General features: G+C 67.7%; 53 protein-coding genes, 1 tRNA gene and 1 riboswitch (1 of these 55 running past the window's edge). Of the genes, 28 read left to right on the top strand and 26 right to left on the bottom strand.

Annotated elements, in window-relative coordinates; all coding sequences use genetic code 11:
* Positions 1-32 precede the first annotated feature (32 nt).
* The 3 genes from ACE3UA_RS05200 to ACE3UA_RS05190 all read left to right on the top strand — a co-directional run bounded on the left by ACE3UA_RS05200 (position 33) and on the right by ACE3UA_RS05190 (position 2,033).
* Positions 33-581 (top strand): NADPH-dependent FMN reductase, encoded by a 549-nt coding sequence (locus ACE3UA_RS05200; protein WP_374643216.1) that lies wholly within the window; start codon positions 33-35, stop codon positions 579-581.
* A gap of 103 nt (positions 582-684) precedes the next feature.
* A complete protein-coding gene (locus ACE3UA_RS05195) occupies positions 685-1,245 on the top strand; it encodes a DUF4202 domain-containing protein (protein WP_374643214.1) in 561 nt (186 codons plus the stop codon).
* A complete protein-coding gene (locus ACE3UA_RS05190) occupies positions 1,242-2,033 on the top strand; it encodes an HpcH/HpaI aldolase/citrate lyase family protein (protein WP_374643212.1) in 792 nt (263 codons plus the stop codon). The genes ACE3UA_RS05195 and ACE3UA_RS05190 overlap by 4 nt, the downstream gene beginning before the upstream one ends.
* A 61-nt stretch (positions 2,034-2,094) precedes the next feature.
* Here the strand turns inward: ACE3UA_RS05190 and aroC are convergent, their stop codons facing one another.
* Positions 2,095-3,195 carry a chorismate synthase gene (aroC, locus tag ACE3UA_RS05185; RefSeq protein ID WP_374643210.1) on the bottom strand — a complete coding sequence of 367 codons (1,101 nt, stop codon included), beginning with the start codon at positions 3,193-3,195 and terminating at the stop codon, positions 2,095-2,097.
* Between the two features lie 285 nt (positions 3,196-3,480).
* Here aroC and ACE3UA_RS05180 point away from each other — a divergent pair, with 285 nt between their 5' ends.
* Together ACE3UA_RS05180 and ACE3UA_RS05175 are read left to right on the top strand one after the other, a co-directional pair.
* A complete protein-coding gene (locus ACE3UA_RS05180) occupies positions 3,481-4,449 on the top strand; it encodes a TerC family protein (RefSeq protein ID WP_374643208.1) in 969 nt (322 codons plus the stop codon).
* Positions 4,450-4,507: 58 nt separating this feature from the next.
* Positions 4,508-5,770 (top strand): DNA polymerase IV, encoded by a 1,263-nt coding sequence (locus ACE3UA_RS05175; RefSeq protein ID WP_374643206.1) that lies wholly within the window; start codon positions 4,508-4,510, stop codon positions 5,768-5,770.
* A 60-nt stretch (positions 5,771-5,830) separates the two neighbouring features.
* Here the strand turns inward: ACE3UA_RS05175 and ACE3UA_RS05170 are convergent, their stop codons facing one another.
* Positions 5,831-6,634, bottom strand: a complete 804-nt coding sequence (locus ACE3UA_RS05170; protein ID WP_374643239.1) for an N-formylglutamate amidohydrolase — start codon at positions 6,632-6,634, stop codon at positions 5,831-5,833.
* A gap of 230 nt (positions 6,635-6,864) precedes the next feature.
* On the opposite strand from ACE3UA_RS05170, the gene ACE3UA_RS05165 reads away from it, so the two are divergent.
* The 7 genes from ACE3UA_RS05165 (at position 6,865) to ACE3UA_RS05135 (ending at position 11,286) form a co-directional block, all read left to right on the top strand.
* A tRNA-Val gene (locus tag ACE3UA_RS05165) sits at positions 6,865-6,939 on the top strand.
* 69 nt (positions 6,940-7,008) lie between these two features.
* Positions 7,009-7,134: a type B 50S ribosomal protein L36 gene (gene ykgO, locus ACE3UA_RS05160; protein ID WP_023666132.1), complete on the top strand. Its 126-nt coding sequence runs from the start codon at positions 7,009-7,011 to the stop codon at positions 7,132-7,134.
* Between the two features lie 152 nt (positions 7,135-7,286).
* Positions 7,287-7,775 (top strand): hypothetical protein, encoded by a 489-nt coding sequence (locus tag ACE3UA_RS05155; RefSeq protein ID WP_374643203.1) that lies wholly within the window; start codon positions 7,287-7,289, stop codon positions 7,773-7,775.
* Positions 7,772-8,371, top strand: coding sequence for a glutathione S-transferase (locus ACE3UA_RS05150; protein WP_374643201.1), 600 nt, complete (start codon positions 7,772-7,774; stop codon positions 8,369-8,371). The genes ACE3UA_RS05155 and ACE3UA_RS05150 overlap by 4 nt, the downstream gene beginning before the upstream one ends.
* 191 nt (positions 8,372-8,562) lie before the next feature.
* Complete coding sequence (petA, locus tag ACE3UA_RS05145) at positions 8,563-9,135, top strand: ubiquinol-cytochrome c reductase iron-sulfur subunit (RefSeq protein ID WP_374643199.1); 573 nt, start codon at positions 8,563-8,565, stop codon at positions 9,133-9,135.
* An 11-nt stretch (positions 9,136-9,146) separates the two neighbouring features.
* Entirely contained in the window at positions 9,147-10,484 is a 1,338-nt protein-coding gene (gene petB, locus ACE3UA_RS05140) for a cytochrome b (RefSeq protein WP_374643197.1), read from the top strand.
* A gap of 13 nt (positions 10,485-10,497) precedes the next feature.
* The gene (locus tag ACE3UA_RS05135) at positions 10,498-11,286 is read left to right on the top strand and encodes a cytochrome c1 (protein ID WP_374643195.1); all 789 of its coding nucleotides are present in this window, start codon (positions 10,498-10,500) and stop codon (positions 11,284-11,286) included.
* Positions 11,287-11,334: 48 nt separating this feature from the next.
* Here ACE3UA_RS05135 and ACE3UA_RS05130 read toward each other — a convergent pair whose 3' ends face one another.
* From ACE3UA_RS05130 to thiB, 3 genes are read right to left on the bottom strand one after another with little or no spacing between them, the layout of a single operon-like run.
* Positions 11,335-12,033 carry an ATP-binding cassette domain-containing protein gene (locus ACE3UA_RS05130; RefSeq protein WP_374643237.1) on the bottom strand — a complete coding sequence of 233 codons (699 nt, stop codon included), beginning with the start codon at positions 12,031-12,033 and terminating at the stop codon, positions 11,335-11,337.
* A complete protein-coding gene (locus tag ACE3UA_RS05125; RefSeq protein ID WP_374643193.1) occupies positions 12,020-13,564 on the bottom strand; it encodes a thiamine/thiamine pyrophosphate ABC transporter permease ThiP in 1,545 nt (514 codons plus the stop codon). The genes ACE3UA_RS05130 and ACE3UA_RS05125 overlap by 14 nt, the downstream gene beginning before the upstream one ends.
* The gene (gene thiB, locus ACE3UA_RS05120; protein WP_374643191.1) at positions 13,540-14,523 is read right to left on the bottom strand and encodes a thiamine ABC transporter substrate binding subunit; all 984 of its coding nucleotides are present in this window, start codon (positions 14,521-14,523) and stop codon (positions 13,540-13,542) included. The genes ACE3UA_RS05125 and thiB overlap by 25 nt, the downstream gene beginning before the upstream one ends.
* Before the next feature lie 35 nt (positions 14,524-14,558).
* Positions 14,559-14,660: riboswitch (TPP riboswitch) on the bottom strand.
* A 280-nt stretch (positions 14,661-14,940) separates the two neighbouring features.
* Between thiB and ACE3UA_RS05115 the strand changes: the two genes are divergently transcribed.
* Genes ACE3UA_RS05115 through ACE3UA_RS05105 form a run of 3 tightly spaced genes read left to right on the top strand, consistent with a single transcriptional unit; the run spans position 14,941 to position 17,262 of the window.
* Entirely contained in the window at positions 14,941-15,393 is a 453-nt protein-coding gene (locus ACE3UA_RS05115) for an Rrf2 family transcriptional regulator (RefSeq protein WP_374643189.1), read from the top strand.
* A 3-nt stretch (positions 15,394-15,396) separates the two neighbouring features.
* A complete protein-coding gene (locus tag ACE3UA_RS05110; RefSeq protein ID WP_374643187.1) occupies positions 15,397-16,587 on the top strand; it encodes a PLP-dependent aminotransferase family protein in 1,191 nt (396 codons plus the stop codon).
* Positions 16,588-16,593: 6 nt separating this feature from the next.
* A complete protein-coding gene (locus tag ACE3UA_RS05105) occupies positions 16,594-17,262 on the top strand; it encodes an RraA family protein (RefSeq protein ID WP_374643185.1) in 669 nt (222 codons plus the stop codon).
* Here the strand turns inward: ACE3UA_RS05105 and ACE3UA_RS05100 are convergent.
* The 5 genes from ACE3UA_RS05100 to ACE3UA_RS05080 form a co-directional block, all read right to left on the bottom strand.
* Entirely contained in the window at positions 17,251-18,141 is an 891-nt protein-coding gene (locus tag ACE3UA_RS05100) for a LysR family transcriptional regulator (protein WP_374643183.1), read from the bottom strand. The genes ACE3UA_RS05105 and ACE3UA_RS05100 overlap by 12 nt on opposite strands.
* 157 nt (positions 18,142-18,298) lie before the next feature.
* Entirely contained in the window at positions 18,299-19,261 is a 963-nt protein-coding gene (locus ACE3UA_RS05095; protein ID WP_374643181.1) for an XdhC family protein, read from the bottom strand.
* A gap of 212 nt (positions 19,262-19,473) precedes the next feature.
* The gene (locus ACE3UA_RS05090) at positions 19,474-19,971 is read right to left on the bottom strand and encodes a (2Fe-2S)-binding protein (RefSeq protein ID WP_374643179.1); all 498 of its coding nucleotides are present in this window, start codon (positions 19,969-19,971) and stop codon (positions 19,474-19,476) included.
* Entirely contained in the window at positions 19,968-20,786 is an 819-nt protein-coding gene (locus ACE3UA_RS05085) for a xanthine dehydrogenase family protein subunit M (protein WP_374643177.1), read from the bottom strand. Before ACE3UA_RS05085 ends, ACE3UA_RS05090 begins: the two co-directional genes overlap by 4 nt.
* Positions 20,783-23,725: a molybdopterin cofactor-binding domain-containing protein gene (locus ACE3UA_RS05080; RefSeq protein ID WP_374643175.1), complete on the bottom strand. Its 2,943-nt coding sequence runs from the start codon at positions 23,723-23,725 to the stop codon at positions 20,783-20,785. The genes ACE3UA_RS05085 and ACE3UA_RS05080 overlap by 4 nt, the downstream gene beginning before the upstream one ends.
* A gap of 177 nt (positions 23,726-23,902) precedes the next feature.
* On the opposite strand from ACE3UA_RS05080, the gene ACE3UA_RS05075 reads away from it, so the two are divergent.
* Positions 23,903-24,814: an alpha/beta hydrolase gene (locus ACE3UA_RS05075; RefSeq protein ID WP_374643173.1), complete on the top strand. Its 912-nt coding sequence runs from the start codon at positions 23,903-23,905 to the stop codon at positions 24,812-24,814.
* 51 nt (positions 24,815-24,865) lie between these two features.
* Here the strand turns inward: ACE3UA_RS05075 and ACE3UA_RS05070 are convergent, their stop codons facing one another.
* The 9 genes from ACE3UA_RS05070 to ACE3UA_RS05030 form a co-directional block, all read right to left on the bottom strand.
* A complete protein-coding gene (locus tag ACE3UA_RS05070; RefSeq protein ID WP_374643171.1) occupies positions 24,866-25,552 on the bottom strand; it encodes a GntR family transcriptional regulator in 687 nt (228 codons plus the stop codon).
* Positions 25,553-25,766: 214 nt separating this feature from the next.
* Positions 25,767-26,945 (bottom strand): ABC transporter substrate-binding protein, encoded by a 1,179-nt coding sequence (locus ACE3UA_RS05065; protein ID WP_374643169.1) that lies wholly within the window; start codon positions 26,943-26,945, stop codon positions 25,767-25,769.
* A gap of 110 nt (positions 26,946-27,055) precedes the next feature.
* Entirely contained in the window at positions 27,056-27,757 is a 702-nt protein-coding gene (locus ACE3UA_RS05060; RefSeq protein ID WP_374643167.1) for an ABC transporter ATP-binding protein, read from the bottom strand.
* Positions 27,757-28,533 carry an ABC transporter ATP-binding protein gene (locus ACE3UA_RS05055; RefSeq protein WP_374643165.1) on the bottom strand — a complete coding sequence of 259 codons (777 nt, stop codon included), beginning with the start codon at positions 28,531-28,533 and terminating at the stop codon, positions 27,757-27,759. Before ACE3UA_RS05055 ends, ACE3UA_RS05060 begins: the two co-directional genes overlap by 1 nt.
* Positions 28,530-29,498, bottom strand: a complete 969-nt coding sequence (locus ACE3UA_RS05050) for a branched-chain amino acid ABC transporter permease (protein ID WP_374643163.1) — start codon at positions 29,496-29,498, stop codon at positions 28,530-28,532. Before ACE3UA_RS05050 ends, ACE3UA_RS05055 begins: the two co-directional genes overlap by 4 nt.
* A gap of 3 nt (positions 29,499-29,501) precedes the next feature.
* Positions 29,502-30,425, bottom strand: a complete 924-nt coding sequence (locus tag ACE3UA_RS05045) for a branched-chain amino acid ABC transporter permease (RefSeq protein WP_374643161.1) — start codon at positions 30,423-30,425, stop codon at positions 29,502-29,504.
* A complete protein-coding gene (locus ACE3UA_RS05040; protein ID WP_374643158.1) occupies positions 30,406-30,885 on the bottom strand; it encodes a PaaI family thioesterase in 480 nt (159 codons plus the stop codon). The genes ACE3UA_RS05045 and ACE3UA_RS05040 overlap by 20 nt, the downstream gene beginning before the upstream one ends.
* A complete protein-coding gene (locus ACE3UA_RS05035) occupies positions 30,882-31,892 on the bottom strand; it encodes an NADPH:quinone oxidoreductase family protein (RefSeq protein ID WP_374643156.1) in 1,011 nt (336 codons plus the stop codon). The genes ACE3UA_RS05040 and ACE3UA_RS05035 overlap by 4 nt, the downstream gene beginning before the upstream one ends.
* A 39-nt stretch (positions 31,893-31,931) precedes the next feature.
* Entirely contained in the window at positions 31,932-33,536 is a 1,605-nt protein-coding gene (locus ACE3UA_RS05030) for a class I adenylate-forming enzyme family protein (RefSeq protein ID WP_374643154.1), read from the bottom strand.
* Positions 33,537-34,234: 698 nt separating this feature from the next.
* Between ACE3UA_RS05030 and ACE3UA_RS05025 the strand changes: the two genes are divergently transcribed.
* The 5 genes from ACE3UA_RS05025 (at position 34,235) to ACE3UA_RS05005 (ending at position 40,726) form a co-directional block, all read left to right on the top strand.
* The gene (locus ACE3UA_RS05025) at positions 34,235-36,289 is read left to right on the top strand and encodes a hydantoinase/oxoprolinase family protein (protein ID WP_374643152.1); all 2,055 of its coding nucleotides are present in this window, start codon (positions 34,235-34,237) and stop codon (positions 36,287-36,289) included.
* On the top strand, positions 36,282-37,982 hold the full coding sequence (locus tag ACE3UA_RS05020; protein ID WP_374643150.1) for a hydantoinase B/oxoprolinase family protein: 1,701 nt from the start codon (positions 36,282-36,284) through the stop codon (positions 37,980-37,982). Before ACE3UA_RS05025 ends, ACE3UA_RS05020 begins: the two co-directional genes overlap by 8 nt.
* A 513-nt stretch (positions 37,983-38,495) precedes the next feature.
* Positions 38,496-38,924, top strand: coding sequence for a DoxX family protein (locus tag ACE3UA_RS05015; protein WP_374643148.1), 429 nt, complete (start codon positions 38,496-38,498; stop codon positions 38,922-38,924).
* A gap of 66 nt (positions 38,925-38,990) precedes the next feature.
* Entirely contained in the window at positions 38,991-39,953 is a 963-nt protein-coding gene (locus ACE3UA_RS05010) for a glutathione S-transferase family protein (RefSeq protein ID WP_374643146.1), read from the top strand.
* Entirely contained in the window at positions 39,950-40,726 is a 777-nt protein-coding gene (locus ACE3UA_RS05005) for a class III extradiol ring-cleavage dioxygenase (protein ID WP_374643143.1), read from the top strand. The genes ACE3UA_RS05010 and ACE3UA_RS05005 overlap by 4 nt, the downstream gene beginning before the upstream one ends.
* Before the next feature lie 54 nt (positions 40,727-40,780).
* Here ACE3UA_RS05005 and ACE3UA_RS05000 read toward each other — a convergent pair whose 3' ends face one another.
* Positions 40,781-41,134 carry a cupin domain-containing protein gene (locus tag ACE3UA_RS05000; protein ID WP_374643141.1) on the bottom strand — a complete coding sequence of 118 codons (354 nt, stop codon included), beginning with the start codon at positions 41,132-41,134 and terminating at the stop codon, positions 40,781-40,783.
* A 122-nt stretch (positions 41,135-41,256) separates the two neighbouring features.
* Here ACE3UA_RS05000 and ACE3UA_RS04995 point away from each other — a divergent pair, with 122 nt between their 5' ends.
* A complete protein-coding gene (locus ACE3UA_RS04995; protein ID WP_374643139.1) occupies positions 41,257-41,832 on the top strand; it encodes an N-acetyltransferase family protein in 576 nt (191 codons plus the stop codon).
* Here the strand turns inward: ACE3UA_RS04995 and ACE3UA_RS04990 are convergent.
* From ACE3UA_RS04990 to ACE3UA_RS04975, 4 genes are all read right to left on the bottom strand, one after another.
* Positions 41,829-42,692: a DMT family transporter gene (locus ACE3UA_RS04990; protein ID WP_374643235.1), complete on the bottom strand. Its 864-nt coding sequence runs from the start codon at positions 42,690-42,692 to the stop codon at positions 41,829-41,831. The genes ACE3UA_RS04995 and ACE3UA_RS04990 overlap by 4 nt on opposite strands.
* A gap of 32 nt (positions 42,693-42,724) precedes the next feature.
* Entirely contained in the window at positions 42,725-43,084 is a 360-nt protein-coding gene (locus ACE3UA_RS04985) for a VOC family protein (protein ID WP_374643137.1), read from the bottom strand.
* Positions 43,085-43,153: 69 nt separating this feature from the next.
* Positions 43,154-43,441 (bottom strand): HU family DNA-binding protein, encoded by a 288-nt coding sequence (locus tag ACE3UA_RS04980; protein WP_374643135.1) that lies wholly within the window; start codon positions 43,439-43,441, stop codon positions 43,154-43,156.
* 163 nt (positions 43,442-43,604) lie between these two features.
* Positions 43,605-45,062, bottom strand: coding sequence for an AMP nucleosidase (locus ACE3UA_RS04975; protein WP_374643233.1), 1,458 nt, complete (start codon positions 45,060-45,062; stop codon positions 43,605-43,607).
* Positions 45,063-45,196: 134 nt separating this feature from the next.
* Here ACE3UA_RS04975 and ACE3UA_RS04970 point away from each other — a divergent pair, with 134 nt between their 5' ends.
* Entirely contained in the window at positions 45,197-46,042 is an 846-nt protein-coding gene (locus ACE3UA_RS04970; RefSeq protein WP_374643133.1) for an SDR family oxidoreductase, read from the top strand.
* 78 nt (positions 46,043-46,120) lie between these two features.
* Here the strand turns inward: ACE3UA_RS04970 and ACE3UA_RS04965 are convergent, their stop codons facing one another.
* Positions 46,121-47,401, bottom strand: a complete 1,281-nt coding sequence (locus tag ACE3UA_RS04965) for an ROK family protein (RefSeq protein ID WP_374643131.1) — start codon at positions 47,399-47,401, stop codon at positions 46,121-46,123.
* A 288-nt stretch (positions 47,402-47,689) separates the two neighbouring features.
* Here ACE3UA_RS04965 and ACE3UA_RS04960 point away from each other — a divergent pair, with 288 nt between their 5' ends.
* From ACE3UA_RS04960 to xylA, 5 genes are all read left to right on the top strand, one after another.
* Complete coding sequence (locus ACE3UA_RS04960) at positions 47,690-48,715, top strand: substrate-binding domain-containing protein (protein ID WP_374643129.1); 1,026 nt, start codon at positions 47,690-47,692, stop codon at positions 48,713-48,715.
* Between the two features lie 88 nt (positions 48,716-48,803).
* Positions 48,804-50,195, top strand: a complete 1,392-nt coding sequence (locus ACE3UA_RS04955; RefSeq protein ID WP_374643127.1) for a sugar ABC transporter permease — start codon at positions 48,804-48,806, stop codon at positions 50,193-50,195.
* A gap of 11 nt (positions 50,196-50,206) precedes the next feature.
* Positions 50,207-50,968: an ATP-binding cassette domain-containing protein gene (locus tag ACE3UA_RS04950; protein ID WP_374643125.1), complete on the top strand. Its 762-nt coding sequence runs from the start codon at positions 50,207-50,209 to the stop codon at positions 50,966-50,968.
* Entirely contained in the window at positions 50,968-52,404 is a 1,437-nt protein-coding gene (xylB, locus tag ACE3UA_RS04945) for a xylulokinase (RefSeq protein WP_374643123.1), read from the top strand. The genes ACE3UA_RS04950 and xylB overlap by 1 nt, the downstream gene beginning before the upstream one ends.
* Positions 52,401-53,702 carry a xylose isomerase gene (xylA, locus tag ACE3UA_RS04940; protein ID WP_374643121.1) on the top strand — a complete coding sequence of 434 codons (1,302 nt, stop codon included), beginning with the start codon at positions 52,401-52,403 and terminating at the stop codon, positions 53,700-53,702. Before xylB ends, xylA begins: the two co-directional genes overlap by 4 nt.
* A gap of 15 nt (positions 53,703-53,717) precedes the next feature.
* On the opposite strand, the gene ACE3UA_RS04935 is transcribed toward xylA, so the two are convergent.
* A protein-coding gene (locus ACE3UA_RS04935; protein WP_374643119.1) for a YihY/virulence factor BrkB family protein crosses the window boundary here: on the bottom strand, positions 53,718-54,427 show its 3' portion. Its footprint extends 178 nt past the window's final position; 710 of the gene's 888 nt are visible here — the last part of the coding sequence; the start codon falls outside the window, past its right edge; its stop codon occupies positions 53,718-53,720.

Below are 54,427 nucleotides of genomic sequence, written 5' to 3'. Positions count from 1 at the left end.
GCTGTTGCAGGATCGTTCAGGAGAATTGACGCATGACCACGATCCTTGGCCTCTCGGGCAGCCTGCGGAAGGCCTCGTTCAACGCCGGGCTGCTGCGGGCCGCCGCCGAAGTCGCGCCCGAGGGGGTGACGATCCGGATCGGCTCGATCCGCGAGGTGCCGCTTTATGACGCCGATCTCGAGGCGGCCCAGGGCCTGCCCCCCGCCGTCGCCACCCTGCAGCACCAGCTGGCCGGGGCGCAGGGTCTTCTGCTGGTGACGCCGGAATACAACAACGGCATTCCCGGCGTGTTCAAGAACGCGATCGACTGGATGTCGCGCGGCCCCGGCCTGTCGATGTTCGTCGGCAAGCCGGTGGCGGTGCTGGGCGCCTCGCCGGGGGGCTTTGGCACCATCATGGCGCAGGCGCATTGGCTGCCGGTCCTGCGGACCCTCAAGGCGGATCTCTGGGCCGACGGGCGGATGCTGGTCGCGCGCGCGCAGGGCAGCTTCGACGCCGAGGGCAACCTGACCAGCGAGGAAACCCGCGCCAGGCTGGCAGAATTCGTCCACGGCTTCGCCCGCCGGCTTGGCGCGGGCTGAGCGCGCCGGCCTTCCCCATCCGGTCATTTGTCGCAACCAGCCCTTCCGGTGCGCCCGGCTTCCGTGCAAGATCGGCAAAGTCACTGCGCGAGAGGGGGGAAACATGGCCGGCGATCTGCATCAGGCCCTGGCGGCGATCGACGAGGCGAACTCGGTCGATCCCAAGGGCGAGGCGCTGGTCTACGGCCAGCGCATGTCCGAGGAACTGGCCCAGCTCTTTCCCGGCGCCTCGGAAGTCCTGCAGATCGCCGCCCGCGGCCAGCATGTCGAACGCTGGCTCCTGCCGCGCTCGGACTACCCCGAGGGGAAAGCGGGCTACCTCGCCTGGCGGCGCGAACAGGCCCGGCGCCATGCCGAACGCCTGGCCGGCATCATGGAGCGCGCAGGCTATGACCCGGAGACCTGCGCCCGCGTCGGCACGCTTCTGCGGAAAGAGGGGCTGAAGCGGGACGCCGAGGTGCAGGCGCTCGAGGATGTGGCCTGTTTCGTCTTCCTGCGCTACCATTTCCCCGGCTTCGCCGCCGCCCGCGACCCGGCCGAGGTCGAGGACATCGTCCGCAAGACCGCCCGCAAGATGTCGCCCGAGGCCCGCGCCCGGGTGCTGGTGGAATTCGCCCTGCCCGAACCGCTCGCCGCCGCCTTCCGCAACGGAGATTCCGCATGACCCGCCTCCGCCGCCTCTGGGACCAGGACCGGCCGGCGCTGAACGCCTGGTGCTCGATCGGCAATCCCTTCGTGGCCGAGATCATGGCCGCGCAGGGCTTCGACAGCGTGACCGTCGACATGCAGCACGGCGCGCTGGACTATGCCGACCTCCTGCCGATGCTGCAGGCGATGCGGGCCAGCGGCGCGACGCTTCTGGCGCGGGTGCCCTGGCTCGACCCCGCCCATGTGATGAAGGCGCTGGACGCCGGGGCCGAGGGGATCATCTGCCCGATGGTCAACACCGCCGAGGAGGCCGCCCGCTTCGTCAGCTACATGCGCTATCCGCCGCAGGGCCTGCGCAGCTTCGGCCCGACCCGCGCCATCTTCGCCCACGGGCCGGATTATGCCGAAAGCGCCAACGCCCGCCTTCTGGCCTTTGCCATGGTCGAGACCGCCGAGGCGCTGTCGAACCTCGACGCGATCGTGTCCACCCCCGGACTTGACGGAATCTACGTCGGCCCGGCCGACCTCACCCAATCGGTCAGCCAGGGCCGGCTTCCCTTCGGCATGGACCGGCAGGAACCCGAGATGATCGCCGAAATCCGCCGCATCGCCGAGGCCTGCCGAAAGCGCGGGATCATCGCCGCGCTGCATTGCGGGACGCCGGACTATGCCCACCGCGCCATCGGCTGGGGCTTCCGCATGACCACCGTCGGCGGCGATTCCCGCTTCCTCGCGGCGGCAGCGGCGCAGGCGGTGGCCGGGTTCCGGCGCCTGACCCAGGCCGACAGGCCCGGCGACGCCTGACCCACCCCGCGCGACCGCGATTTCCGAATGGAAATCGTGCCGGAAATCGTTCGATTTCCGCTCACCCGATCTGCCCGCGCCGGCCTCCGGTCTGGCCGCGGTCCAGCAGCAGATGGTCCAGCAGCACGCAGGCCATCATCGCCTCGCCCACCGGCACGGCGCGGATGCCGACACAGGGGTCGTGGCGGCCCTTGGTGATCAGGTCCACCTCGGCCCCGGCTTGCGTCACCGTCCGCCGGGGCGTGAGGATGCTGGACGTCGGCTTCACCGCAAAGCGGCAGACCACCGGCTGCCCGGTGGAGATCCCGCCCAGGATGCCGCCGGCATGGTTCGACAGGAACTCCGGCCCCCCCGGCCCCATCCGGATCTCGTCCGCATTCTCCACCCCGGTCAGCGCCGCCGCCGCCATCCCCTCGCCGATCTCCACCGCCTTGACCGCGTTGATCGACATCATCGCCGCGGCAAGATCGCTGTCGAGCTTGCCGTAAAGCGGCGCCCCCAGCCCGGCCGGCACGCCCGTCGCCACCACCTCGATCACCGCCCCGACCGAATTGTGCGCCAGCCGCAGCTCGTCCAGATAGGCCGCCCAGTCCCCCGCCGCCACCGGATCGGGGCACCAGAACGGGTTCGCCTCGATTTCGGCCGCATCGAACCGCGCCCGGTCGATGCCCTTCACCCCCATCTGCACCATATAGCCGGTGATCCGCAGCCCCGGCACCAGCGCCGCCAGCGCCGCCCGCGCCACCCCGCCCGCCGCCACCCGGCTGGCGGTCTCGCGCGCCGAGGACCGGCCGCCGCCGCGATGGTCGCGGATGCCGTATTTCTGGTGATAGGCGATGTCCGCATGTCCCGGCCGGAACGACTGCGCGATCTCGCCATAGTCCTTCGACCGCTGGTCGGTATTCTCGATCATCAGCTGGATCGGGGTGCCCGTGGTCTTGCCCTCGAACACGCCCGAGAGGATCCGCACCTCGTCCGGCTCTTTCCTCTGGGTGGTGAACTTGGACGTCCCCGGCTTCCGCCGGTCCAGCCAGGGCTGCAGGTCGGCCTCGGACAGCGCCACGCCGGGCGGGCAGCCGTCCACCGTGCAGCCGATCGCGGGCCCGTGGCTTTCGCCCCAGGTGGTGACGCGGAAAAGATGTCCGAAGGTGTTCAGGCTCATGGCGGGATCCTCGCTTGGGCACGGGCATACAGGCCGCGCGCCCCCTGCCACAAGCCCCGCGCAGCCGGAATTCGGCCGCCGGATCACGACGCCGTGACGTTTCTGCCGGATCGGGGGTTGAAATGCCGCCCGCCGGCCCCACCTTTCCCCCGCGGGCCGGGCCCCTCTGACGACGCCAGTCGTGATGTCGGACCGCATCGAGAAATCGTGCTCGATGTCAGCCCGGCGCAACTGCCTCTGAACAAGGCTGGCCTCTCGACGCACCCATGAAAGGGTACAACGGGGATGGAATTCCTCCTCCTGCCGGTTCTGGGCACATCGCTGTGGATGTTGCTGGTCTTCATCGGCATCGTGATCGCACTTCTGGTCCTGGACCTGGGCGTCTTCCACAAGACCGACCACGAGATCGGCGTCGGCGAAAGCCTGCGCCTCTCGGCCTTCTACATCACGCTGGGCGTGCTGTTTTCAGGCTTCGTCTGGTGGCAGATGGAGGCCGAGGCGGCAAAGCTCTACCTCACCGCCTTCGTGGTGGAAAAGACGCTGGCGATGGACAACGTCTTCGTCATCGCGCTGATCTTCGGCTATTTCGCCATTCCCCGGCAATATCAGCACCGCGTGCTGTTCTGGGGCATCCTGGGCGTGATCGTGCTGCGCGGGATCATGATCGGCCTCGGCGCGACGCTGGTCGCGCAATACGGCTGGATCCTCTACATCTTCGCGGCTTTCCTGATCTTCACCGGCATCAAGATGCTGGTGACCGACGACCAGCATCTCGACATCAGCCGGAACCCTGTCCTGCGCTGGATGAAGCGGCGGATGAAGGTGACCGAGGATCTGCACGGCAACGCCTTCTTCCTGCGCCGGCCCGACCCCGCGACCGGCAGGCTGGTGACCTTCGCCACGCCCCTGTTCCTCGCCCTCGTGCTGATCGAGATCGCCGACCTGGTCTTCGCCGTCGATTCGGTGCCCGCCGTCTTTGCGATCACCACCGACCCGTTCATCGTCTATACCTCGAACATCTTCGCGATCCTTGGCCTGCGGGCGCTGTATTTCGCGCTGGCGGCGATCATCCACCGCTTCCATTACCTGAAATACGCGCTGGCGATCCTGCTGATCTTCATCGGCTCCAAGATCTTCCTGGCCGACCTGATGGGCTGGGAGAAATTCCCCGCGAACTGGTCGCTGGCCATCACCTTCGCGCTTCTGACGGCGGGCGTGCTGTTCTCGTTGTGGAAGACAAGGCCAGGCCGCTGATGCCTGCGGTCGCCAGTCACGCTGGCGACCCTCCACCCCGGCGTGCTAGCCTTGGCCCATGCCCAGCCTCTGCCGCGATTGCCTGACCCGGACCGATGGCGCGCCGCCCTTGGCGCGCTGCCCGTCCTGCCGCTCGCCCCGGATGGTCGCGCATGACGAGCTTTTCGCCCTGTCCATCGCCCATATGGACTGCGACGCCTTCTACGCCTCGGTGGAAAAGCGCGACAACCCGGCCCTGCGCGACCAGGCCGTCATCGTCGGCGGCGGGCAGCGCGGCGTGGTCTCGACCTGCTGCTATATCGCCCGGATCAAGGGCGTCCGCTCGGCCATGCCGATGTTCCAGGCCCTGAAGCTCTGCCCCGAGGCCGTCGTCGTCAAACCCCGATTCTCCGCCTATATCGAGGCCTCCCGCGCCATCCGCGCGATGATGGAGGAGCTGACCCCCGCGATCGAGCCGCTCTCGCTGGACGAGGCCTTCCTGGACCTGACCGGCACCAGCCGCCTGCACGGCGCCCCGCCCGCCGTCCTGCTGGCCCGCCTCACGAAACGGATGGAGGAGGAGCTTGGCCTCACCGGCTCCATCGGCCTGTCGCACAACAAGTTCCTCGCCAAGATCGCCTCCGACCTCGACAAGCCGCGCGGGTTCTCCGTCATCGGCAGGGCAGAGACCGAGGCCTTCCTGAAGCCCAGACCCGTCCGCATCATCTGGGGCGTGGGCCAGGCGACCCAGACCGCGCTGGAAACCGCGGGGATCCGCACCATCGCCGACCTCCTGCGCTGGGACCGGGCCGACCTCGGCGCGCGATTCGGCAGCATGGGCGACCGGCTCTGGCACCTTGCGCGCGGGATGGACATGCGCCGGGTCAACCGGGACGACCGGCCGAAATCGATCTCGAAGGAGACCACCTTCTTCGAGGATACCTCCGACCCCGATCTCCTCGACGGCCATCTCTGGCGGCTGGCAGAGCAGGTGGCCGACCGCGCCAAGGCCAAGCGGCTGGCGGGGCGCACGGTGACGCTGAAGCTGAAGCGGGGCGATTTCCAGCTGGTGACCCGCCGCCATGCGCTGAGCGATCCCACCCAGCTTGCCGACCGCATCTACCGCGCCGCGCGCGAGCTTTACGACCACGCGGGCACGAAAGGCCCCTTCCGGCTGATCGGCGTCGGCATCTCCGACCTCGCGCCCGAGGACCGGGCCGACCTGTCGCAGGACCTCCTCGACCCCGATGCCCGCCGCCGCGCCGCCGCCGAACGCGCCACCGATGCGATTCGCGCCAGATTCGGCGCCGAGGCGATCATCAAGGGCCGCAGCCTGCGGTAAGGGCGGTGCGCTGTAGCGCACCCTACGGGACGGCGTAGGGTGCGCTACAGCGCACCGATCCTATTCCGCCGCCAGCGCCGCCCCCTCCGGCCGCACCAGCTCCGCCACCACCTGCGCGATCTGGGCGCGGAAATCCTGGAAACCGGCCAGGGGCTCGATTCGCGCCTCGTCCATGTAAAGCGCCCGGTCGATCTCGACCTGCACCACATGCACCCCGCGCGAGGGCCGCCCATAGGCCTGCGCCACATAGGCCCCGGCGAAGGGCGCATTCCGCCCCACCCGCAGCCCGACCCCGGCGAAGGCCGATTCGATCCGGTCCATCACCTCGCAGCCGGCCGCCACGCCATAGCGGTCGCCCAGCACCACCTCGGGCCGGGCATGGCCGGGGCGGGTATGCGCCTCGATCGCCTCATGCGGCATGGAATGGCAGTCGATCAGCACCGCCTGGCCGAAGGCGGCGCGGGTCTCCTCGACCAGCGCGGCCAGCGCCCGGTGATAGGGTTGCCAGAACCGCCGCAGCCGCGCCTCGGCCTCGGCCAGGGGCAGCTTGCCGCGATAGATCGCCCGCCCGCCCGCGACCACGCGGGGAATCACCCCAAGCCCCGAGGAAACCCGCGGATTATGCGGCGGACGGCTGATTCCCTCGATCACCGCCGGGTCCAGCTCGTCCGCGGCGCGGTTCAGGTCCAGATAGGCCCGCGGCACCCGCGCCGCCAGCAGCGGAGAGCCGAGGCCCGGCGCGCAGTCGAACAGCTGGTCGACGAAGGCATCCTCCGACGACCGGATCGCCGAAGGATCGAGCAGCGCCTGCGACAGGAAGCTCGGCAGATAGTCCCGCCCCGAATGCGGCGAGGCAAAGATCATCGGCCCCGCCACCCTCAGGGGGCGGTGCAGCACGAAGGCTTCGGTCGTTTCGTCAAGGATCCCGGGCAATGGCGCTCCTTCCCCTCTCCCGGATATAGCCGCAGAATCCGGGATTCCAAAACCCCTTGCAGGCCCCCGCGCGGTTCAGTATAGACCCAGCCGACCGACGCGGTTCCTTCCGCGTCCTTTTCGTTTCACCGGAAAGGGCAGGATGGGTCGCCAGGCCAAGTGGGCGGTTAGCTCAGCGGTAGAGCACTACGTTGACATCGTAGTGGCCACTGGTTCGATCCCAGTACCGCCCACCATTCACCTCCCCGCAGGGGGAACGTTGTTTTCAATCGGCGCAGACGCGCCGCGCAGAAGGAGGGACGACCATGAAAGTCGCCAACTCGCTCCGCTCGCTGAAGACGCGTCATCGCGATTGCCAGGTCGTGCGCCGCAAGGGCCGCGTCTATGTGATCAACAAGACGCAGAAGCGCTACAAGGCCCGCCAGGGCTGATCGCTTCCGGCAGACGGAATTCAGGGCCGCCAGGGGGAAACCCCGGCGGCCTTTTCCTTTTTTACCTCCCCCTCGTCGATCACTTCGCCACTCCCCCGCGGAACAGCGACGAGAAGACGAAGTCGCACGAGGAGCAGCCTTCCAGGATTGCCATGACCCCGCCGCCCGCGCCCGCCGCGCCGGGGACCTTCCTGGCCCAGAACCCTGTTGCGCAAGGCCGCCTCACCGGCACCATCCTTGTCCGGCCGCCCCCCGGCCCCCGCGCGGTCGACCCGACACCCGTTTACACCCTGCCCCCTCCGCCCCTACACTCCCGCATCATCCCGGAGGTCGCCATGCCCCTGCCCCTCGCCCCCCTGATCCCCCTCGCCGTCCGCCTGGGCCTGGTCGCGACGACCACTTTCGCCGTGACCCGGCTGGTCCGCTCCGCCACCCACCCCGGCCGCACCGACCAGCGGGCCGAGGATGCGCTGGACGACCTGGGCGAGGGTCTGTCCCTGCATCGCCCCGCCGACCGGGCCGAGGACAGGCAAACCAACGCCACCGCGCGGGTCCGCCGGGTGATCCGCTTCCGGGGCAGGACATGGGAACTGGACGCCGGCCTGCTGGCGCGGGTCCGGCTGAACGAGAGAAAAGAATGAAGCTCTACCACGCCCCCGCCTCACCCTTCGTCCGCAAGGTCATGGTCCTTCTGCACGAGGCCGGGGCCACCGACCGGGTGACGCTGGTCCCCGTCTCGGGCACGCCGCTCGATCCCGGCACCATGCCGGTGGACCGCAACCCCCTGGGCAAGATCCCCGCGCTGGAGCGGCCGGACGGCCCCACGCTCTACGACAGCCGGGTCATCACCCGCTATCTGGACGACCTGCTGCAGACCGGCCTCTACCCGCCCGCGCCGCATCTCTGGGAGACGCTGACCCTGGAGGCCACCGGCGACGGCATCGCCGAGGCCGCGCTCCTGATGCGCTACGAGATGCATGTCCGGCCCGAAGCCAGCCGCTCGCCCGAATGGGCCGAGGGCCAGTGGCGCAAGGTCGACCGCGCCCTTTCCGCCGTCGAGGACCGCTGGACCAGCCACCTGGCCGGGCCGCTGGACATCGGCCAGATCGCGCTTGGCTGCGCTTTGGGCTATCTGGACCTGCGCCACGCCGGGCGGAACTGGCAGGCCGCGCATCCGGCGCTGGCCGCCTGGTGGACCGGCTTTGCCGCCCGCCCCGCCATGGCCGCCACCGCCTGATCCGCCCGACCGGGCCGCGTCCCTGGCGCAACAGAGGGCTTGCCTGCGACAGAATACAGCGGCTGCGCGGCTTTGTCCGCTGGACGAGTGCGCCAGCCTTGGCTAGATACGCCAACGTCGGGGCATCGGTTCGCCAATGCCCCTCAGGTCATATGGGTCGGCTTCAGCGGCCTGAAAGGGGAGAAGATCTCGTGTCCCACGCAGACGATCACGCAGGCACCGGCCAAGGCAATCGGCGGGATTTCCTGTATTACGCGACGGCGGGCGCCGGCGCGGTCGCCACGGGTGCCGCCGTCTGGCCGCTCGTCAACCAGATGAACCCCTCGGCCGATACCCGCGCCCTGGCGTCGATCATGGTCGATGTCTCGGCGGTCGAGGTCGGCACGCAGCTGACGGTGAAATGGCTGGGCAAGCCGGTCTTCATCCGCCGCCGCAGCGCCGAGGAGATCGAGGCCGCCCGCGCGACCGCGGTTGCCGACCTGCCCGATGCGGGCTCGGAGAACGCCAACAAGCCCGGGACCGACGCTTCGGACGCGAACCGCACCCTGGACGAGGCCGGCGAATGGCTGGTGATGATGGGCGTCTGCACCCACCTCGGCTGCGTGCCGCTGGGCGACGGCGCGGGTGAGTTCGGTGGCTGGTTCTGCCCCTGCCACGGCTCGCATTACGACACCGCCGGCCGCATCCGCAAAGGGCCCGCGCCCCGGAACCTGGCGGTGCCGGTCGCTGCCTTCACTGACGAAACCACGATCAAGCTCGGGTAAGGACCAGAAACATGGCCGGTATTCCGCACGACCATTACGAACCCAGGACCGGGATCGAACGCTGGCTGCACAAGCGCCTGCCGATCGTGGGTCTGCTCTACGACACCATCATGATCCCCACGCCCAAGAACCTGAACTGGATGTGGATCTGGGGCATCGTCCTGACCTTCTGCCTTGCGCTGCAGATCGTCACCGGCATCGTCCTGGCGATGCACTACACCCCGCATGTCAGCCTGGCCTTCGCCTCGGTCGAACACATCATGCGCGACGTGAACGGCGGCTATTTCCTGCGCTACCTGCACGCCAACGGCGCCTCGCTGTTCTTCTTCGCCGTCTACCTGCACATCTTCCGCGGCCTCTACTACGGCAGCTACAAGGCCCCGCGCGAGATCACCTGGATCGTCGGGATGATCATCTACCTCTGCATGATGGGCACCGCCTTCATGGGCTACGTGCTGCCCTGGGGCCAGATGTCCTTCTGGGGCGCCACGGTGATCACCGGCCTCTTCGGCGCGATCCCCGGCATCGGCGAGCCGATCCAGACCTGGCTGCTGGGCGGACCGGCGGTGGACAACGCCACGCTGAACCGCTTCTTCTCGCTGCACTACCTGCTCCCGTTCGTGATCGCGGCGCTGGTCGCCGTCCACATCTGGGCCTTCCACACCACCGGCAACAACAACCCCACCGGGGTCGAGGTGCGCCGTGGCTCGAAGGAGGAAGCCGAGCGTGACACCGTCCCGTTCTGGCCCTACTTCGTGATGAAGGACCTCTTCGCCCTTGCGGTGATCCTGGCGGTGTTCTTCGCCGTGGTCGGCTTCATGCCGAACTACCTCGGCCACCCCGACAACTATACCGAGGCGAACCCGCTGGTGACCCCCGCCCATATCGTGCCGGAATGGTACTTCCTGCCGTTCTACGCGATCCTGCGCGCCTTCACCGGCGAAGTCTGGGTCGTCATCGCGGCGGAATGGCTGTCCTTCGGCATCATCGACGCCAAGTTCTTCGGCGTGCTGGCGATGTTCGGCGCCATCGCGGTCATGGCGCTGGCCCCCTGGCTGGACACTTCCTCGGTGCGCTCGGGCCGCTATCGCCCGATGTTCAAGTGGTGGTTCGCCCTGCTTGCCATCGACTTCGTCGTCCTGATGTGGTGCGGCTCGATGCCGGCGGAAGAACCCTATGCCACGATCTCGCTGATCGCCTCGGCCTACTGGTTCGCCTATTTCCTGGTGATCCTGCCGCTCCTCGGCGTGATCGAGAAGCCGCTGGCCCAGCCCGCGACCATCGAGGAAGACTTCAACGCGCATTACTCGCCGACCACCGGCGGGACCAAGACCATCGCGGCCGAGTGAGAGGAAAACGATCATGCTCCGCAAAATCGCACTCACTGCCGCATCGGCGCTGATCCTGTCGGCGGGCGCAAGCCTCGCCGCCGGAGAGCAGCATGTCGAGGATCTCGCCTTCGCCCATGAAGGCCCGTTCGGCCGGTTCGACCAGTTCCAGCTCCAGCGCGGCCTCCAGGTCTATACCGAGGTCTGCGCCGGCTGCCACGGGCTGAAGTACGTGCCGCTGCGCACCCTGTCGGACGAAGGCGGCCCCGGCCTGCCGGAAGACCAGGTCCGCGCCTATGCGGCCGACAACTTCACGGTGACGGACAAGGAAACCGGCGAGGACCGCGCCGCCCTGCCGACCGACAACTTCCCGGCGAACACCGCCGCGGGCGCGCCGGATCTCAGCCTGATGGCCAAGGCCCGCGCGGGCTTCCACGGCCCCTATGGCACCGGCATCAACCAGCTGTTCCGCGGCATGGGCGGGCCGGAATACATCTACTCGATCCTCACCGGCTACACCGGCGAGGAGAAGGAAGAGTTCGGCTCGACCTTCTACGAGAACCACGCCTTCGCGGGCGGCTGGATCGCCATGGCCCCGCCGCTGTCGGACGACCAGGTGACCTATGCCGACGGCCACCCGGCCACCGTGGCCGACATGGCCGAGGACGTCGCCTCGTTCCTGATGTGGGCGGCCGAGCCGAAGCTGATGGCGCGCAAGGATGCGGGCTTCGTCAGCGTGATCTTCCTGGTGATCCTCTCGACCCTGCTGTTCCTGACCAACAAGCGGATCTGGTCGGGCATCAAGGGCAGGAAGCACGCCTGATCCGAAGGCTCCCGAAACGCGAAAGCCCCGCCAGACCGGCGGGGCTTTTCATTTCCGGCCCAGATATTCCCGCAAGGCCGGGGGGGGATCGGCCATCAGCGCGGCCGTCGGGACGGGGGCCTGCACCACGCCCTCGGCGATGAAGGCCGTCTTGCCCCCCAGCGCCAGCGCATCGCCGGGGTCATGCGTGACCAGCAGCACCAGCGCGCCGGTCTCGCGCGCCACCTGATCGACCAGCTCCAGCATCTCCTGCCGCAGCGCCGGGCCAAGCGCGGCAAAGGGCTCGTCCAGCAGCAGGATGGGCCGCGCCCGCAGCAGCGCCCGCGCCAGCGCCGCCCGGCTGGCCTGCCCGCCCGACAGCTGCGCCGGACGCCGCGCGCCCAGTCCCGCGAGGCCGACCCGCGCCAGCGCCTGCTCCAGCCGGGCCCGGTCGTCGGGCGACAGCCGCAGGTCCGGCCGCAGCCCCAGGCCAAGATTTTGCGCAATGGTCAGATGCGGGAACAGGTTCTGTTCCTGGAACAGGATCGTCACCGGCCGCTCTCCCGGCGGAAGGCCCGCCAGATCCCGGCCCTCCCAGCGGACCGTCCCCGACCTGGGCGGCAGGAAGCCCGCGATGGTGGACAAGAGCGTCGATTTCCCGGACCCCGAGGGCCCCATCACCGCGATCCGCTCCCCCGCCCTGGCGGACCAATGCGCGCTCAGGCGGAACGGGCCCTGCCCCAGTTCCAGATGGTCAAGCTCCAGCACGGCGGCCCCCCGCATCACAGGCCCAGAACAGGACAAAGGACAGCACCACCAGCACCAGCGAGGCCGAAGCCGCCGCCTCGATCCGGTAGGCCCCGGTAAGCTGTTGCACCACAAGCGGCAAGGTCGCCTGCCGCTCGCCGGCAAAAAGCGCGATCACGCCAAGGTCGCCCATCGACAGCGCCGCCGCGATCCCCGCGCCAAAGCCAAGCGGCCGCGCGAGACGAGGCAGGACCAGCCAGCGCAACCGCGCCCGGCCGCGCAGCGCCAGACTGTCGGCCAGACGTCCGTAATCCGCCTGCAGCGCCCGCGCCTCGGGCAAGAGGACGCGGTAGAGATAGGGCAGGGAAAGCGCCATGTTGACCAGCACCGTCACCGACAAGGCCAGCGACATCGGGCTTACGAAGGGGCGCAACAGCAGGAACAGCCCGGTTCCCAGCACCAGACCCGAGGTCGCAAGCGGCAGGGTCGCCGCCGCTTCAATCGTGGGCGATGGACGGCGGGCCGCCGCCAGGGCCAGAACAAGCGCCGCCGCCGTGGCCAGACTGGCCGAGATCAGCGCCACCAGCACCGACCGCCCCGCCGCGGGCAGGACCAGGGCCGGAAGCTCCGCCAACCCCGGCAGCCCGCGCAGCACCACCGCCAGCAGCGGCAGGGCCAGGAACGCCGCCGCCAGCAGCAGCGCCAGCCCGTCCAGTCCACGCCGCCAGCCAGCCGGAGCCGTCAGCGCCAGCTTCCGGTCCAGCCCCGCGCCAAAGCCCGCCGGTCGCGCCACCGTCCAGGCCGCCAGCGCCGCCGCCGCGCCCAGCGCGACCTGCACCCCGGCCAGCCCCGCCGCGCGGGAAAGGTCGAACTCGAACCGCACCGCCTGATAGATCGCCAGTTCGATCGTCGTCGCCGAGGGACCGCCGCCCAGCGTAAGGACCACCGCGAAACTGGTCAGGCAGATCACCAGGATCACCAGCGCAACCCCCGGCACCACCTCGCGCAGCATCGGCCATTCCAGATGCCGGAAGGTCTCGCGCGGGGTGAAGCCCAGCGACTGCGCCAGCCGGATCCGTTCGGCCGGGAGGGCAAGCCAGCCTTGCAGGATCATTCTCGTGGCAAGGGGAAGGTTCAGGAAGACATGCGCGATGACGACGCCGTGCAGGCCGAAGATCGACACCGGCGGCAGGCCGAGGGCGGCGAGCGCGCTGTTGATCAGGCCGGAACGGCCGAATACGGCGAGAAGGCCAAGCACCGCGACGACGGCGGGCAACAGGAACGGCGCGCCCATCAGGGTGATCAGCAGCCCGCGTCCGGGAAAGCTGCGCCGGGCCAAGGCTCGGGCGACGGGGATGGCGAGAAGGGTGGAAAAGATAGCGGACAGAAGGGCTTGCGTGGCCGAGAACCTGATCGCCGCCCAATCCGCCGGACCCAGCGACAGGCCCGCCCCCCGCCAGGCCACGGCGGCCAGCGGGGCGGCGACCAGCGCCAGCAGCAATGCCGCCAGCGCCGGTGCGGCAAGGCCTAGCGGGAAAGCGCGGCTTGCCATTCGACCAGTGCCGCGTCACGGGCGGCCTGCGCCTCTTCGGGCGGCAGAAGCAGCGACTTGGCCGGGCGGAAGGCGTCGAACCCTTCGGGCAGTCCGGCGGCGGGAGTGACGGCGGGATACATCCAGTTCGTCTGCGGGATCGCCGCCTGGAACCGCTCGGTCAGCATGAAGTCGAGGAACCTGTCCGCCAGGTCCGGCTGGTCGGTGGCGGCCAGTTTCCCGGCAACCTCGATCTGCATGTAGTGGCCTTCATCGAACAGCGCGGCAGCCTTTGTGTCGTCGCTCTCGGCGATCAGGTGGTAGGCGGGCGAAGTCGTATAGCTGAGCACCATGTCCGCCTCGCCTTCCAGGAACAGGCCATAGGCCTCGGACCAGCCGGGGGTGACGGTGACGATGTTGTCGGCAAGGCCCTTCCAGATCTCGGCCGCGCGGTCGCCGTGGGCGGCCTTGACCCAGAGCAGGAGGCCGAGGCCGGGGGTGGAGGAGCGGGGGTCCTGGATGACGATCTTCAGGTCCGAGGCGGCGAGGGAGTCGAAGCTTTTCGGAGGGTCGGGCAGCCGGGTCTTGTCGTAAACGAAGGCGAACCAGCCCCAGTCGAAGGGCAGGAACAGGGGATCCGCGAAGGCGGTCGGCAGATTGGTCGTCGGATTTTTCCCATGTGGCGCAAAGAGTTGCGTGGCAGCAGCGGCGGCGGTGAGGCTGGTGTCGAGGCCAAGGACCACATCGGCGTCGGAGGCGACGCCCTCAAGCTGGATCCGGGCCAGAAGCGCGGCGCCATCGCCGGCGGCGACGAATTGCAGGTCGCAGGCGCAGGTCGCCTCGAAGGCCTTCTCGACCGCCGGGCCGGGGCCCCATTCCGAGGTGAAACTGTCGTAGGTCAGCACGGTAAGGACGGGGGTCTTTGCCATCGCAGGAAGCGCGATGGTCAGAAGTCCCGCAGCAAGGAGTTGTTTTTGCATGATTTTCTCCAAGTTGCGACGGATTGGTCGGGGATGGAGAACCCATTCACCTTCCCTCCGCCGGTATGATCCGGTTCAGGTTCGACGGGTTCGCGAAACTCGCATCTCAGCCGGTGAGGGCACCCCGAGGTGCGGCGGAACATAAGGGAATGCGGGACGGGTGCAAGGGCCGTGGCGGCGCGGCGGAGGGCGTGAGGCGGCCGCGGGCAGGGAACGCCGTGTTAACCCGTTGATTCAACGGCGCTATCCTGGTCTGCCCTCTGTCTGCAAGGCGTCTGGCAGGCGTATGGCAGTTGTCTGGCGGCGGCGGGCATTAACCACGCGGCGGGGAGACAGCGAATCGCCCCCCCTCCCGGCGTCGCCCCCCGGGCAATCGCGACCTTGTTTCCCCGATAGGCCGGGCGTAGCCTTCCCGCCATGATCACGCAGAAGATGAAATACGCACTGAAGGCGCTTCTGGTGCTGGGCGACGAGGCGGCGAAGGGCCAGCCCGAGCCCCTGACCATCGAGGAGATCGCGCGCCGTTCGGGCACGCCGAAGCGGTTTCTGGAGCATATCCTGCTTGAGGTGCGCAATGCCGGGGTGATCGCCTCGATCCGGGGGCGCGCGGGCGGCTACAGCCTGATCAAGAAACCCTCGGATGTCTCGATCCCGGAACTGCTGCGGATGATCGACGGGCCGATCGCGCCGCTGCCCTGCCTCTCGCGCCGGGCCTATCAACGCTGCGAGGATTGCGCCGACGAGGCGAGCTGCCGCATCCGCAAGGTCTTTGCCGAAATGTTCTGGTCCTATCTGGTGATCATCGAGTCGCTGACGCTGGAGGACATGCTGCGCTCGGACGCGGCGGCGCATCAGGTGCTGGGGGCCTGAACCATGATCCCGAGATTCGCACGGCGCATGGCGGAAGTCCGCCCCTCGGCCATCGGCGAGCTGCTGGCGCTGGGGGCCGATACCTCGATCATCTCGTTCGGCGGCGGCTATCCGGATGCGACCCTGTTCCCGGCCAAGGAACTGGAGGCCTGTTTCCGCGAGGTGATCCGCGCGCCGGGCGGGCAGGCGATGCAATACGCGCCCTCGAACGGCTTGCCGCAGTTGCGCCAGCAGATCGCCGGGCTGATGCAGGCGGATGGCGTGGCCTGCGCGGCCGAGGATGTGCTGGTGCTGCAAGGCTCGCAGCAGGGGCTGGATTTCGCGGCACGGATGCTGGTCGATCCGGGCGACGTGATCGTGACCGAGGATCCTACCTTTCTTGGCGCGCTGATCGCCTTTCAGCCCAGCCAGCCGCGCTATGCCGTGGTCCCGGTGGATGCCGAGGGGATGCGGACCGATCTGCTGGCCGGGGTGCTGGCGGCACATCCGCAGGCGCGGATGCTGTATACCGTGCCGGATTTCCAGAATCCGACCGGGGTCACGCTGTCGCTGGCGCGGCGGCATGAGCTGATCCGGCTGGCCAATGCGCATGACCTGGTGGTGATCGAGGACACGCCCTATCGCCAGATCCGCTTTGCCGGGGAAAGCCTGCCGACGCTGAAGTCGCTGGATACCGAGGGACGGGTGATCCATCTGGGCAGCTTCTCCAAGGTGCTGGTGCCGGGGTTGCGGCTGGGCTGGGCCGTCGCCGCGCCCGCGCTGCTGGCGCGGATGGGCCTGCTGAAGGTGGCGGCGGATACCCAGACCTCGACCCTGAACATGGCGGCGGCAAGCCTGTATCTGGACCGCCACGATCTGGGCGCGCATGTCGCGGGGCTGCGTCGGGCCTATGCGGCGAAGAAAGAGGTGATGCTGGACGCGATCCGCCGGCATCTTCCGCAGGAGATCACCGCGACCGATCCCGAGGGCGGGCTGTTCACCTGGCTGCGCTTTCCCGAGGGCTTCGACGCCACCGCCTTCATGCGCGAGGTCGCGCTGCCCAGGGCCCATGTCGCCTATGTGCCGGGCGCGACCTTCTTTCCGCTGACCCCGCGCCCGAACCATGCGCGGCTGAACTTCTCGGCCCAGCCCGAGGCGAAGATCCGCGAGGGGATCAGGGCCCTGGGCGAGGCGTTGCAATCCCAGCCGAGGTAGCCTGCCATGCCCGTCACCCTGCACCCGGCCTCGTCCGACCTGACGCCCGCGGAGATCGACCGCTGGGGCGGCATCCCGGTGGCGGTGGCGGTCGATCTGGGCCGGGACATCGGGCAGATCGACCCGGCGCTGCGGCCGCTGCGGCCGGCGGGGCAGCAGCCTAGGCTGTTCGGCCAGGCGGTGACGGTGCGCTGCGAGCCGCCGGACTTTGGCGCGGTGCTGCAGGCGCTGGACGTGATCCGCGCGGGCGAGGTGCTGGTGATCGACGCGGGCGGGCATCGCGATACGGCGATGATCGGCGACATCCTCTCGGGCCATCTGCGGCGGAAGGGGGTGGCGGGGCTGGTCTGCGACGGGGCGGTGCGGGATACGGGCACGCTGGGGGGCTGGGAGGATTTCCCGGTCTTCGCGCGCTGGATCACGCCGCGCGGGCCAAGCGGGGCCGAACGCGGGGCGGTCAATGCGCCGGTGGTGATCGGGGGGGCGCCGGTGCGGCCGGGCGATCTGGTGATCGGCGACGACGACGGGCTGGTCGCCCTGTCGCCGCAGGTGGTCCGCAGCCGGGCCGGCGATGCCGAGGCCAGGCTGGCGCGGGAGGCGGGCTGGATCCGGGGCCTGGCCGAGGGGCGGTCGGCGGCCGAGGTCTTCGGCCTGGCGCCCATGCTACGGGGCTGAGCCGAGCGCGCCGGCGAGGTGATCGACCAGCGCCCGGGTCCGGCGGGCAAGGCGGCGCTGGCCGAGGTGGACGGCGTGGATGTCGAGGGTCGGGCCGCTGGCCTGCGGCAGGACATGGACAAGGCGGCCCCGGGCCAGGTCGTCCAGCACGACATAGTCGGGGCAGATGGCGATCCCCTCGCCCTGGACGGCCAGGTCGCGCGCCAGGCGGGCGCTGTTGACCAGGAAATTCCCGCTGACCGCGATGCGGTGCAGTTGCCCGGCTTCGGCAAGGGGCCAGGCGCCGTCGCCGCGCATGTTGGTGTCGCGCAGGCAGAGGTGGCGGGTCAGGTCGGCGGCATCGGCGGGCTCGCCGTGCCGCGCCAGATAGGCGGGCGCCGCCACCACAAGCAGGCGGATCACCCCCAGCTTGCGCGCCACCAGCGCGGAATCGTCCAGGCGGCCGATGCGGATGGCGAGGTCGATCCCCTCGGCCGCGAGGTCGACGAAGCGGTCCGAGAGCCGGAGGTCGATCACCAGATCCGGGTGCGGGGCGCGGAAGTCGCGCAACAGGGGGCCGATCCGCATCTCGCCATAGGTGACCGGGGCCGAGACGCGCAGGGTGCCGGAAAGACCGCGCCGCGCCTCGCGCAGGGCGCCGGTCATCTCGTCCAGCTGGTCCAGCCAGTCGGGAAGCCGGGTCATCAGCTGCTCGCCGGCCGCGGTCAGGCCCAGCTTGCGGGTGGTGCGGTGGAGCAGCCTTGCGCCGAGCCGGGCCTCAAGCTCGGCCAGGTATTTCGAGGCGAGCTTGGGCGAGATCCCCAGCCGCCCCGCCGCGCCGGAGAAGGAGCCGGTCTCGACCGAGGCGACCAGCACGCGCAGACCGTCGACCAGATCCATCGCTTCCCCCGTTCGGAACGTGACGGGGAAAGTCATACCATGCCTTCGCCATTTTCGCCAGGCATCAGGCGTTGATGTGGGCCGCGGTGCAGGCGGCGCGGGGTGCAGCGCCCGGCCCAGCCGGATTATCTACTGTGAAACAAAGGCTTCACAGCGATCATGAGTGCGGGCGATGATCACGAGCGCCCGCCGGGGCCGCCGTCGACAGCACTTCCGCAAGCACCGAAATGGCGAGTGTGCGTGCGTCACGCGCCGAACGCACCAGACCAATCGGCCCGTGCAGCCGCCGCAGGGCCGCAAGGTCAAAGCCCAGGGCCTCGAGTTCCTGATTGCGCGCGTTGCGCGCCATCTCGCTGCCCTGGGCGCCGATGTAGAAAGCCGGGCTGCTCAGCGCATAGGCGAGGATCGGCGGCTCCCAGTCATGATCATGGAAGAACAGAACGATGGCAGTCCACGGATCGACGGCAAGTTCAGCGGGAATCGCCTTCATGGTCAGGCGCCGTATCGCGCATCCCGCCGCCGCACCGTGCTCCAGCGTCTCGTCATCAGGTGACAGAAGAATATTCGGATAACCGGCCGATTGCACCAGGGCGGCGAAGATCCCGGCCTCCGGGCCCTTGCCGAAGACAAGAAAGCGAATCTCGGGAGTAAAGCGCACATGGAATTCAAGTCCATCCGAACCAGTGGCATCCACGTCCGCAACTGACACCGTGCCTTCCTCCCGCGTGACACGCAGTGAGCAGGGAATGCGTTGTCGGCGCCGCTCGGCGAGTTCATGGAGTGCCCTGCGGTCGGGCCGCGGCACCAGCAGGATTTCAAGCCCGCCTCCGCAGGGGAGCCTGATATCCATGAAGGGTGAACCTCTGCCGTATCTTACGGTTGCAGGTCGCCCCTTTTCGAGTGCTTTTAGGGCGTGCAGCGTAATGTCGTTCTCGATGCAACCCGAGGACAGGGTGCCGACCCGATGCCGATCGGCAAAAACGGCCATCGTCGCACCTATGGGGCGATAGGACGGCCCCTCGACGCCGACAACGATCGCCAGGACGGCATCGTCATCACGCGCCAGTATGGCGTCGATCGGGTCTACGTTGAGGCCGAAGACGGGCTTGGTCAAATTCATTGGCGCGAGCCTTGATTATCGGTTCATATTCCCGAGGCGAAAGCAGCCGCATCAGGCGCTTGCCCGTCAAGCAGCGACCGAGGCAAGCGGCTGTTGCAGAAGCCGGGATAACCGCCAATCCCGGCGCAGGTCCGAGTTCAGAGACAGTTCACAAGGAAATCCCGATCCGCAGGCACACCGGATCGGGATCAATCAATCCTGACCCTTGTCGGTCAGGTGGCGACCCGGTCGCCCAAGACGTCAAGCGCGGCGTCGACGATTTCGCGGTAGCCGGTGCAGCGGCAGATGTTGCCGCTCAGGGCCTCGCGGATCTCGGGTTCGGTGTAGCGCCGGCCGCTGTCCTGCAACGAGGACAGCGTCATCAGGATGCCCGGCGTGCAGAACCCGCATTGGAGCGCGAACCGCTTGTGGAACGCCTCTTGCAGCTTGTTGAAAGAATCGTCGCTGGCCGAGAGTCCCTCGATCGTGCGGACATCCTTGCCGTCTGCCTGCGCGGCCAGCATCAGACAGGACCGGACCGCCTTGCCGTCGACCACGACCGTACAGGCGCCGCAGACGCCGTGTTCGCAGGCGACATGGGTGCCCGAGGCGCCGATCTCGTGCCGCAGGAAATCGCTCAGAAGCGTCCGCGGCTCGGCATATCCGTCGACCTCGGTCCCGTTGAGGGTGAAGTTCACCTGCGTCCTGGTGCCTTCCTTGAGAATCTTCACGCCATTGCCTCCATGATCATGTCCAAGCCCAGGCGCCGGATCATCTCGCGCCGATAGCGCGCCGTCGCATGAATGTCGTCGTAGCCGCGCAGCCGCCAAGCCAGCGCATTCAGTTCCGCCGGAAGGGTTTCCGACGTCACATTGGTCAGATCAACCGCGACCGGCGCATCCGCGACGCCGCCGACAGCAAGGCGGACATCGCGGCCCCTTGCAATACAGGCCAGCGAGACGATGGCGAAATCGCCGTGCCGCCGCGCCATTTCGCGGAAGGCGGTCTTCGACCCGGCCGGGGCGCGCGGGAAATGCGCCGAAACGATCATCTCGTCGGGCCGCCGGCTGGTGGTCAGGGTGCCGATCAGGAAGTCCTCGGCAGCCACGGTGCGCCGGCCCTGCGACGATGCCAGCGTGACGCTTCCCCCCAGCAGCACCAGCAGGAGCGGAAGCTCTGCGCTGGGATCGGCATGGGCCAGCGAGCCGCAGACCGTGCCGCGATTGCGGGTCTGGATATGACCCACATGGGTCAGCGCCTCGGTCAGCAGCGGCAGGGCCTGACGCACGCCGTCATGCGCGGCAAGGCTCGCCTGCCGGACGGTGGCGCCCACGGTCACGCCGGTTTCGTCCACCGAGATCCGGTCGAGGCCGGGGATCCGCGAAATGTCGATCAGAACCTCGGGCTCGGTCAGGCGCATGTTGAGCATCGCCATCAGCGACTGGCCACCGGCGATGATGCGTGCGGCCTCGCCATGACTTGAAAGCGCGGAGGTCACGTCCTCGACGGAGTCGGCGATGCAGAGATCGAAGGGTGCCGGTTTCATTTCTTGCCTCCCAGACGGGCGCGGAGTCGACCCATGAGCCCCCCAGATTCGGATTTCACATTCGGCGCGGCGCGGCGGACGAGAGAGCGGAAGAACTGGTTGACCAGCGCCTTGGCCGCACCCGACAGCAACCGCCCCCCGACCGAGGCGACCGTGCCGCTGAGATGGATCGCATATTCATAGGAAACCGTGACGCCCCCCTCGCCCTCGACCAGCGTGACACGGCCCCGGCCGCGCGAGGTGCCAAGCGCCCCGATCAGCGAACCCGTGATGTCGGCGCTTGTGGGTTTCTTCAGGTTCTCCAGCCGGATGTCGGCCTCGAACGTGCCCTTGACCGGCCCCACGCCCATCGAGACAACGCCGGTGAAATGGTCGTCGGACAGTTTGTCCAGCGATTTGCAGCCGGGGATGATCGCGGCCATTTCGGCCGGGTCCATCAGGGTCTTCCAGACCTGTTCGGCCGAGGCGGGAACGAAGGTCGATCCCTGGCCGCGCAATGCGTCACCCGAATAGTCGATGCGGTCCTCGGACAGCGCCTCGTCGTCCGCGGCAAGCTGCGGGGCGGGCTCCTCCTCGCCGTTCACCCATTCGAAGACCTTGGCCGGGGTAAGCGGCACGGTGATGTCGTCGCGGCCGATCGCGTCGGCGACGGCATTCGCAAGGCAGACCGGAGTGGTATACTGGTTGCCTTCCGCGATCCCCTTGGCACCCAGCCGGGTGAAGGGGGAGGGAGTCGCGACCGTCTCCACCATCACCGGGTCGATGGCCTCATGCGCGGTGGCGATCAGGTAATCGGCGAAGGTCCCGGACAGGAAGGTGCCGTCGCTCTTGTAGACGAATTCCTCGTACAGACTTGCCCCCAGCGCCGAGGCGAAGGAGCCGCGGATCTGGCCCTCGGCAAGGCCGGGATTGAGGATGGTGCCGCAGTCATGCGCGGTGACATAGCTGTCGATGCGCAGCTCTCCGGTGTTGCGGTCGATCTCGACGCCGCAGAAGTCGAAGGCGAAGCCATAGGCGAGCGAGGTGTTGATCTCGTCCTTGGCGGTGGTCGGCGTCAGTTCCGGCGCGTTCCAGTAGGCGACTTCGCGGATGCCGGGATCCATGCCTTCGGGCAGGCTGGAGGGCGACCAGTGCGCCAGCCCGCCGACGCGGCGGAACTCCATCCGGTTTTCCGGGTTGGACTGGGCCGAGATCCAGCCGTCCTTGAACAGCAGCTCCTCGGGCGAGACATTCATGAAGCGGCTGGCGATCAGCGCCATCTTGCTGCGCACACGCTCGGCTGCGGTCTTGGCCGCGCTGGTCGAGGCCGGCGAGAACCGGCAGGAATAGTTCCCGGCGGCGATCGACCAGTTGTCCTTCTGGGTATCGGTTTCCAGGTTCACGGTGACCATGTCGAAGGGCACGCCCAGCTCGTCGGCGACGATCTGGGCAAGCGCGGTCTGGTGTCCCTGGCCTTGTGGCGTCGAATCCCCCACCACGCTGACCGAGCCGAGCGGGTCGACGCTGATCGTGCAAGACGCGACCGCACCGTCCTTCGGACCTGCCTTTTCGCGCTCTTCCTTGGTTTTCAGGGTCGAGATATAGCCCATGTTCGACTGCGACGGTTCTACCGCCATGGCATAGCCGATGCCGTAGAGCCGGCCTTCGGCACGGGCGGCATCGCGCCGCTGCTTCAGTTCGGCCAGCTTGCCCTGGGCCTTGGTATCGGCCACCACCTGCTGGTAATTGCCGGAGTCGATCAGCGCGCCGGCCGGGGCGCGATAGGGGAACTGGTCGGCCTGGATCAGGTTCTGCTCCATCAGGTCCAGCGGATCGCGGCCCAGATCCTTGGCCACCTGCGCAATCATCCGTTCGATGGCGAAATACAGCTGCGGGCCACCGAAGCCGCGCACCGCGCCGGTGGGGCATTTGTTGGTCATGCAGATGTTGTTGATGACCTCGACGTTGGGAATCCGGTAGCAGTTCGTCGATAGCCCGTGCATCCGATAGATCGGCGCAGGCATCGGCGCGCGCAGATAGGCGCCGTGGTCGTCGTAATGCTCCATCCGCAGCGCGTTGATGGTGCCGTCCTGGTCATAGGCCGCACGGATCCGCGTCACGCGATTGGGCGCCACCGACGAAGCGGAGAGATGCTCCAGCCGGTCCTCGATCCACTTGACCGGGCGCCCGGCAAGGCGGGCACAGATCGACAGCACCACGATATAGGGGAACATGGTCAGCTTCGCACCGAAGCTGCCTCCGGAATTGGGCGGGCTGCGATGGCGCAGCTTTGCCCCCGGCACCTTCAGCGCGATCGCCATCACGGCATGGACGGAGAACGGCCCCTGGAAGTTCGAGACCACATCGTAGCCGCCGGTGTCCGGCTGGTATTCGGCAACGATGCCATAGGTCTCCATCGGGGTGATCGAGTTGCGCGGATAGCGGATGGTGATTTCCGTCTGCCGGTCGGAGGCCGCAAAGGCTGCGTCCGGTTCGCCATGCGTGAATACCCGGCGCGAGACCCGGTTCGAGCCGACTTCGTCGTGCAGCACCGGTGCGTCATCGGCGCAGGCCGCCACCGGATCGACGACCGCTGGCAGCGGCTCATATTCGACCTTGATGTATTTCAGCGCATCCTCGGCCCGGTAGCGGTCCGTGGCGCAGACCACCGCGACGGGCTCGCCGACGTAGCGGACCTTGCCCAGCGCGATGCCGCGATAGTCCATCGGATTCTCGAAGCCGACGATCAGCGGCCGGGTCAGGGGGCGAATGTCTTCGCCGGTGACGACGGTCTTGACGCCCTTCTGTTTCAGCGCCTCACTGACGTCGATGCGGACAATCCTGGCGTGCGGATGCGGCGAGCGCAGGAAAGCCGCATGCAGCGTCCCCTTGGCAACCGGCAGATCGTCCATGAACTTGCCTCGACCGCGCAAAAGCGTTTGGTCCTCGACTCGCAGCATACGCCTGCCAACATATCTGCTGTCGTCTGCCTGTGCGGCTCCCGCCATGGGCGAATCTCCCTTCTTGTCATTTAAATACATCCTGTATAAAAATGCTTTCCAATGTCAATCCCCGGATTTGCGAGGCTGTGTCTTCGGCCGCCTCGGAACCTGGAACCAACGAAGCGAGGCGAACCGATGCATGACGACGACAGCGCCGAGGTGCCGGTCACGATGGACGACGGCGCGACGATCCTGCTGCGCCGCCTTGGTCCGCCCGCAAGAGAGCGGGTGGTCATCTCGCATGGGAACGGCCTGGCGATCGACGGATTCGCGGGTTTTGCCAGGGCACTGGTCGCACGCGGGCTGGAGGTGGTGGCATTCGACATGCGCAATCATGGCCGCAATCCCCGCCACCAGGGCACGGGACCGAACTGGCGCAGGTTCATCGCCGATTTTCCGGCGATCCTGCATGGAATCGACCAAAGCTTCGGGCAGAAGCCCACCCATGGCGCCTTTCATTCCCTGAGTTCGGCCGTCTGCCTGCTGGCACAGGCGGAAACCCCATATCCCTGGAGGTCCCTGACGCTCTTCGAGCCGCCGGTCCCGCCGGGAACGGATGACCCCGGCCTGCCGGCCTTTCTGGACTACCATGTGCAGCTGAGCGAGCGCGCCATGCGGCGCCGGGCGCGGTTTGATGCGCCGGAAGCCCTGATTACCTCGATGCGCCGGTCATCCCTGTTCCGGCTGGTCGCCGGCGAGGACATCGAGCGGCTGGCGCGCGCGACGCTGCGGCCCGCGCCGGAGGGCGGCTGGATGCTGTCCTGCCCGCCTGAATTCGAGGCCGCCACCTTCCGCATCGAGGACATCGTCGCGCTCCGCCCCGGCCTGGCACGGATCACCTGCCCGGTAAACCTGGTTCTGGGCGACGAGACCATCCATTACGCCGGGATCCTTGTCGAAACCGGACGTGCGCTTGCCCGCGACTTCGGCTTTCGGACCACGGATCTGCCGCAGGCCACGCATTTCATGCAGCTGGAACACCCCGAGCTGTGCGCCGGCCTGGTCGCCGATTTTGTCCGGGAAGCGACGGCCGCCGCGCCGCGCTGACTGTTTGGCGGGCGGAGACCATGCCGCCCGGCGCCCGCATCGCTCCGAAGGTCATTGCGCCTTTGGCTGGAAATCCGTCACGAAGGAATCGATCTCGCTCCATTCCGAAATGAACCGCAACGTCCGGTTCGAGAACAGCCGGGAGTGCTGTCGACTGAGGTCCAGCAACTTGACGCCCTCGCCCTTGCTGATCAGGTCGATCATCTCGGCGTGTTCGTTGTAGACCTGGGTGTAATAGCCTTCGAAATCCTCGCGGTTGCTGGCCGCGCTCTGGAACATGAGATAGCTGAGGCGGATGCTGAAGTTCAGCATGGTCTCGTAGAATTCCGCCAGAAAGGAGTTCCCGGCGGCGTCGGCGATGGCAAGGTGGAAGTCGTGGTTCAGTTCCGCCATGCCCTTGTGGTCATCGCTTTCGCCGGCAATGCGATAGGCTTCGTTGATCTTCCTCAGCTTCGCCAGGTCAGCGGCACTGTGGCGCGCGGCCGAAAGTTGCAGGACGGCGCCCTGCTGCAGATCCAGAGCCTCGAGGATGCGCGGCACATCGTTGAAACTGACGGTCTCGACATAGTGGCCGCGGTTTGGCGAGAATTTCACCAGACGGTCGGATTGCAGCCGGATCAGCGCCTCGCGGATCGGAGTGCGAGAGACGCCGAAGCGTTTCTCCAGCGCGGTTTCTTCCAGATACTGGCCAGGCTTCAGTTCCAGGGTCAGGATCTCGCCACGAAGGGCGCTGTACACGCTTTGCGTTGCCTGCCCTTTCGGGCGGCCACGTTTCCCACGTTCCTCCTGAGAGCTTCCTGCATCGTCCATCGTGTTCACATCCTGCTGGTGTTTCGAGGTCGTACTTCGGACTTTCTCCGCAATCCAGTGGCGGCACCAGACCTGTCTTCCACTGGCACGACGAGCCGGAGGCCGCCGATCGGCGGCCTCCGGCGAAGCAACGCGGACCGGATTATTGCATCGGGCATTCCGCGGCGTAGGAATCCGCCATCTTGTCCACGATGGTGGCCTCCTTGCGGACCGCCAGGCCGCCGGTGGCCTCGTCCTTGCCGACACGGGCAATATGCATCGAATGGATCGGATGCTGGTTGGTGTTGAAGGCGAAGTCGCCGCGCACGGACTGGAAGCTGGCCGCCTTCATCGCCCTGCGGACCGCGTCCATGTCGTCCACGCCGCCGGCGGCGGTGATGGAGCCGTCGATCAGCCGCACCGCGTCAAAGGCCATGGCGGCAAAGTTCGACGGCAGGCTGCCGTACTTCTTGCTGTAGGCCGCGACGAATTCCTTGTTGGCGGGATTGTCCAGGTCGTAGGTCCATTGATCGACCGAGAACACCCCGTCCGCCGCCGGACCGATGGCGTCAAGCGAAACGCCGTTGAACACGGTGAAGACGGTATAGAGGTCGGCTTGCGATTTCAGTCCGGCCTGGTCGTACTGCTTGACGAACTGCACGCCCAGTCCGCCCGGCATGAAGGCCAGCACGGCCTCGGGTGCGCTGGCCTTGATCTGGGTCATCTCGGCCGAGAAGTCGGTCTGCTCCAGCGGGGTGTAGAGTTCCGAAACGATCTCGCCCTTGAAGGTGCGCTTGAAGCCGTCCACGACATCCTTGCCGGCCTGATAGTTCGGCACCACGACGAATACCTTCGTGATGCCCTTGTCGTTCATATACAGTCCAAGAGCCTCGGACGGCTGGTCGTTCTGGAAGGGGACCGAGAAATAATTCTCGTTGCAGCCCGCCCCGGCCAGTTCGCCCGGCGCGGGGTTGGGCGAGATGAGGATCGTCCCGGTCCGCACGATGGGTGCCTGCACGGCCATCATCACGTTCGAATAGCTAGGGCCGATGATGAAATCGACCTCCTCCGACCGCGTGAGCTTCTCGGCGGCCGTCTTGCCCACGTCGGGCTTGCGCTGGTCATCCTCGTAGATGAAGCGCGCCTCCTGTCCTCCCAGCTTGCCGCCCGTCATCTCCAGGGCCAGATCGGCGCCTTTCTGCATCTCGGTGCCCAGCACCGCACCCGCCCCCGAAAGCGAGAGGATCAGACCGACATCCACCGTCTCGGCCTGTGCGGCGCCTGACACCAGGCTGGTGGTCAGCGCCGTGGCCAGCGCGAGTTTCGCAAGTGATTTACGCATGGTTCGTTTCCCTGTTGTTGGTTCGTCGTTGGATCGCAGCCGGGTCTGCGTGCGCCTGGGGCGCGGCCGGAGCCTGGCCCGGCACCGCGCCGGGCCGGAAGGTTTTCAGATCAGACGCCGAGCAGGCGCATCGCTTCGCCGTCGGGTTGCGCCAGCTCGTCCGACAGACCGCTCCAGACCAGTTCGCCCTTGCGGATGATGTTGTGGCGGTCGCCCAGCTTGCAGAGCGGCTTGAGGCTCTTGTCGATCACCAGGATCGTGTAGTGTTCCTCCTTCAGGCGGCGCAGGGCGGCCCAGATTTCACGGCGGATGCTGGGGGCGAGGCCCTCGGTCGCCTCGTCGAGGATCAGAAAGCGCGGACGGGTCATCAGCGCCCGGCCGATGGCCAGCATCTGCTGCTCGCCCCCGGAAAGCAGGTTGGCGTAGGAGCGTTTGCGCTCCTCCAGCCGGGGGAACATCTCGAAGATGCCCTGCACCGCCGCCGCGCGGGCGCGCGAAGTCTCGTCGCGGGAGGTGGCGATCAGGTTCTCGGTGACGGTCAGCGTGGGAAAGACCTGCCGGCCCTCGGGCACCACCGCGACCCCCATCCGGGCGATCTGGTGCGGGGCCAGCCCGTTGATCCGCCGACCGTTCAGCACGATGTCGCCGGTGATGCGATTGGTCAGGCCGAAGATGGTGCGCACCGTCGTCGACTTGCCCATGCCGTTCTTGCCCAGCAGCGTCGAGACCGCGCCCGACGGCAGGTCGAGGTCGAGCGAGAACAGAACCGGGCTTTGCCCATAGGCGGCCGAGACCTTGTCGAAGATCAGCATCAGAAGTCGTCCTCCTCGGAAAGGTAGGCCGCCTGAACCTCGGCCGACGCGCGGATCGCCTCGGGGCTGCCGCTTGCCAGCACCGTCCCGTTCACCATCACCGTGATCTCGTCGGACAGCTGGAAGACCGCGTCCATGTCATGTTCGATCAGCAGGATCGGGATCTGTCCCTTGATCCCGTCGGCGATCGAACGCACCAGGGCTTCGGCATCGGCGGTCGAAAGGCCGGCCAGGGGTTCGTCCAGCAGCAGGACTTTCGGTCCCGAGGCCATTGCCATGGCGATCTCCAGCCGGCGGCGGTCGCCATGCGACAGGGCTGCCGGCTTCGCCTCGGCCTTGGCGCGCAGCGCGAACCGATCGAGAAACGCCTCCACCTCGTCGGCGTGGCGGGCGCGGTCGCGCCGACGGAAGATGTCGGCCACCGAAAGCGCGGGTCCGTCGCGTGCGACCAGGCTCAGCAGCAGGTTCTCGCGCAGGGTCATCCCCTGGAAGAGCGCAGTCAGCTGATAGGTCCGGGTCAGCCCGAGCCGGGCGCGGCGAAGCGCGCTGAGGCCGCTGATGTCGGCGCCATCCATGCTGACGGTTCCGGCATTGGGACGGCGCTCGCCGGACAGGACGCTGACCAGGGTCGTCTTTCCTGCGCCATTCGGCCCGATCAGGGCATGCACGCTGCCCGCAGCCAGGGTCAGGTTGACCTTGTTGAGAGCGACGATCCCGCCGAAGCGCACGGTGATGTCGCGCATCTCCAGCGCGGGGGCGGCGGCGGGACGGGTCATTTCGCACCTCCCGCAGGGGTTGCAAGCAGTCTTCCGCCCAGGCCTGCGACCACACCCGAAAGACCGGAGTTGAAGAACAGGACCACCAGGATCAGCAGCGGCCCGAACAGGATCGGCCAGTGCGTGGTGATCGAGACGAGGTAATGTTCGACCACGATGAAGACCAGCGCGCCAAGGATCGGGCCTGACCGGGTCCCGACCCCGCCGAGGATGACGATGGCCAGCAGCTCGCCCGAGCGTTGCCAGTTGGAATATCCGGGCGTGGCGAACTCGCTCTGGTTGGCAAGCAGCATCCCCGCCAGCCCGCAGATCGCCCCGGCGATCACGAATGCCACCAGCCGGGTGCCGGTCACGTCGAACCCCAGCGCATTGGCCCGCTGGCCATTCTCGCGCGCCGCCACCAGCCTGCGGCCGAAGTCCGACCGGACGACGACATCCACCAGCCAGAGCAGCGCCAGCGAGGTCACCGCGACGAAGGCGTAGAATTGCCACGGGTCGAAGGCATCATACCCCGGCCAAAGCGTGGTGCGGGCGTGAATGACCATCCCGTCGTCGCCGCCGAAGGCCGAGGACGATTGCGCGAGATAGTACAGGATCTGCGCCAGCGCGAGCGTGATCATGATGAAATGGACGCCGCTGGTGCGCAGCGCGATCTTCCCGATCAGGAAGGCCGCGATGGCCGAGGCCACCACGACCACCGGCGCCTGGATCCACAGCGACTCGTGCCCGGCATTGGCCAGCAGCCCGGTCGCATAGGCCCCGAGCCCGAGATAGACCGCGTGACCGAAGCTGACCATGCCGCCATACCCGAGGATCAGGTTGAGGCTGCTTGCCGCGACGGCAAAGATCAGGAAACGCTCGAAGATCGACAGCAGGTAGGGATCGTCGGCGACCAGCGCCGCCACCGGCCCGACCCCGACTGCCAGGACCGCAAGAAGAAGCGCGGGAAGTTGGGATCGCCGCATGGGTCAGCTCCGTTTCTGCATGGGCAGAAGCCCCTCGGGACGGAAGAACAGGATCAGCGCCATCAGGATGTAGACGAGCATCGAGGCCAGCGCCGGTCCGGCTTCGCTTGCGACGCGGGCCGAAAGGAAGGCGGACAGGAAATCGCGCAGGAAGGCCCTGCCCATCGTGTCGATGAGCCCGACGATGATCGCGGCCAGCAGGGCGCCCTTGATGGAACCAAGTCCCCCGATCACCACGACCACGAAGGAAAGGATGAGCACGGTCTCGCCCATTCCCGGCTGCACCGACAGGAGCGGACCGGCCAGTGCCCCGGCCAGCCCGGCCAGGAAGGCGCCGAAGGAGAAGACCAGCGTGAACAGCAGGCTGATGTTCACCCCCATCACCGAGACGATGGTCCGGCTCGAGGCGCCGGCGCGGACGCGCATTCCGACCCGCGTGTACTTGACCAGATAGAACAGCAGGGCCGCGACCGCGATGCCGACCGTGATCACCAGAAGCCGGTAGACCGGATAGGAGATGCCGAAAGGCAGGGTGACCAGGCTTGAAAGCTCGTCTGGCAGGCCGGAGAAGATCGGTGTCGCGCCCCACAGGAGGGCAACGGATTCGTTGGCGACGAGGATCAGCGCATAGGTGACAAGCACATGGTCGAGATGGCTGCGGTGATAGAGCCGCCGCACAAGGAGCAGCTCGAAGACCAGGCCCACGACGCAGGCGCATAGGCCCGCCAGCGACACGGCCAGGAAGAACGAGCCGGTAAGCTCTTGGAAAAGCACCGCGAAATAGGCGCCCAGCATGAAGAGAGAGCCGTGGCTGAGGTTGATGAAGTCCATGACGCCGAAGATCAGCGTCAGGCCCGCGGCGATGAGAAACAGCAGGACGCCAAGCTGAAGCCCGTTCAGCAGCTGCTCAATGATCAGGGCGGTCATGGAGTGTCCCCCGGTCTGGCGTGGAAAGGGCGGGGCCGGTCGCGGCACGCATGGCGATCCGGGTGAACTGGCCGCTGGCAAAGGCAATCTGGCGGCCTTCCTGCCAGGCGGATCCGACCAGGAAGACGGTGCTGCGCCCCGCCTGCAGCACCCGGACCTCGACATGCAGCGGCAGCTCCGGCCGGCCGGGGCGCAGGAATTTCAGCTCCAGTGCCGAAGTTACGGCGGGCGGCTCGGTCCCCGTGCGGGTGGCCTCGTAGAAGGCGACGTCGAACAGGGTGGCGAAGGTTCCGCCGTGGATGACGCCGCCCGGATTTCGTGCCCGCGGCCCGCAGTCGAGCCGCAGCACAAGCCCTTCGTCAGAGCGCGCCATCCGCACCTCGCCCAGCGCGGCCAGAAGCGGATCATCGCCTCGGAAGGGCTGGAACGCGAGCGCGGCGAAGTTCGGTGACGGGGTCACGCGCGCGCACCGACATCGACGACAAGCTTGCCAGTCACCTTGCGGTCAAGGATATCCTGCAAGCCTTGCATCAGCCGGTCAAACGGCAGGGTGGCGGTTACATTGGCCTGCGCCTTGCCCTCGGCCAGCAAGCCCAGCCACCATGCGGTCCCGGCGCGAATCTCGTCCAGCGCCTCGTCAAAGTGGATGTCAAGTGGCGCGCCCATCACGCAGAGGTTGTTGTAAAGCAGGTAATTGGCCTTGGCCGCGGGGATCTCGCCCGAGGCGAAGCCGACGATCACCAGCTTGCCGGCAAAACCCAGCGCGCGCAGGCTGGCCTGAAACATCGCCCCGCCAACGGTGTCGATCACCACGTTCGCGCCCCGGTCGTCGCCCCATGCCCGGCGCACCCGCTGCTTGAACTCCGCCTTCAGCGGCTCTTCGTCGCGTTCGGTGACGATCAGCGCCTGCTCGGCCCCCGACTGGCGGACCAGGTCAGCCTTCTCCTCCGAAGAGACGACCCCCACGACATGCGCCCCGAGATTGGCCGCAAGCTGCACCGCCGCAGCCCCCACGCCGCCGGCCGCCCCCGTGACCACGACGCGGTCACCGGCCTTGACGTTCGCGCGGATGACCACCGCGACATAGGCCGTGTTGAAGACCGTCATCGCGCCCGCGGCATCGAGGGCCGACACCGCGGCGGGGCGGGCGAACACCCGGTTCAGCGGCGCCAGGACCTGACCGGCGAACGCACCCTTGAAGACCTGCGCGACCACGGGGTCGCCGGGCCGGAAGCCTTCCACCCCGTCGCCGACCGCGATCACGGTACCGGCGCAGTCGCGTCCGGGGATGAAGGGTGGCTCGGGCCGTTTCTGATATTTGCCCTGCACCATCAGGGCGTCGGGATAGTTCAGACCGATCGCTTCGTTACGGATCAGGACATGGCCGGGGGCAGGCACCAGATCGGGCAGTTCGCCCAGCCGGTGCGAGGTTGGCGGACCATAGGCGGTCAGAAGGTATCCGTGCATGGGTCGTCTCTTTCGGGATAGGTCGAGGTCAATTGGCGGTCAGTCGTGGCCGAGCTTCTTGCGGATATCGGCAACCAGGACGGGCTTGATGATCTTGCGGGTCGGCGTCATCGGCATGGCGTCGATGATTTCCAGCCGCTCGGGCCAGCGCATCTTTGCGACGTGGCGGGCCTCCAGATAGGCGCAGAGGCCGTCCAGCGTCAGTTCCGTGCCCGGTCGCAAGACGGTGTAGGCGCAGAGCCGTTCCCCCAGGATCTCGTCCGGCATGGGAACGACGGCCGACTGGATGATGGCTTCATGCGCGTCCAGCAGGCTTTCGATATCGGAGGGGTTGATCTTGATGCCGCCCCGATTGATCACATCCTTGACCCGGCCGGTAATCATGATGTTCCCCTCGGCATCGATCGAGGCGATGTCACCCGTCCGGAACCAGCCGTCTTCGGTGAAGGCCGTCTGGTTTGCCTCGTGGGTGCCGACATAGCGGTCCAGCACGGAATAGCCGGAAAGCTGCATCTCGCCTTCTTCGCCGACCGGAAGCGTCCGGCCATCGTCGCGATCCACGATCCGCACCGACAGGCCCGGCGCCAGCTTGCCCACCGTTCCATGCCGCACCTCTGCCGAAGAGAGCGGATCGGTCTGCGTGCTGAGCGTCGTCTCCGTCATTCCGAACAGGCAGCCGACCCGACCGTTGGGCAGCTTCTCCTCGAATCGGGCGGCGACCTCGGGCGGGCAAATCGCGCCGCCGACGATCACATCGCGGACGGTATCGGCCGACCGGCGGTCCATTTCCCCGCTTTTCAGCGTGGCGGCCAGGTGCGCCGGCGCGGAATAAATGACCGTGGGCCGCATCTCGAACAGGTATTCGGCGTAGATCTCCGGCGTGAAGACCGGGATCGGCACCACCGTCGCCCCCGAATGCAGCGCATTGCCCGCGCAGGACAGGCCAAAGACATGCGTCAACGGCGGGGCGATCATCACCCGGTCTTCCCGGGTCAGGTTCAGCAGTCCCGAAAACACCGAGGCATTGCGGGCAAATGACCGCTGCGAACGCACGACCCCCTTGGGCGCTGCCGAGGTGCCGGAGGTGAAACACAACGCCGCATCGCAATCCGCGGAAGGCTGCGGCGGCAGATCGCCCTGCCGGTGCGCCTCTACCAGGGCCGCGAAGGAAAGCTGGCCGGGGCCGGTCGTGTCTTCCACGACGATCACATGTTCCAGAGGCTCGATGTCGCGTGCCAGGTCGGACATGGTGGCGGGGGCGTCATAGGCGCCCACCCTTGCGGTGACCACGGCGCGCGGCCCGGCGAAGCGGAGCAGGGGGCGCAGCTCCTCTTTCCGGTAGGGCACGTGCAACGTCGTCAGCACGCAGCCCGTGATCGTGCAGGCGATGTAGGTGGTAAGGAACTCCGGCATCGAGGGCAGCTGGATCGCCACCCGGTCGCCCGCCTTCAGCCCCAGCGCCACAAAGGCGCGCGCAAGGGATTCGGCGTCGGCCTTCAGCGCGGCATAGCTCAGCCGGCCGTGGTCGCTGGTATCGGCTGCGAGAGCCTCTGGCGTAGCTTCAGCCCAAAACCGCACTGCGTCGAGCAGGCTGACGAATTCACGACGCGCAGAGGCCGATGGCACTTCCGCAAGTTGGGTCATCTATGGCTTCCCTGTTGTTCTTCCCGGCGCCTGCGCCAAAGGACGCGGCGGCCTTGTTCCTGGATTCAGCGGCTATCCACGGGGCAGACGTGGCACCATGTGGCCGCATGAAACCGTCAACAGCTGCAGACATCCCGCGCGCTTCCGAGTCGGCCCGTAGCGGGCAATCCTGCGGCTGTCGCGCGATCTGCAACACTTCCAGCGCCTTTCCTGCGGGCCGTCGTGACGGGCTGTCGTGGTATCTGGAGTTAATTTTATACACGGTGTATTCTGGCAAGCAAGCCTCTTTTCACCGCCGCCCCGCAGAGCATCGGAATTCCACATTCTGCAACAGCCGGATCATGGAACCTGTCGCTGCGACGCCATTTTGCGCGCCGGCCCGGACGGTTTCGTTCAGGGCCGCAAGTGCGTGTCAGCTGATTGTGACGCCCGAATCGCACCGTTCCGGTCGGCACGCCGGCGGCTCACCGCCTCACCACGGGCCGGCATGATTCGGACGCGGACCTGATCCTCTTGGAACGACGAAGCGCGGGGTGCTTGAGGCCCGCCTGGAACGATATCCGGGTCGCGTCGGGCACCCTGCATCGCGGGCGCCACCTCTCCTCGCGCTGCTGCAGATTGGGGCTTGCTTTTTATACACGATGTATTTTATGCCTTCGAAGATCGGATAACTCACTCTGGACCGTTGGGGACGAGATATGGAGAACTGGATTGTCGGCTGCGATGTGGGCGGGACATTCACCGACTTCTGCGCGCGGGAGATGTCCACGGGCAGAACCGTCATTCACAAGCGTGCATCCACGCCGGACGATCCCTCACGCGCGGTGCTCAACGGCCTGAGGGAAATGGCCGAGCTGCACCGCATCGATCCTGCGGCAATCGGTCGTTTCGCCCATGGCACGACCGTCGCCACCAATGCGCTGCTTCAACGCAAGGGCGCGAAAGTTGCGCTGGTCACGACACGCGGCTTCCGGGACTTGCTGGAAATAGGCCGGCAGGCCCGTCCGCTGATCTATGACCTGCAGGCCGATGCTCCCGTCCCGCTGGCGGCCCGTCACCTCCGCTTCGAGATCGACGAACGCATCGGCCCGAAGGGAGAGGTCCTGCAGCCGCTAAAGGACGAGGACATCGCCCAACTCATCGATGCGATCCGCGCCCAGGGCGACATCCAGGCAGTCGCGGTCTGCCTGATCTTCTCGTTCATCAATCCCGAACACGAGCAACGCATCGCCGCAGCGATCAGCGCCGCGTTGCCGCAGGTGTTCGTGTCGATCTCCTCCGAGGTCCAGCCCGAGTTCCGCGAATTCGAGCGGTTTTCGACCACGTTGATCAACGCCTTCCTGCAGCCCGAAGTCGGCAGCTACATGGCCAGGCTGGAGGCCGAGGTGAAGACCGTGGCGCCGGAAGCCGAGTTCGGCATCTTTCAGTCCAGCGGCGGGCTGATGTCCGTGCATCGGGCCGGGCAGTTCCCGGTGCGAACGGCGCTTTCGGGCCCGGCTGCGGGGGCCGTCGGTGCGGCTGGCGCGGGCGCGAGTTCGGGCATCGGCGACGTGATCACCCTGGATATCGGCGGAACCAGCACCGACGTCTGCCTGATCCGCGAGGGCAAGACCGCCCTTGCCAGCACGCGCGATATTTCCGGCTTCCGCATCCGGCTTCCCATGGTGGATATCCATACCGTCGGCGCGGGCGGAGGCTCGATCGCCCAGATCGGCAACGACGGGCTGATGAAGGTCGGTCCCGAAAGCGCGGGTGCAGTGCCGGGCCCGGCCTGTTACCGCCAGGGCGGCACCCTGCCCACGGTTTCCGATGCGAACGTCATCCTGGGACGCCTGCCCACCAAGCTTGCCGGCGGAGGGTTGACCATCGACCGCGACCTCGCCGTCAAGGCGGTGGCGCCGGTCGCGCGCCAGCTGGGTGTCTCGCTGGAGGAAGCGGCGCTGGGAATCGTCGGCATCGCCAACGCCAACATGTCCCGCGCCATCCGGGTGGTGTCGATCGAAAAGGGCTATGACCCGCGGCGCTTCACCCTGATGCCCTTCGGCGGCGCCGGTGGGCTTCATGCCGCAGATGTGGCGAAATCACTGGGCATGAAGCGCATCCTCATCCCTCATGCGCCCGGCATCCTGTGTGCCGAGGGCCTGATCATGGCCGATCTTCAGGAGGATTTCGTCGCCAACTGCCGGACCATCCTGTCGGATGACACCATTCCGCAACTTCAGGCCGAATGCGCCAGCCTGGTGGAAAAGGCCCAGTCCTGGCTGGCGCAGGAGGCGGAAGGCAATGCAGAACACCACCTGCTCCTGAGCTTCGACATGCGCTACTTCGGCCAGAACTACGAACTGGCGGTTCCGGTGGCCAGCGGGACCGACGACCTGCCCTTCCCGGATGCAGCCGCGCTGAAACAGGCGTTCCTCGCCGAATACCAGCGCAGCTATGGCCATTGCGACCCGGAGGGCATGGTGGAAACCGTCAACCTGCGCCTGCGCGCCACCGCGCGGCTGACCCAGGGCGAGGCGAAGGGCGCCGTGGACATGGCCCAGCCCGAGGCAGAGGAGCGCGTGCCGGTCTGGTTCGACGGCTCGGGCCCGGTGGCGACGCCGATCTATTCGCGGTCCGTCCTGCCGGCCGGGACCAGCCTGCCCGGCCCGGCCATCATCACGCAACTCGACAGCACGACGGTGGTCCCGCCCGACGCGAAGCTGCGCGTGGACGATGCCCTCAACATGATCATGGAGCTTTCCAATGTCTAAGTTCGAGATCGACCCGATCAGCCTGGAAATCGCCTGGAACGGACTGAAATCCATCGCTGACGAATGCTTCATCACCATCATGCGAAGCGCCTTTTCCAGCAACGTGAAGGAACGCCACGACCACTCCACCGCCATTGCCGATGCCAGGGGCCGGCTTGTGGTCCAGGCGGAAATGTCCCTGCCGGTGCACCTCGCCTCGATGGGCGGCATGATGAAGGAACTGCTTGCGATCTACGGCGAGGATATCGGCCCCGGCGACATCTTCATCGCCAATGATCCCCATGTTGCCGGCGGCACGCACCTTCCCGACATCAACATGGCGTCTCCGGTGTTCGACGGCGACAGGCTCGTGGGCTTCATCGCCAACATCATCCACCACGCCGATGTGGGCGGGGCGGCTGTCGGGTCCATGTCGGGTGGGCTGGACGAGATCTACAAGGAAGGCCTGCGCATTCCGATCATGCGTCTTTACCGGCGTGGCAAGTGCGACGAAGACCTGCTGCGGCTGCTGCTGCTGAACATGCGCCTGCCTCAGGAGCGGCGGGGCGACCTGAATGCGCAGATTGCCGCCTGCCGACTGGGCGAGAGCCGCTTGCGGGACCTGCTCAAGGTGCATGGTGCGGAGCGGACCTCGGCGATCTTCGACGCGGTCATCGAACGGACGCAGTTGCGGATGCGCAAGGCGATCGCCTCGCTTCCGGACGGCACCTACCGTTTCGAGGACATGATGGACGACGACGGCGCCGGAACCACCGACATCCGCATCGTGCTTGCCATCACCAAGTCGGGCGAGGAAATCACCTTCGACTTCACCGGCACCGACCCGCAGGTGAAAGGCAACTTCAACCTGACCTGGAACGCCACACAATCGGCGATCTGCTATTCGCTCAAGGCTCTCCTTGACGCAGAGATCCCCACCAATCAGGGGATTTTCGACGCGATCCACATCGTTGCCCCGCCCGGCAGCTTCGTCAACTGTGTCGCTCCCGCAGCGGTGGCCATGCGTGCGAACTCCTGCCAAAGGGTCGTCGATTGCGTGCTGGGCGCGCTTGCGCCCGTCGTGCCGAAGCAGGTCGTTGCGGCGGCCAACGGAGCCAATACCTCGGCCGTGTTCACCGGCACGGATCCGAGCACCGGGAAGATGTATGTCTATCTCGAAACCCTCGGGGGCGGCATGGGCGCCCGCTTTGCCCGCGACGGCAAGGACGGCGTGCAAGTCCATATCACCAACACCTCGAACTTGCCGGTCGAGGCGATCGAACTTGAATATCCGCTGCGGGTCGAGGAGTACTCTCTGATCCCCGACACGGGCGGCGCCGGCCGCCAGCGGGGCGGCATGGGGATCCGCCGGGTGATCCGCCCCGTGAATCATGTCTGCGAGTTCAACGGCGTCGGCGAGAGGTTCCATCACCAACCCTGGGGTCTGTTTGGCGGCACGCCGGGCGCGAGCGGCCGCTTCTATCTGCTGGCATCGGACGGACAACGCACACCGCTATCGTCGAAAGCCACCCGGATCGAGATCACGGAGGCGACATGTGCCGTGATCGAGACGCCGGGCGCCGGGGGATACGGAAAGCCCGAGGAACGCAGCCTGGAGGCCATCGAGGCCGATCTTCAGGAGGGAAAGATCACGCTCCAGCAGGCGCGAGCGAATTATACCCAGTGGATGGAATTCCCCATTCCGTCAGTTTGAACCTGTGCAGGCGTCGCCGGATCGGACCCGATTGAAAAAGGCAGGACGCCGCCGCGTCAGCGCACTCAAGGGGCGCCAGACGCGGCGGTGACGCAAAGGTGTTGATCGGCACGCGCAATCGGCCCGGAAACTTTGCGGGCCGATTGACAGCTTCACTTCCATCGCGACCGCCCGCATGGCCGGGCGCGCGCCAACACCCCTGCCCCGTGCCTGGCCCGATCGACAAACCTGACTGTCGTCATCTCGGGCAGCGGGCGGAAGCGGCGCGATGCCATGCGGGCCGGCCACGGGATTTCCTGCCTGCCCGAGTTCCTGATCATCAAGGATCTGGCCGCGGAACGGCTGGTGCCGATCTGACCGGCTTCAGCCGCGCGGACCTGCCGATCAGCGTCGCATCGCCAATCCGGAACGCCTGGGCGAAAGTCATACCACGCCTTCGCCATTTTCGCCAGGGCATCCGGGGCGCATATTGGCGGCATCAGACGTTGACCCCGATCCCCCAGGAGACCCGAGATGATCGACCACAAGACCGCCCCCTATGCCATCCTCGCCCTGCGCCTGACGACCGGCGCGCTGTTCCTGTTCCATGGCCTGGTGAAGGTGTTCGTCTTCACCCCCGCCGGCACCGTCGGCTATTTCGAGAGCATCGGCCTGCCCGGCGCGCTGGCCTATCTGACCGTCCTCGCCGAGGTCGGCGGCGGCCTGGCGCTGATCCTGGGCATCAAGGCGCGGCTGGTGTCGCTGGCGCTGGTGCCGGTCCTGCTTGGCGCGGCGGTGTTCGGCCATGGCGGCGCGGGCTTCAACTGGTCCAACCCGAATGGCGGCTACGAATACCCGCTGATGTGGGCCGCGGTGCAGGCGGCGCTGGCGGCGCTGGGTGACGGCGCGCTGGCGCTTGTGCCGAGCAGCCGCGAGCCGCGCCTTGCCGCTGCCCGGGCCTGAGTCCGGATCCGACCAACCCGCGCCGGGCCCGCGAGGCCCGGCGTCTCTCACACGAAGGAACAGACCATGCTTGTGAACGGCAAATGGACCTCGGACTGGCAGCCCGTGCAGGCCAAGGACGACAAGGGCCGCTTCCTGCGCCAGGTCTCGTCCTTCCGCAACTGGGTCACCGCCGACGGCAGCCCCGGACCGACCGGCACCGGCGGGTTCAAGGCCGAGGCCGGGCGCTATCGCCTGTTCGTGGCGCTGATCTGCCCCTGGGCCTCGCGCACGCTGATCGCGCGCAAGCTGAAGGGGCTGGAGGAGCTGATCCCGGTCACCGTGGTCAATCCCGTGCTGACCGAGCAGGGCTGGGCCTTCGGCGGCTTTCCCGGATCGGATGCCGATCCGCTGCACGGCTTTGCCCATATGCACCAGCTTTACAGCCATGCCGACGCCGGTTTCACCGGCCGCGCCACGGTTCCCGTGCTGTGGGACAGCCAGACCGACAGGATGGTCAGCAACGAAAGCGCGGATATCCTGCGGATGTTCGACAAGGCTTTCGCCGACCTCGCGCCCGGCAAGGCCGAGCTTTACCCCGCGGAGCTGGCGGCCGAGATCGACGCGATCAACCCGCGGATCTATGACGGGCTGAACAATGGCGTCTACAAGGCCGGGTTCGCCTCGACCCAAGCGGCCTATGACGAGGCGGTGGGCCAGGTCTTCGCCACGCTGGACTGGCTGGAGGAGCGGCTGAGCGGGGATTACCTGTTCGACCGGCTGACCGAGGCCGACATCCGCCTCTTCGTCACGCTGATCCGCTTTGACGCGGCCTATCACGGGCTGTTCAAGACCAACCTGCGCCGGATCGCGGATTATCCGCGCCTGCAGGCCCATATGGAGCGCATCCTGCGCCTGCCGGGTGTCGCCGAAACCGTCAACCTCGACCATATCAAGGCCGGTTACTACTCGATCAAGGCGTTGAACCCGTCGGGCATCGTGCCCGCCGGTCCGGCCCATGTGACCGCGCTTCTGGAGTCCGTGCAATGACCCTGCCCAGCCTGTTCATCGCCCATGGCGCGCCCGACCTGCCCTATTCGGACACCCCGGCCCGCGCCTTTACCGAAAGCCTTGGCGCGTCCTTCCCCGGCCTGCGCGCGATCCTGGTCGTCTCGGCCCATTGGGAGGCCGCGCGCCCGACCATCGGCACCGCCGCCGCGCCGGAGACGATCCACGACTTCGGCGGCTTCGACGACCGGCTGTTCAGCCTGACCTACCCCGCCCGCACCGACGAGGTGGTGATCGCCGAAGTCTCGGCCGCGCTGGCGGCGGCGGGAATCGCGCATGACGCCGATCCCCGACGCGGCTATGACCACGGGGTCTGGATCCCGCTGCTGCTGGCCTTTCCCAAGGCGGATGTGCCGGTGATCCAGCTGTCGCTGCGCCGGGGCGGTTCGGCGGCCGAGCATCTGGCGCTTGGCCGCGCGCTGGCGCCCCTGCGGGACAGGGGCGTGCTGATCGTCGGCTCGGGTGCCACGGTCCACAACCTGCGCGCCATCGCGCGCGAGGGGACGCCGGCCCCCGGCTGGGCGCGCGATTTCGACGACCGGGTGGTCGCGGCGGTCGAGGCCGGGGATACGGCGGCGCTGCTGCAATTCCCGATGGCGATGGAGGGCGCGCGAACCGCGCATCCGACGCCCGAGCATTTCATGCCGCTGTTCGTCGCCATGGGCGCGGGCGGCGGCAAGGGCCGGGCGCTGCACCGCAGCTTCTCCTGGGGGTCGATCGGCATGACCAGCCTGGCCTTCGGCGAGGCGGCATGATCGCCTCCGCGCCGCGATCCGGGGGCGCTGGCCTGACCAGCGCCCCCGGCCGGGTCATTTCAGCTTGATGCAGAAGTGCTTCTTCACCGGCGCCTCGATCTTCCAGGTGCCCTTGAAGCCCGGCTCGACCACGAAGCCGTCGCCCGGCCGCAGGGTGACGGGTTCGCCGCCCTCGGGGGTGATGGTGATCTGGCCCTCGATCAGGTGGACGAATTCGTAGAACTTGTAGACCGTATGCCAGGTGCCCAGCGTCGCCGCCCAGGTGCCGGAGATCACGCTGCCGTCGAGCGAGGTGTGCTGCACCCAGGTCCGCATCGTCGGGTTGCCCTCGATCTTGGTCCAGCCCTCGAGATCGGTGACCATCGGCTCTGGCCCCGGCGCGGGGAAGCGGTAGACCATGTCGCTCATCTTTGTCCCTCCAAAAAGCATCCGGCCTTGGTCCTATGGCCGCGCCGACAAGTCAAGCGCCGCGCCCTTGCGCATCCGGCCGGTTTCGCCGATCACTCGGGCCGGAGCGAAAGGGGGGAACCATGCTGATCCGTGACGCCAGGGCCGAGGATGCCGCGCATCTGGTCCGCTTCATCAACATGGCGGCGGACGACCTGCCGCTGCATTTCTGGAAGCGTTCGGTCGGCCCCGAGGGCGACCCCTGGGCCTATGGACGCGAACGTGCGGCGCGGGAGAGCGGCAATTTCTCGTACCGCAACGCCTGGCTGGCCGAGGTGGAGGGCGAGGTGGCGGCCTGCCTGCTGGGCTATGCCGCCGAGGAGGAGCCCGGCCCGATCGACCCCGACACCCCGCCGATCTTCGTCCCGCTGCTGGAGCTGGAGGCGATGGCCCCCGGCGCGTGGTATCTGAACGTGCTGGCGACCTATGACCCGTTCCGCGGCAAGGGCTGCGGCAGCGCGCTCTTGGCGAAGGCCGAGGAGATCGCCCGCGAGAGGGGCCACAAGACCATCAGCCTGATCGCCGAGGACACCCATCACGACGCGCTGCGCCTGTATCGCGCCAGGGGCTACCGCGAGGTCGCGCGGCGGCCGGTGGTCAAGGGCGACTGGCAGGTCGATGCCGGCGAATGGATCCTGTTCGTCAAGCCGCTGGCCTAGGACCGGCGCGATAGCTGGACGGCCAGGATCCCGGCCATGGCGACGGCCACCCCCAGCAGGTCCAGCGCGCCGATCCGCTCTCCCAGCAGGTCGGCGGCGATGGCCACGCCGAAGAACGGGTTCAGGAAGTGGAAGGTCGCCGCCCGGGTCGCCCCGATCCGGCGGACGAGCGAGAACCAGATCAGCGTCGCGGTCAGGCCGGGGACGGCGATCTGGTAGGCGAAGGCGGCCAGGAAGGGCCCGGACCAGCGGACCGCCGGCACCTCGGTCGCGGCCGAGAGCGCGCCCAGCACGACGGCGCCGACCAGCATCTGCAGGCCCACGACCATCAGCAGGTTCCCCCCGGCCGCGGCGCCGCGCAGGGTCAGCGTCGCCACCGCCAGCGCCAGCGCCCCCGCGACGCACAAGGCCACGCCCAGCGGGTCGGCCCCCGCGGTCAGCCGGGTGCCCATGATCAGCCCCACGCCCAGAAGCCCCGCCACCAGCCCCGCGATCCCCAGCGCCGGGATCCGCTCGCCCCGCCAGACCCAGCCGAGCGCCGCGACCATCAGCGGCATCGAGGCGGCGATGATCGCCGCCAGCGAGGCCTCGACCCATTGCATCGCGACGAAGTTCAGCCCGAGATAGGCCGCGTTCTGGCACAGGCCGAACAGGATCACCGCCCGCGCCTGCGCCCCGGTCAGCCGCCAGGACTGGCCCAGCGCCCGCGCGACCAGCACCGCCAGAAGGCCCGAGATCAGGAACCGCGCCGAGAGCGCGGCCAGCGGCGGGGCATGGGCGACGATCACCCGCGCGGTGGCGAAGGCCGAGGACCACATCGCCGCGAAGGCGGTGCCAAGAAGAAGCGCGCGGAAATCCATCTTCGGCGTGGTGCCCGGCCCCGCGCGCAAGGTCAAGCGGGCGGCTGCCAAAGCTCGATCGGGGTGCCCTCGGGATCGTGCAGGCGGGCGAAGGCGCCATAGCTGCCGTCGCCGTCCCAGTCGGCCCGGGTCTCGACCGCGATTCCGGCCGCGCGCAGATCGGCGATCATGCCCTGCAGGTCATCGACGCGCAGGTTCAGCATCCACTGCTTCTCCGCCGGAAAATAGTCGGTCCCGGCCGCGAAGGGCGACAGGATCGTCGGCCCCGCCGCCTGCATCCAGACCACCTCGTCCGGCTGGGAGATGCCGAGGTGACGGCGATACCAGGCCATCAGCGCCTGCGGATCCCGCGCCCGGAAGAAGATGCCGCCGATGCCGGTGACCTTGGCCATATGCGCCTCTCAATGCAAAAGGGCCGCCCCATGGGCGACCCTTCCACGAAATCCCGGCCGGGGAAAGCCTCAGCCGTTCACCACGTCCTTGAGCGCCTTGGCGATGGCGAACTTGACCTGCTTGTCGGCGGCCTTGGTCATCGTCTCGCCCGTGGCGGGGTTGCGGACCTGACGTTCGGGGCGGGCCTTGCAGGCCACCTTGCCCAGACCCGGCAGGGTCACGGCGCCACCGGCCGCGACTTCGCGCGCGACGACCGAGGCGATGGCATCCAGAGCGGACCCGGCGGTCTTCTTGTCGGCGCCCATGGCCTCGGCCAGGGCAGCGACCAGTTGCGTCTTGGTCATCGGTTTGGACATCTGATCATCCTTCGTTGTTATATGCACTGTAATCGGCATGACTGCGGCCAGCTTTGCGGCCGGCGCCATCCCCGGAACGAGGCCACGGCCCAGACACACAGTTTCCCGCCCAAAATCAACCCCCGAACGGCGGATTCGGCCGATTCGGGGGATTTTCACCACGTCAGAGGAAGGCGGTCTCCTCGAAGCTGCGCAATTTCCGGCTGTGGAGCCGCGCGATCGGCGTCTCGCGCAGCAGCTCCATCGCGCGGATCCCGATCTGGAGATGGCGGCTGACCTGGGTCTTGTAAAAGTCGCTGGCCATGCCCGGCAGCTTCAGCTCGCCATGCAGCGGCTTGTCGGAGACGCAGAGCAGCGTGCCATAGGGCACCCGGAACCGGAAGCCGTTGGCCGCGATCGTGGCGCTTTCCATGTCCAGCGCCACCGCACGGGACTGCGACAACCGGCGCACCGGGCCGGACTGGTCGCGCAATTCCCAGTTGCGGTTGTCGATGGTGGCGACGGTGCCGGTCCGCATGATCCGCTTCAGCTCATAGCCTTCCAGCTGGGTGACCTCCTCGACCGCATCCTCCAGCGCGATCTGGATCTCGGCCAGGGCCGGGATCGGCACCCAGACCGGCAGGTCGTCGTCCAGGACGTGATCCTCGCGCAGATAGGCATGGGCCAGGACGTAATCGCCCAGGCTCTGGCTGTTGCGCAGCCCGGCGCAATGGCCGACCATCAGCCAGGCATGCGGCCGCAGCACGGCGATATGGTCGGTCGCGGTCTTGGCGTTCGACGGGCCGACGCCGATGTTGACCAGGGTGATGCCCTGCCCGTCCGCCCGCTTGAGGTGATAGGTCGGCATCTGCGGCAGCTTGGCGACGGGCTGGATCTCTCCGTCCGGAGTGGTGATCTCCTGGTTGCCGGTCGCGACGAAGGCGGTATAGCCCAGCGCCGGGTCGGAAAGGGCCGCGCGGGCGAAGGTCTCGAATTCCTCGACGTAGAACTGGTAGTTGGTGAACAGCACATGGTTCTGGAAATGCGTCGGATCGGTCGCCGTGTAATGCGCCAGCCGCGCCAGGCTGTAATCCACCCGTTGCGCCGTGAAGGGGGCCAGCGGGGCCGAGCCGTCGGGATAGCGCAGCAGCGTGCCGTTGACGATGTCGTCATTGGTGGTCGCGAGGTCCGGCACGTCGAACACGTCGCGCAGCGCGAACTCCATCACCCCGTCCTGCGGCACCGCCATGCCGACCGTCGCCGCCACCGCGAAATGGATCGGGATCGGCGTATGCGACAGGCCGATCTCGACCGGGACGCCGTGGTTCTGAAGCAGAAGCTCGATCTGCTGGATCAGGTAGTTGCGGAACAGGTCCGGCCGCGTGACCGTGGTGGCATAGGTGCCGGGACCGGCGACATGGCCGAAGGACAGGCGCGAGTCGACCTTGCCGAAGCTGCTGACGGTGATCCGGATCTCGGGGTAGAAGGCGCGGATGCGGTGGCCGGGATGGCCCGCGCCGAGGGTGTTGCGGAAGCCCTCGGCCAGGAAATGCGTCGCCTCGTCGTAAAGGTGCTGCAACAGGTCCACCGCGGCGGCGGCGTCGGTGAAGCCGACATGATCCCGGGGCATGGGGCATGACATGGCGGTGGTCGGATCGTCCTGCATCTTCGGTCCTGAAACTGATCCGCCATATAAGCCGGATGCCCTGCCCTTGCGCAAGTGAAGCGATTGTGACGCCCCTTGCGCCCGCCCGCCGCCCCCCCGATAGTCGCGCCATGACGACGCTTCTCTCGCTTGGCCACGGCTATTCCGCCCGCGCCCTTGCCCGCCGCCTGCTGCCGCAGGGCTGGCGCATCATCGGCACCACCCGCAACCCGGCCAAGGCCGAGGCCTTCCGCGCCGAGGGGGTGGAACCCCTGCTCTGGCCCGGCGACCTTGGCCCCGCCCTGGCCGAGGCGACGCATATCCTTTGCTCGGCCGCGCCCGATGCCGGGGGCGATCCCTTCCTGCAGGCCGTGCCGGAGATCGCCCGGTCCGGGGCGGAATGGGTCGGCTATCTCTCCACCACCGGGGTCTACGGCGACCACCGGGGCGGCTGGGTCGACGAGGCGACGCCGCTCACCCCGCAATCCGACCGCGGCCGCCAGCGCGTCCTGGCCGAGGCCCAGTGGCGCGCCACCGGCCTGCCGGTCCACATCTTCCGCCTGGCGGGGATCTATGGCCCCGGCCGCGGCCCGTTCGAGAAGGTGCGCGACGGCACCGCCCGGCGGATCGTCAAGCCGGACCAGGTCTTCAGCCGCATCCATGTCGCCGACATCGCCCAGGTGCTGGAGGCCTCGATCCGCCACCCGAACCCCGGCGCGGCCTATAATGTCTGCGACGACAACCCCTGCCCGCCCGAGGAGGTGCTCAGTCACGCCGCCCGCCTCCTCGGCCTGCCCGACCCGCCCGAGGTGCCCTTCGACCAGGCCAGCATGACCCCGATGCAGCGCGCCTTCTATGGCGAGTCGAAGCGGGTCAGGAACGACCGGATCAAGCGGGACCTCGGCGTCAGCCTGCTTTACCCCGACTATCCGCAGGGCCTCGCCGCCCTGCTCGCGGACGAGACGCGCAGCATCTGACTCAAATTGCGCTTGCTCTTTTCGCAAATACTCCACGGGGGTCCGGGGGTGTGAAACCCCCGGCGCCCGGCCCGGGGGCTACTGCGCCGCGATCTCGCGCGCTTGCGGCGCCAGAAGCCCCTCGCTCACCGCCGACAGGGCCAGGGCCGCCGCGCCATGCGCCCAGAGCAGGTCGCCCCAGGCGTGGATCTCGATCGGCGGGCGGGGACGGCCGGTGTTGATCGTCAGGTTGTCCATCTCGTCCAGCGTCTCGGCGGCGTAGAGGTAGTCATAGCGCATCCGCTCGCCCGAGAGGATGATCAGCGCCGGGTCGAACAGGTTCACCACATTCGCCAGCCCGACCGCGAGATAGCGCCCGGCCCGGCGGAAGATCGACTTCGCGGTCGCATTGCCGGCCTTGGCGTGGTCATAAAGGCTTTCCAGCAGCACGTTGATCGGCTGGCTTTCCTTGTGGCCCCAGTTCAGCGCGGTCGAGGCCTCGCGCGCCAGCGCATAGTCGGCGACATAGGCCTCGAGGCAGCCGCGCTGCCCGCAGCGGCAGAGCGCGCCGTCGAGCTGCACCTTGGTATGGCCCAGTTCCAGCCCCAGCCGCTGCGCGCCGCGATAGATGCGGTGGTTCATCACGAACCCCATGCCGACCCCGTGTTCGATGGTCACCACGGCGAAATCCGACAGGCCGCGCCCGGCGCCGAACCAAAGCTCGGCCAGCGCGACCAGGTTCGCGTCGTTGTCGATGGTCACCGGCAGGCCCAGCCGCGCCCCGGCGGCGGCGGCCAGCGGCACCGGCCGGTCGGCCAGCACCGAGGACCAGAGCACCGTGCCCTCGGCGCTGTCGACGAAGCCTGGCACGCCGATGCCGACCGCCGACAGCGCCTCACGCGGGAGGCCGGCCTTGGCGCAGACCCGGTCCAGCAGCGCCTCGATCGCGTCCAGGATCTCGGTCAGGGACATCGGACCGGGGCGGCGCGGGATCACGTCGTCGGCGATCAGGTTGCCGGCGAAATCCACCAGCACGGCGGTATGCTCGCGGTCGGACAGCTTCATCCCCGCCACGCGATAGGCCCCGGCGCGCACGCCCAGCGCCACCGCCGGGCGGCCGCGCCCGGCCTCGCCCTCGCGCGGGGCGGCGACCTCCTCGATCAGGCCGGCCTCGATCAGTTCCGAGGTGATCGTGGTGACCGAGGCCGGGCTGACGCCGAGGTCCTTGGCCACCTGCACCCGCGGGATCAGCCCGGCGGCGCGGACCAGTTCGAAGACCTGCTGCCGCAGCGGGCGCTGCGTCTCGGCCAAGGGCGGGATCAGCGGGCCGACCCCCTTGCGTCCATCGGCCGGTTCCGACCGGATCTTCTTCCGCAGCATTTCTTCGGCCTTCAAAATAAAGTCGCGCCCTTCAGCGTGCCTGCCAGAGCAAGAGTGCCGCAATCCCGGGGAACAATCCACCTCCGGCACGAAAAATTTTGGCCATTTCGCAGGTGCAGCGACTCGGCCGCCCCTTGCATACAGCCTGTCGCCATCGCGGAGGAGGCGAAACCGGGCGGGGCCTGCATTTTTTATTTTGACAACTGAAATTATTAGCGCCACCCTTTTGCCGTCCAGGCGAATCCGCCGGGCCGGCCACGCGGGCCGATATCCATAGGGAGGATGAAGATGCGTACCGCAATTCTCGCCGCCGTCCTGGCGGTGACTGGCTTCTCGTCGGCGGCGCTGGCGGAAGGCAAGAAGATCGGCGTTTCCTGGGCGCAGTTCCAGGAGGAACGCTGGAAGATCGACGAAGCGGCGATGAAGGCGGCCATCGAGGCGGCCGGGAACGAATATGTCTCGGCGGATGCGCAATCCTCGGCCGAAAAGCAGCTTTCCGACATCGACGCGCTGATCGCGCAGGGCGTGGACGCGCTGGTGATCAACGCCTGGGACAAGGACGCCATCGGCCCCGCCATCGAGAAGGCCGCAGCGGAAGGGATCCCGGTCGTCGGCTATGACCGCCTGATCGAGGACGACCGCACCTTCTATCTGACCTTCGACAATGTCGGCGTCGGCCGCATCATCGCCGAGGAAGTGTTCAAGCTGGTGCCCAAGGGCAATTACGCCATCATCAAGGGCGATCCGGGCGACCCGAACGTCGGCTTCCTGCGCCAGGGGATGGAGGAAGTGATCGGCGCGGCCGTGGCCTCGGGCGACATCGTGATCGTGGGCGAGGCGAATTCGGACGGCTGGAAGCCCGAGAATGCGCAGAAGAACATGGAGCAGATCCTGACCGCCAACAACAATGCGGTGGATGCGGTCCTGAGCCAGAACGACGGCATGGCCGGTGGGGCGGCGGCCGCGCTTGCGGCGCAGGGGCTGAACGTGCCGCTGGGCGGCCAGGACGGCGACCTTGCCGCGATCAACCGGGTGGCGCGCGGCACGCAGACAGTCTCGGTCTGGAAGGATGCGCGCCAGCTGGGCAAGGCCGCGGGCGAGATCGCCTCGGCGCTGGCCGACGGCGCGGCGCTGGACGGGGTTCAGGGCGCGACCAAGTTCTCGGGCGGCGAGAAGGGCGTGGAGATGAACGCCATCCTGCTGACGCCGACCCCGATCACCCGCGAGACGCTGAACCTTGCGATCGAGGCCGGCCACATCACCAAGGAGCAGGCCTGCGAGGGCGCCCTGCCCGAAGTCGCCGCCTGCCAGTGACCCAGGCGCCCGGCGCCGTCCCAGCGGGCGGCGCCGGAGCTTCCCCCGGGCCGCGCGCGGCCCCATTCCTCCCATTCCGGACGAGGACATGACCGACACATCCCATTCCCCGACCGCCCAGACCCCCGAGGAGGGCGGCTTCACCCGCTTCCTCCGCGCGACCGAGATCGACCCGCGCCTGTTGGGCATGGTCGGCGCGCTCTTGCTGATCTGGCTGGCGTTCGAGGCCTATTCGGTCCTCGCGCTCGGCCGGCCCTCGCTGCTTCTGGGGGCGGCCCAAGCCGAGGCGAACGGCTTTCTCACCCCGCGCAACCTGTGGAACCTCTCGGTCCAGACCGCCTATATCGGCATCATGGCGACGGGGATGGTGCTGGTGATCATCACCCGCAACATCGACCTCTCCGTCGGCTCGATCATGGGCATGGTGGGCATGTACATGGGGCTGTTGCAGGTCGAATACCTGACGCCCGCGCTGGGCCTGGGGCATCCGGCGATCTGGATCGTCACGGTCCTGTTCGGCATCGCGATGGGCGCGCTGATCGGGGCCTTCCAGGGGGTGCTGATCGCCTTCGCGGGCATCCCCTCCTTCATCGTCACCCTGGGCGGCCTGCTGGTCTGGCGCGGCGCGGCCTTCCTGGTGGCGGGCGGCAAGACCATCGCGCCGCTGGACGACCGTTTCGCGCTGATCGGCGGCGGGTCCTTCGGGGCGCTGGGGCGGACCGGCAGCTGGATCTTCGGCCTGATCGCCTGCGCCTTCGTGATCTGGGCCTTCCTGAGCGGCCGCAAGGCGCGCAAGCGGCACGGCTTCGCCCAGCGCCCGGTCTGGGCCGAGACCTTCGTGATCGGCCTGGTCTGCGCGGTGATCCTGGGGGCGACGGCCATCGTCAACTCATATGTCTGGCCGATCGGCAACATTCAGAAATACTATGCCGCGCTTGGGCAGGAGGTTCCCGCCTGCGCCCAGAAGGGCGGCGACATCTACACCGACGTCTGCGCCAGCTTCGGCCACGGCTTCGCCTATCCGGTGCTGATCATGATCGCGGTGGCGATCTTCATGACGATCCTGATGACCCGCACCCGCTTTGGCCGCTATGTCCTTGCCATCGGCGGCAACCCCGAGGCGGCGGCCCTGTCCGGCATCAACACCCGGGCGATGACGGTGAAGATCTTCGCCCTGATGGGCGCGCTGGCCGGGATCGCCGCCGTGATCGGCGCGGCGCGGCAGAACAGCGCCACCAATGCGATGGGCAACCTGGACGAGCTTTACGTCATCGCCGCGGCCGTGGTCGGCGGCACCTCGCTGGCGGGGGGCGTGGGCACGATCCATGGCGCGATCATCGGGGCGCTGATCCTGACCAGCCTGCAGACCGGGATGGTTCTGATCGGCTTCGGCGACGGGTCCTACCAGCGGATCGTGATCGGCGTGGCCCTGGTCCTCGCCGTGTTCCTGGACATCCTGTACCGCAAGCGCATCAAGTAGGGGGCGGAGAAATGGCAGACAGAACCGGAACCCCGCTGGTCGAGATGCGCGACATCTCGATCGCCTTCGGCGGGATCAAGGCGGTAGACCATGTGACCGTCGATCTCTACCCCGGCGAGGTGGTGGGTCTCCTGGGCCACAACGGCGCGGGCAAGTCGACGCTGATCAAATGCCTCTCGGGCGCCTACCAGCCCGACAGCGGCGAGATCTTCATCAACGGCGAGAAGGTCGAGATCCGCAATCCGCGCGACGCCCGGGCGCAGAACATCGAGACGATCTACCAGACGCTTGCGCTGGCCGACAACCTGGACGCCGCCTCGAACCTGTTCCTGGGGCGCGAGCTGGTGAACGGCCTGGGCTTCGTGGACGAATCCCGGATGGAGGCGGAGACGCGCAAGATCATGGGGCGGCTGAACCCGAACTTCCGCAAGTTCAACGTCCCCGTCTCGGCCCTGTCGGGCGGCCAGCGCCAGTCGGTCGCCATCGCCCGGGCGGTCTATTTCAACGCCCGCATCCTGATCATGGACGAACCCACCGCCGCCCTGGGGCCGCACGAGACGCAGATGGTGGCGGAACTGATCCAGGAGCTGAAGGCGCAGGGCCTGGGCATCTTCCTGATCGAGCATGACATCCACAACGTGATGAAGCTGTGCGACCGGGCCAGCGTGATGAAGAACGGCCAGCTGGTCGGCACGGTCAATGTCGATGAGGTCACCGACGAGGACATCCTGGGGATGATCATCCTGGGCAAGCAACCGGCGGTGGCGGCGTGATGTATGTCGGCCTCGATCTTGGCACCTCGGGCCTGAAGGGCGTCCTGATCGGCGCAGACCAGAAGGTGCGGGCCGAGGCGACCGCGCCGCTGACCGTCCAGCGGCCGCACGAGGGATGGAGCGAGCAATCCCCCTCGGACTGGATCAGCGCGGCCGAGGCGGTGCTGGACCAGCTGGCGGCGCAGGGGCTGGGGCAGGTCCGGGGCATCGGGCTGTCGGGCCACATGCATGGCGCCACCCTTTTGGACAAGGCGGACGAGGTGCTGCGCCCCTGCATCCTGTGGAACGACACCCGCGCCCATGCCGAGGCCGCCGCGCTGGACGCCGATCCCCGCTTTCGCAAGCTGACCGGGAACATCGTCTTTCCGGGCTTCACCGCGCCCAAGCTGGTCTGGGTCGCGCGGCATGAGCCTGCGATCCGCGACCGGGTGGCGAAGGTGCTGCTGCCCAAGGATTACCTGCGCCTCTGGCTGACCGGAGATCATGTCGGCGAGATGTCCGATGCCGCCGGAACCTCGTGGCTGGACACCGGCAAGCGCGACTGGTCCGACGAATTGCTTGCCGCGACCGGCCTCGGCCGCGCGCAGATGCCCCGGCTGGTCGAGGGCTCGCAGGTCTCGGGCATATTGCGCGACGGGCTGGCCAGCCGCTGGGGCCTGCCGAAGGGCGTGGTCGTGGCCGGCGGCGGCGGCGACAATGCAGCCTCGGGCGTGGGGGTCGGTGTGGTGCGCGCGGGCGAGGCCTTCGTCAGCCTCGGCACCTCGGGCGTGCTGTTCGCGGCGAATGACGGCTACCAGCCCGATCCGGCGACGGCGGTGCATACCTTCTGCCATGCGCTGCCCGACACCTGGCACCAGATGGGGGTGATCCTGGCCGCGACGGACGCCTTGAACTGGTATGCCCGGCTGGTCGGAACGGATGCCGCGCGCCTGACCGGCGAACTGGGCACCTTGCAGGCCCCCGGCAAGACCCTGTTCCTGCCCTATCTCGGCGGCGAGCGCACGCCGCTGAACTCGGCCACCGTGCGCGGGGCCTTCACCGGGCTGGAACATGCGACCGACCGCCAGGCCGCCACCCGCGCCGTGCTGGAGGGCGTGACCTATGCCATCCGCGACAGCCGCGACGCACTGGCGGCGACGGGCACCCGGCTGGAGAACCTGCTGGCCGTCGGCGGCGGCTCGCGGTCGGACTACTGGCTGCGGCTCATCGCCACCGCGCTGGACTGCCCGGTGCAACTGCCGGTGGCGGGGGATTTCGGCGGGGCCTTCGGGGCCGCCCGGCTGGGCCTGATGGCCGCGACCGGCGCGGGGGCGGAGATCGCCACCCTGCCGCCCATCGCACGGGTGATCGAGCCGGACCCCGGCCTGAAAGATGCCTTCGACGCGGGCCACGCAAGGTTTCGCGCCGCCCAAGCTGCCATCAGGAGCCTTCCATGACCGACTTCTTCAAGGGCATCCCGCAAATCCGCTACGAAGGCCCGGAGTCGACGAACGACTTCGCCTTCCGGCACTACAACCCCGACGAAATCCTCATGGGCAAGCGGATGGAGGACCATCTGCGCTTTGCCGTCGCCTATTGGCACAGCTTCGCCTGGCCCGGCGGCGACCCGTTCGGCGGCCAGACCTTCGAGCGGCCCTGGTTCGGCGAGGGGATGGCGCAGGCGAAGCTGAAGGCGGACGTGGCCTTCGAGATGTTCGATATCCTGGGCGTGCCGTTCTACTGCTTCCACGACGCCGACATGCGGCCCGAAGGCGCCACCTTCGCCGAAAGCCTGAAGAACCTGAACGAGGTCGCGGACTACATCGGCGAGAAGCAGCAGGGCCACAAGGCCAGGCTCCTCTGGGGAACGGCGAACATGTTCAGCCACCGCCGCTGGATGGCGGGCGCGGCGACGAACCCCGACCCGGATGTCTATGCCTATGCCGCCGCGACGGTGAAGGCGAACATGGACGTGACGCATCGCCTCGGCGGGCAGAACTATGTCCTCTGGGGCGGGCGCGAGGGCTATGAGACGCTCCTCAACACCGACCTCAAGGCCGAGCGCGCCCATGCCGGGCGCTTCCTGCAACAGGTGGTCGACTACAAGCTCAGGATCGGCTTCAAGGGCACGATCCTGATCGAGCCGAAACCGCAGGAGCCGTCGAAGCACCAGTACGACTATGACGTCGCCACGGTCTACGGCTTCCTCAAGGATTTCGGGCTGGAGGGCGAGGTCCGGGTCAACATCGAACAGGGCCATGCCATCCTGGCGGGGCACAGCTTCGAGCACGAGATCGCGCTGGCGGCGTCTCTGGGCATCTTCGGCTCGATCGACATGAACCGGAACGACTACCAGTCCGGCTGGGACACCGACCAGTTCCCGAACAACCATGCCGAAAAGGCGCTGGCCTTCTACGAGATCCTGCGCGCGGGCGGCTATACCACCGGCGGCACCAATTTCGACGCCAAGCTGCGCCGCCAGAGCCTTGACCCCGAGGACCTGATCCTTGCCCATGTCGGCGGCATGGACACCTGCGCCCGCGCGCTGAAATCCGCCGCCGCCCTGCTGGACTCGGGCGAGCTGGAGGCCGCCCGCAAGGCCCGTTACGCCGGCTGGGACAGCCCGAAGGCGCAGGCGATGCTGAAGGGCAGCCTGGAGGACGCCGCCGCCCGCGTCACCGCCGAAAAGCTGGAACCGAAGCCCCGGTCCGGGCGGCAGGAGCGGCTGGAGAACCTCTGGAACCGCTTCGTCTGATCCGCGGCGCGAGGTCTACTCGCGCCGTTCCACCCAGCGCAGCCGCCCGTCCGTCCCGATCACCGGCCGCCGTCCCCGCATCCGGGCGTCCAGCTCGGCGTTGATCGCCCCGCCCAGAAGGATCGACCAGACGCTGAGATACAGCCACATCATCAGGATGATCACCGCCCCGATCGAGCCGTAGATCGCATTGTAGCTGTTGAAATTCGCCAGATAGATCGAGAACCCCAGCGAGACCCCCGCCCAGGCCAGCGTCGCCACCAGCACCCCGATGCTGATCCAGGGCGAACGGAACCCGCCCTCGACATTGGGGCCGAAGCGGTAAAGGATCGACAGGCAGGTCAGCACCAAAAGGAACATCGCCCCCCAGGGCAGGACGCCGGTCAGCCAGGCCTCGAACGTGCCCAGCTTCACATAGCTGAGCAGGATCGGCACCACGACGATCGTCACCAAAGCCACGAACAGCGCCCCGATCAGCGCCGCCGTCAGCAGGAAATCCACCGCCCAGCCCCAGAGCCAGCCGCGCGGCTTGGCCCGGTGCACCACATGCAGCCCCGCGGTCAGCGCCGAGACCCCGGCCCGCGCCGAATAGAGCGCGATCACCAGCGACAGCAGCGTCGTCCATTGCAGCGCGCTGCGCGGGGCGTTGATCAGCCCCATCACCTGGTCATGGATCAAGAGCCGCGCCTCCGGCGGCAGGAAGCGTTCGCCCACGGTCAGATAGC

This window comes from Tabrizicola sp. (genome assembly GCF_041919135.1).
Classification (GTDB): Bacteria; Pseudomonadota; Alphaproteobacteria; order Rhodobacterales; family Rhodobacteraceae; genus Tabrizicola.
This window is presented reverse-complemented; position numbering and strand designations above follow the sequence as displayed.

What these genes read in the sequence shown, in the direction of transcription:
- ACE3UA_RS05065 (WP_374643169.1), bottom strand. Translation starts at nt 26,945, where the DNA reads ATGCGTAAATCACTTGCGAAACTCGCGCTGGCCACGGCGCTGACCACC.
- ACE3UA_RS05190 (WP_374643212.1), top strand. Translation starts at nt 1,242, where the DNA reads ATGACCCGCCTCCGCCGCCTCTGGGACCAGGACCGGCCGGCGCTGAAC.
- ACE3UA_RS05055 (WP_374643165.1), bottom strand. Translation starts at nt 28,533, where the DNA reads ATGACCCGTCCCGCCGCCGCCCCCGCGCTGGAGATGCGCGACATCACC.
- ACE3UA_RS05025 (WP_374643152.1), top strand. Translation starts at nt 34,235, where the DNA reads ATGGAGAACTGGATTGTCGGCTGCGATGTGGGCGGGACATTCACCGAC.
- ACE3UA_RS05010 (WP_374643146.1), top strand. Translation starts at nt 38,991, where the DNA reads ATGCTTGTGAACGGCAAATGGACCTCGGACTGGCAGCCCGTGCAGGCC.
- ACE3UA_RS05080 (WP_374643175.1), bottom strand. Translation starts at nt 23,725, where the DNA reads ATGCTGCGAGTCGAGGACCAAACGCTTTTGCGCGGTCGAGGCAAGTTC.
- aroC (WP_374643210.1), bottom strand. Translation starts at nt 3,195, where the DNA reads ATGAGCCTGAACACCTTCGGACATCTTTTCCGCGTCACCACCTGGGGC.
- ACE3UA_RS05115 (WP_374643189.1), top strand. Translation starts at nt 14,941, where the DNA reads ATGATCACGCAGAAGATGAAATACGCACTGAAGGCGCTTCTGGTGCTG.
- xylA (WP_374643121.1), top strand. Translation starts at nt 52,401, where the DNA reads ATGACCGACTTCTTCAAGGGCATCCCGCAAATCCGCTACGAAGGCCCG.
- ACE3UA_RS05035 (WP_374643156.1), bottom strand. Translation starts at nt 31,892, where the DNA reads ATGCACGGATACCTTCTGACCGCCTATGGTCCGCCAACCTCGCACCGG.
- ACE3UA_RS04950 (WP_374643125.1), top strand. Translation starts at nt 50,207, where the DNA reads ATGGCAGACAGAACCGGAACCCCGCTGGTCGAGATGCGCGACATCTCG.
- ACE3UA_RS05095 (WP_374643181.1), bottom strand. Translation starts at nt 19,261, where the DNA reads ATGAATTTGACCAAGCCCGTCTTCGGCCTCAACGTAGACCCGATCGAC.
- ACE3UA_RS05195 (WP_374643214.1), top strand. Translation starts at nt 685, where the DNA reads ATGGCCGGCGATCTGCATCAGGCCCTGGCGGCGATCGACGAGGCGAAC.
- ACE3UA_RS04970 (WP_374643133.1), top strand. Translation starts at nt 45,197, where the DNA reads ATGACGACGCTTCTCTCGCTTGGCCACGGCTATTCCGCCCGCGCCCTT.
- ACE3UA_RS05200 (WP_374643216.1), top strand. Translation starts at nt 33, where the DNA reads ATGACCACGATCCTTGGCCTCTCGGGCAGCCTGCGGAAGGCCTCGTTC.
- ACE3UA_RS05020 (WP_374643150.1), top strand. Translation starts at nt 36,282, where the DNA reads ATGTCTAAGTTCGAGATCGACCCGATCAGCCTGGAAATCGCCTGGAAC.
- ACE3UA_RS04990 (WP_374643235.1), bottom strand. Translation starts at nt 42,692, where the DNA reads ATGGATTTCCGCGCGCTTCTTCTTGGCACCGCCTTCGCGGCGATGTGG.
- ACE3UA_RS05045 (WP_374643161.1), bottom strand. Translation starts at nt 30,425, where the DNA reads ATGACCGCCCTGATCATTGAGCAGCTGCTGAACGGGCTTCAGCTTGGC.
- ykgO (WP_023666132.1), top strand. Translation starts at nt 7,009, where the DNA reads ATGAAAGTCGCCAACTCGCTCCGCTCGCTGAAGACGCGTCATCGCGAT.
- ACE3UA_RS05125 (WP_374643193.1), bottom strand. Translation starts at nt 13,564, where the DNA reads ATGGCAAGCCGCGCTTTCCCGCTAGGCCTTGCCGCACCGGCGCTGGCG.
- ACE3UA_RS05100 (WP_374643183.1), bottom strand. Translation starts at nt 18,141, where the DNA reads ATGGATCTGGTCGACGGTCTGCGCGTGCTGGTCGCCTCGGTCGAGACC.
- ACE3UA_RS05075 (WP_374643173.1), top strand. Translation starts at nt 23,903, where the DNA reads ATGCATGACGACGACAGCGCCGAGGTGCCGGTCACGATGGACGACGGC.
- ACE3UA_RS05050 (WP_374643163.1), bottom strand. Translation starts at nt 29,498, where the DNA reads ATGCGGCGATCCCAACTTCCCGCGCTTCTTCTTGCGGTCCTGGCAGTC.
- ACE3UA_RS05155 (WP_374643203.1), top strand. Translation starts at nt 7,287, where the DNA reads ATGACCCCGCCGCCCGCGCCCGCCGCGCCGGGGACCTTCCTGGCCCAG.
- ACE3UA_RS05175 (WP_374643206.1), top strand. Translation starts at nt 4,508, where the DNA reads ATGCCCAGCCTCTGCCGCGATTGCCTGACCCGGACCGATGGCGCGCCG.
- ACE3UA_RS04955 (WP_374643127.1), top strand. Translation starts at nt 48,804, where the DNA reads ATGACCGACACATCCCATTCCCCGACCGCCCAGACCCCCGAGGAGGGC.
- petB (WP_374643197.1), top strand. Translation starts at nt 9,147, where the DNA reads ATGGCCGGTATTCCGCACGACCATTACGAACCCAGGACCGGGATCGAA.
- ACE3UA_RS05005 (WP_374643143.1), top strand. Translation starts at nt 39,950, where the DNA reads ATGACCCTGCCCAGCCTGTTCATCGCCCATGGCGCGCCCGACCTGCCC.
- ACE3UA_RS04995 (WP_374643139.1), top strand. Translation starts at nt 41,257, where the DNA reads ATGCTGATCCGTGACGCCAGGGCCGAGGATGCCGCGCATCTGGTCCGC.
- ACE3UA_RS04980 (WP_374643135.1), bottom strand. Translation starts at nt 43,441, where the DNA reads ATGTCCAAACCGATGACCAAGACGCAACTGGTCGCTGCCCTGGCCGAG.
- ACE3UA_RS05180 (WP_374643208.1), top strand. Translation starts at nt 3,481, where the DNA reads ATGGAATTCCTCCTCCTGCCGGTTCTGGGCACATCGCTGTGGATGTTG.
- thiB (WP_374643191.1), bottom strand. Translation starts at nt 14,523, where the DNA reads ATGCAAAAACAACTCCTTGCTGCGGGACTTCTGACCATCGCGCTTCCT.
- ACE3UA_RS04965 (WP_374643131.1), bottom strand. Translation starts at nt 47,401, where the DNA reads ATGCTGCGGAAGAAGATCCGGTCGGAACCGGCCGATGGACGCAAGGGG.
- ACE3UA_RS04960 (WP_374643129.1), top strand. Translation starts at nt 47,690, where the DNA reads ATGCGTACCGCAATTCTCGCCGCCGTCCTGGCGGTGACTGGCTTCTCG.
- ACE3UA_RS05085 (WP_374643177.1), bottom strand. Translation starts at nt 20,786, where the DNA reads ATGAAACCGGCACCCTTCGATCTCTGCATCGCCGACTCCGTCGAGGAC.
- ACE3UA_RS05110 (WP_374643187.1), top strand. Translation starts at nt 15,397, where the DNA reads ATGATCCCGAGATTCGCACGGCGCATGGCGGAAGTCCGCCCCTCGGCC.
- ACE3UA_RS05000 (WP_374643141.1), bottom strand. Translation starts at nt 41,134, where the DNA reads ATGAGCGACATGGTCTACCGCTTCCCCGCGCCGGGGCCAGAGCCGATG.
- ACE3UA_RS05015 (WP_374643148.1), top strand. Translation starts at nt 38,496, where the DNA reads ATGATCGACCACAAGACCGCCCCCTATGCCATCCTCGCCCTGCGCCTG.
- ACE3UA_RS05150 (WP_374643201.1), top strand. Translation starts at nt 7,772, where the DNA reads ATGAAGCTCTACCACGCCCCCGCCTCACCCTTCGTCCGCAAGGTCATG.
- ACE3UA_RS05170 (WP_374643239.1), bottom strand. Translation starts at nt 6,634, where the DNA reads ATGATCTTTGCCTCGCCGCATTCGGGGCGGGACTATCTGCCGAGCTTC.
- ACE3UA_RS05030 (WP_374643154.1), bottom strand. Translation starts at nt 33,536, where the DNA reads ATGACCCAACTTGCGGAAGTGCCATCGGCCTCTGCGCGTCGTGAATTC.
- ACE3UA_RS05135 (WP_374643195.1), top strand. Translation starts at nt 10,498, where the DNA reads ATGCTCCGCAAAATCGCACTCACTGCCGCATCGGCGCTGATCCTGTCG.
- ACE3UA_RS05105 (WP_374643185.1), top strand. Translation starts at nt 16,594, where the DNA reads ATGCCCGTCACCCTGCACCCGGCCTCGTCCGACCTGACGCCCGCGGAG.
- ACE3UA_RS04985 (WP_374643137.1), bottom strand. Translation starts at nt 43,084, where the DNA reads ATGGCCAAGGTCACCGGCATCGGCGGCATCTTCTTCCGGGCGCGGGAT.
- ACE3UA_RS05060 (WP_374643167.1), bottom strand. Translation starts at nt 27,757, where the DNA reads ATGCTGATCTTCGACAAGGTCTCGGCCGCCTATGGGCAAAGCCCGGTT.
- ACE3UA_RS04975 (WP_374643233.1), bottom strand. Translation starts at nt 45,062, where the DNA reads ATGTCATGCCCCATGCCCCGGGATCATGTCGGCTTCACCGACGCCGCC.
- xylB (WP_374643123.1), top strand. Translation starts at nt 50,968, where the DNA reads ATGTATGTCGGCCTCGATCTTGGCACCTCGGGCCTGAAGGGCGTCCTG.